The following is a 56,547-nucleotide window of genomic DNA, read 5'->3' on the forward strand; positions in this document are numbered from 1 at the left end:
CCCCGCCACGATGGGCAGGACCGGCCACTGGTTGCGCAGGTTCACTCGAAGTGCCTTGTCGTCGGTTCGTCAGCCCGGGGCCGCCGTCCCTGGTCCCGGGCCCCGGGGCCGTGCCGTGCTCGGCCCCGGGTGGAGAGCCGTCAGCCGCTCACACCGCGGCCGAGCTCCCACAGCTGAAGCGTCGAGGAGGAGTTGAGGGCGTAGGCCACGCCCGTGATGTCGTCCCGTGCGGCGACGTACTGCTTGCCCTGCCACAGCGGCAGGACCGGGACGTCCTCGGCGACGGTGTCCTGGATCTCGGTCAGGCTCTTGGACGCGCTGAGCCGGTCTGCCTCGCGGCGGGACTGCGGGATCAGCGAGCGCTGGATGTCGCCGTTGCTGTACGGCGAGCCGAGGAAGTTGTCCTTGTCGAGGAAGGGCGCGAGGAAGTTGTCGGCGTCCGGGAAGTCGGGGAACCAGCCCATGCCGTAGACGTCGTACTGGCCCTTCTGCTCGGCGGGCCGGAAGGTCTTCCAGGGGTGACCCTCGATGGAGGCGTCGAACAGGCCGCTGTCGTTGAGCTGCTTCTGCAGGACCTCGAACTCCTGCTTGGTGGCCGACCCGTAGTGGTCGGTGGTGTAGTGCAGGGTCAGCTTCACCGGGGTGGTGATGCCGGCCTTGCCGAGCAGGGTCTTGGCCTTGTCGACGCTGGGGTTGCCGTACTTGTTGAAGAACGAGTTGGAGTGGCCGGTGATGGTGGCCGGGACCAGCGAGTACAGCGGCTCGGCCTGGGTGCCGTAGACCTTGGAGACCAGTTCGCCGCGGTTGATGAGCTGCGCCATGGCCTGGCGTACGGCCTTGGACTTGACGGTCGAGGCGTTGGTGTCGAAGGCCAGGTAGCGGATTTCCAGGCCCGGCATGTCGACCAGGTCGACGTTCTCGTCGCTGTCGGCGTCCAGCTTCTGGATCTGGGCGGGCGACATGGTGCGGGTCATGACGTCGATGTCGCCCTTGTCGATCGCGTTGCCCATGGCGTCGCCGTCGGTGAAGGCGCGCAGCTCGACCTTGTCGTTGTTCACCGTCACGCTGCCCTTGTAGGAAGGGTTCTTCGTGAAGGTGGCGCTGACGATGGCGTCGTTCTTGACCTCGGCGCTGAAGGTGTAGGGGCCGGAACCGTCGACGTCGAAGCCGTCGCGGAGCTTGTCCTTCTGGTAGTCCTTGGGGTTGACGATGCCCGCGACCGGGGTGGAGAGCTTGTACGGGAAGGTGGCGTCGGCGGTCTTCAGGTGGAAGACGACTTCGCGGTCGCCCTGCGTCTCGATGGTGTCGATGGTGTTCAGCAGGGCGGCGACACCGCTGTCGGCATTGATGCGCAGGGCGCGCTCGATGGAGTACTTGACGTCCTGGGCGGTCACCGGGTCCCCGCTCGCGAACGTCAGTCCCTCACGCAGCTTGCAGGCGTAGCGCTCGCTGCCGCTGTCGGTGAAGGAGCAGCTCTCGGCGGCGTCCGGGGCGGGGGTGCCTTCGCCCCTGGGCTGCGCCATCAGGGTCTGCACGGACTGGCGCAGGATGTTCCAGGTGCCGACGTCGTAGGCGTAGGCCGGGTCGAGGGGCGCCGGGGCGTCCGTGGTGGCCGTGAACTGGTCCGTGGTACCGACGACGATGGCGTCACCGCTCTTGCTCCCGCTGTCGGATCCGCCGCACGCGGCGAGAACCGGGGTGAGCAGGCCGGCCACCGCCGGCAGCACCAAAGTCTTGCGGTTCATGCGGGAGTTTCTCCAGAGCTGTTCGGGTCCCTGTATCCGGCATGCATGGGTGGTGCGGCGGACCGTGGGGGTTCTCGGCGATGTTCTCGCGATGAGATTAGTCCGCGCCCGCAGGGGGACTCACAGCCGCGTGAGTTGACCCTCCATCACGGAGTGGAACCGGTCGCGGACGCACCGAAAACCCGACAGTGGCAGGATTAGTGCAGCATCCCACCAATCGGGACACAAGGTCTTACGGAAACGCCTCGACCAGGGTCGGTCAGCACACTTGGCCAACGTTGTCGAGGCCCGCAGGCGTGGGGAACGTCACACTTCCAACTGTGCGGCCGGTCAGTGGAATTCGGCCGCGCGACCCGCACCGAATTCCACTGGGGTGCACTTCCCGGGAAATACGTCCAGCGGGGTCGATGCACATTGCACTCGTCGCGGCTCTTCGCGCAGGTGATACCGCCGGTGACCGGCTAGCGCATTTCCGTCATCAGGCCCCGCAGAAATGCCAGGTCGACCTTCTCCAGCGAGGAGACGACGGTGCGTCCGTCAGCCGGGCGGATGGGTGCCACGGAGGGTACGGCGACCACGCGGCAGCCCGCGGCCTCGGCGGCGGCGACGCCGGTCGCGGTGTCCTCGACCACGGCGCATCTGGCCGGATCCGCGCCGAGTCCCGCGGCGGCGAGCAGGTACGGGTCGGGGAAGGGCTTGGTGCGGGAGACCTCGTCGCCGGCGATGGAGAGGGCGAAGTGGTGCGGGCCCAGCACGGTCAGTACGCGGTCGATGATGCGCCGGTGGGAGGCGGAGACCAGGGCGGTCGGGATCTCGCACTCGTACAGCTCGGCGAGGAGCCGGGCGGCGCCCGGCATCAGCGGCAGGGTCCGGCCGATCCGGTCCTCGAACCCCTCGTTGAGCAGCACGGTGAGTTCGGCGAGGGTGACGTCGGCGCCGGTCGCCTCGATGAGGAAGCCGGCGCTGCGGGTCATGGGGCCGCCGACCACGACGTGGCGCCAGGTGTCGTCCAGGGTGTGCCCGAGGGAGGCGAAGACGTCCACCTCGACGTCCCACCAGAAGCCTTCGGTGTCGACCAGGGTGCCGTCCATGTCGAGGAGCACCGCCTGCAGGGCGGAGTCTTCGGCCGTACGGGTTCCTGGCGCGGGGACCGTACTGGTCATCCGGGCGCACCTCCTTGAGGGACGACCAGGCCGGTTCCCGGGCTGGGAACCGGCCTGCAGTGGACCGACCAGTGTACGACTTATCCGATCAGTGTGCTGGGTGAGACACGCGTCACCGTGCGTTGAAGTATTTCGCCTCGGGGTGGTGGATCACGATCGCGTCCGTGGACTGTTCGGGGTGCAGCTGGAACTCCTCGGAGAGGTGGACCCCGATCCGCTCGGGCCGGAGCAGTTCGGCGATCTTGGCGCGGTCCTCCAGGTCGGGGCAGGCGCCGTAGCCGAGGGAGAAGCGGGCGCCCCGGTACTTCAGGGCGAACATGTCCTCGATGCCGGCGGGGTCCTCGCCGCCGAAGCCGAGTTCGGCGCGGACGCGGGCGTGCCAGTACTCGGCCAGTGCCTCGGCCAACTGGACGGACAGGCCGTGGAGTTCCAGGTAGTCGCGGTAGGCGTTGGCCTCGAACAGCTTGGCCGTCTCCTCGCCGATGCGCGAGCCGACGGTGACGACCTGGAAGCCGACCACGTCCGTCTCGCCGGACTCCTCCGGGCGGAAGAAGTCGGCCAGGCACAGCCGCCGGCCGCGGCGCTGGCGGGGGAAGGTGAACCGGGTGCGCTCGTTGCCCCGTTCGTCCAGGACGATCAGGTCGTCGTCCTTGGAGACGCAGGGGAAGTAGCCGTAGACGACGGCCGCTTCGAGCAGGTTCTCGGTCTGGAGCCGGTCCAGCAGGCCGCGCAGCCGGGGGCGGCCCTCGCTCTCCACCAGTTCCTCGTAGGACGGGCCCTCGCCGGTGCGGGTCTGCTTCAGCCCCCACTGGCCCTTGAACAGCGCGCCCTCGTCCAGCCAGCTCGCGTACTCCTTGAGCTGGATCCCCTTGATCACCCGGGTGTCCCAGAAGGGCGGGGTGGGGACGGGGTTGTCGACGGCGACGTCGGAACGGACGTGCCCCTCCGCGGGGCGCTCCGCCACCTCCGTGGCGGCGGTGGCGCGGACCCGGCGCTGGCGCAGTTCGGGCAGCTTGGCGCCGGGCACGCCGCGCTTGACGCCGATCAGGGCGTCCATCAGGCGCAGGCCCTCGAAGGCGTCGCGGGCGTAGCGGACTTCGCCGTCGTAGATCTCGTGCAGGTCCTGCTCGACGTAGGCCCGGGTCAGGGCGGCGCCGCCGAGGATCACCGGGAAGCGGGCGGACAGGCCGCGCTGGTTCAGCTCCTCCAGGTTCTCCTTCATGATCACCGTGGACTTCACCAGCAGGCCGGACATGCCGATGACGTCGGCCCTGTGCTCCTCGGCCGCCTCCAGGATCGCCGAGACCGGCTGCTTGATGCCCAGGTTGACGACGTTGTAGCCGTTGTTGGAGAGGATGATGTCGACGAGGTTCTTGCCGATGTCGTGCACGTCGCCGCGCACGGTGGCCAGCACGATGGTGCCCTTGCCCTCGGTGTCCGACTTCTCCATGTGCGGTTCGAGGTGGGCGACGGCGGCCTTCATGACCTCGGCGGACTGCAGGACGAACGGCAGCTGCATCTGACCGGAGCCGAACAGCTCGCCGACGACCTTCATGCCGTCCAGGAGGGTCTCGTTGACGATGTCGAGCGCCGGGCGGTCCTGGAGGGCGGTGTCCAGGTCGGCCTCCAGGCCGTTGCGCTCGCCGTCGATGATGCGGCGCTTGAGCCGCTCCTCCAGGGGCAGCGCGGCCAGTTCCTCGGCCTTGCCGGCCTTCAGGGACTTCGCGGTGGCGCCCTCGAAGAGCTGCATGAGCTTCTGGAGGGGGTCGTAGCCCTCGCTGCGGCGGTCGTAGATCAGGTCCAGGGCGGTGCCGACCTGCTCATCGTCGAACCGGGCGATCGGCAGGATCTTGGAGGCGTGCACGATCGCCGAGTCCAGGCCCGCCTTGACGCACTCGTCCAGGAAGACGGAGTTCAGCAGGATGCGGGCGGCCGGGTTGAGGCCGAAGGAGATGTTCGACAGGCCCAGCGTGGTCTGGACGGCCGGGTGGCGCTTCTTCAGTTCGCGGATCGCCTCGATGGTGGCGATGCCGTCCTTGCGGGACTCCTCCTGACCGGTGCAGATGGTGAAGGTCAGGGTGTCGATGAGGATGTCCTCCTCGCGGATGCCCCAGTTCCCGGTCAGGTCGTCGATGAGCCGTTCGGCGATCTCGACCTTCTTCTCGGGGGTGCGGGCCTGGCCCTCCTCGTCGATGGTCAGGGCGATCAGGGCCGCACCGTGCTCCCGGGCCAGCTTGGTGACCTTGGCGAAGCGGGACTCGGGGCCGTCGCCGTCCTCGTAGTTCACCGAGTTGATCACCGCGCGCCCGCCGAGCTTCTCCAGGCCCGCCTCGATGACCGGGACCTCGGTGGAGTCCAGCACGATCGGCAGAGTGGAGGCGGTGGCGAAGCGGCCGGCCAGTTCCTCCATGTCGGCGACGCCGTCCCGGCCGACGTAGTCGACGCACAGGTCGAGCATGTGGGCGCCCTCGCGGATCTGCTCCCGGGCCATCTCCACGCAGTCGTCCCAGTGGCCTTCCAGCATGGCCTGGCGGAACTTCTTCGAGCCGTTGGCGTTGGTGCGCTCGCCGATGGCCAGGTAGGAGGTGTCCTGCCGGAAGGGGACCGACTGGTAGAGGGAGGCGGCGCCGGGCTCGGGGCGCGGGTCGCGCCGGGGCGGGGTGAGGCCCTGGACGCGCTCGACGACCTGGCGCAGGTGCTCGGGGGTGGTGCCGCAGCAGCCGCCGACGAGCGAGAGGCCGTACTCGCGGACGAAGGTCTCCTGGGCGTCGGCCAGCTCGGGTGCGGTCAGCGGGTAGTGGGCACCGTCCTTGCCGAGGACGGGCAGGCCGGCGTTGGGCATGCAGGACAGCGGGATCCGGGCGTTGCGGGCGAGGTAGCGCAGGTGCTCGCTCATCTCGGCCGGGCCGGTGGCGCAGTTCAGGCCGATCATGTCGATGCCCAGCGGTTCCAGCGCGGTCAGGGCCGCGCCGATCTCGGAGCCGAGCAGCATGGTGCCGGTGGTCTCGACGGTGACGGACACGATCACCGGCAGGTCCAGGCCGAGGGCCTCCAGGCCGCGCCGGGCGCCGAGGACGGCCGCCTTGGTCTGGAGGAGGTCCTGGGTGGTCTCCACCAGCAGGGCGTCGGCGCCGCCGGTGACCAGGCCCTCGGCGTTGCGCTGATAGGCGTCGCGGAGCGTGGCGTAGGGGGCGTGGCCGAGGGTGGGCAGCTTGGTGCCGGGGCCGATGGAGCCGAGGACCCAGCGGGGGCGGCCGTCCTCGGCGGTGAACTCGTCGGCGACCTCGCGGGCGACCCGGGCGCCGGCCTCGGACAGCTCGTGGACGCGCTCGGGGATGTCGTACTCGCCGAGCGCGGAGTGGTTGGCCCCGAAGGTGTTGGTCTCGACGCAGTCGACGCCCACGGCGTAGTACGCCTCGTGGACGGAGCGGACGATGTCGGGCCGGGTGAGGTTGAGGATCTCGTTGCAGCCCTCGAGGTCCTGGAAGTCCTCGAGGGTGGGCTCCTGGGCCTGGAGCATCGTGCCCATGGCTCCGTCGGCGACCACCACACGGGTGGCGAGCGCCTCGCGGAGCGCGGACACACGGGTCCGGCTGTCGGCGGAAGGGGACGTTGGCGACGAGGCCATGGAAGGGCTCCCTGGGATGCGACGGCTGTCGGCTATGCGGTTCCCCCGACGGGCGAGGTTGCCGCACGGCGTCAGGGTAGCCGGGAGTCGGCTTGGATGGGCACCAGCGTCCACGAGGCGGACGGGTGGCCCGGATGCCACGCTCAGGCCACATGTGATGTAACAGGTGCCGACCGACCATTAGCGGGAGGTCGACATGGACCGGTAGTGTTCGACATTGCCGAACGGTGACTGTCCGTGGGCGGTCGAAGGGGATGGAGGCAGGACGGCGATGGCACGGAACATCCAGTCGCTCGAACGGGCGGCGGCGATGCTGCGGCTGCTCGCGGGCGGCGAGCGGCGGCTGGGCCTCTCGGACATCGCCTCCTCACTGGGCCTCGCCAAGGGCACCGCCCACGGCATTCTGCGCACCCTCCAGCAGGAGGGCTTCGTGGAGCAGGACGACGCCTCGGGCCGTTACCAGCTGGGCGCGGAACTGCTGCGCCTGGGCACCACCTATCTCGACGTGCACGAGCTACGGGCGCGGGCCCTGGTGTGGACCGACGACCTGGCCCGGTCCAGCGGGGAGAGCGTGCACCTGGGCGTCCTGCACCAGCAGGGCGTCCTGATCGTGCACCACGTCTTCCGGCCCGACGACAGCCGGCAGGTGCTGGAGATCGGGGCCATGCAGCCGCTGCACTCCACGGCCCTGGGCAAGGTGCTCTCGGCGTACGACCCGGTGGCGCACAGCGAGGCGCTGGAGGCCGACCGCAAGCCCTTCACCGACCGCACGGTGTGCGACCCGGGCGACTTCGAGCGTCTGCTCGACGTCACGCGCGCGCGTGGGTTCGCGGCCGACGTGGAGGAGACCTGGGAGGGCGTGGCGTCGATCGCCGCGCCGATCCACGACCGGCGCCGGATGCCCGTGGGCGCGGTCGGCATCACCGGGGCCGTGGAGCGGCTGTGCCGGGAGGGCGAGCTGCGTCCGGAACTGATCGCGGCGGTGCGGGACTGCGCCCGCGCGGTCTCCCGGGACCTGGGCGCCGGGCGGTTCTGAGCGGCGGCGGCCGGTACACGCGCAAGACCCCGAGGCCGGAATGACCGGTACGACCGGGACGCCGGGCGGCGTTCCGGCAGTCGATCTACCCTGAAATGGACAAAATGGGCTAGATCGTACGTCCACGCACGAAGGTCGATAACCCGCAGCGATCAATAACGATCCTGTTTTCGATAACAGAACTCTTGACTACCGCGTAAGGCCGAAGCAAGACTCCCGTCCATCGGTCGGCATTGTCGAACACCTACCGGCAATACGCGCTAGAGTGTGGCAGTGCCAAGGGCCGGCATCGCTCTCACCCCCGAGGGCGCCAGAACCTCCGGAGGGACCCGGGGTTCGGCTATCCCTGGACGAAGGACAAAGGAGTCGCGGGTGTCCAGCTCCGACATCTTCATCGGCGAGACCATCGGTACCGCCATACTCATCCTGCTCGGCGGCGGCGTCTGCGCCGCTGTCACGCTGAAGGCCTCCAAGGCCCGTAACGCCGGTTGGCTCGCCATCACCTTCGGGTGGGGCTTCGCGGTCCTGACGGCCGTGTACATCTCCGGACCGCTGTCCGGCGCGCACCTCAACCCGGCGGTCACCGTCGCCCTGGCCATCAAGGACAGCGACTGGAGCAACGTTCCGACCTACTTCGCCGGCCAGCTGCTCGGCGCGATGATCGGCGCGGCCCTGGTGTGGGTCGCCTACTACGGCCAGTTCCAGGCGCACCTGACGGACAAGGAGATCGTCGGCGGCCCGGGTGCGCAGGCCACCTCGGCCAAGGCGGTCGAGGCCCAGGAGAAGGGCGCCGGCCCGGTCCTCGGCGTCTTCTCCACCGGTCCGGAGATCCGCAACGCGGCGCAGAACCTCGCCACGGAGATCATCGGCACGGTCGTCCTGATCCTCGCGGTCCTCACCCAGGGCCTGAACGACAAGGGCAACGGACTCGGTGTCCTCGGCGGGCTGATCACCGCGCTCGTGGTGGTGTCGATCGGTCTCTCGCTCGGCGGCCCGACGGGCTACGCGATCAACCCGGCGCGTGACCTCGGCCCGCGCATCGTGCACAGCCTCCTGCCGCTGCCCAACAAGGGCGGTTCCGACTGGAGCTACGCCTGGATCCCGGTCGTCGGTCCGCTGATCGGCGGCGCGATCGCCGCAGGCATCTACAACGCCGCCTTCGCTTAAAGCAGCGACACGCACGCACCGAGTCTTTGAGCGCGCGCCGTACGTACAGCCCCAACACCACGGACCCTCAGGAGCACACAGTGACCGACGCCCACACCGCAGGCCCCTTCATCGCCGCGATCGACCAGGGCACGACCTCCTCGCGCTGCATCGTCTTCGACAAGGACGGCCGGATCGTCGCCGTCGACCAGAAGGAGCACGAGCAGATCTTCCCGAAGCCGGGCTGGGTCGAGCACAACGCCAACGAGATCTGGACCAACGTCCAGGAGGTCGTCGCCGGAGCCGTCCAGAAGGCCGGCATCACCCGCGACGACATCAAGGCCATCGGCATCACCAACCAGCGCGAGACCACCGTGCTGTGGGACAAGAACACCGGTGAGCCCGTCCACAACGCCATCGTCTGGCAGGACACCCGCACCGACGCCCTCTGCCGTGAGCTGGGCCGCAACGTCGGTCAGGACCGCTTCCGCCGCGAGACCGGCCTGCCGCTGGCCTCCTACTTCGCCGGGCCCAAGGCCCGCTGGCTGCTCGACAACGTCGAGGGCCTCAAGGAGCGCGCCGAGGCCGGCGACATCCTCTTCGGCACCATGGACAGCTGGGTCATCTGGAACCTGACCGGCGGTGTCAACGGCGGCAAGCACGTCACCGACGTCACCAACGCCTCGCGCACCATGCTGATGAACCTGCACACCATGCAGTGGGACGACAAGATCGCGGAGTCGATCGGCGTGCCGCTGCAGATCCTGCCCGAGATCCGCTCCTCCGCCGAGGTCTACGGAGAGGTCACCGGCGGCAAGCTCGGCGACCTGCTGGGCGGCATCCCGGTCGCCTCCGCGCTCGGTGACCAGCAGGCGGCCCTGTTCGGCCAGACCTGTTTCTCCGAGGGCGAGACCAAGTCGACCTACGGCACCGGCACCTTCATGGTGATGAACACCGGCGAGAAGATCATCAATTCCTACGCCGGTCTGCTGACCACCGTCGGCTACAAGATCGGTGAGCAGCCGACGGTGTACGCCCTGGAGGGCTCGATCGCCGTCACCGGCTCGCTGGTGCAGTGGATGCGCGACCAGATGGGCCTGATCTCCACCGCCGCCGAGATCGAGACGCTCGCGCTCTCGGTCGAGGACAACGGCGGCGCCTACTTCGTACCGGCCTTCTCCGGCCTGTTCGCCCCGCACTGGCGTTCCGACGCCCGCGGTGTGATCGCCGGTCTGACCCGGTACGTGACCAAGGCGCACCTCGCCCGCGCCGTCCTGGAGGCCACCGCCTGGCAGACGCGGGAGATCGCCGACGCCATGGTCAAGGACTCCGGCGACGAGCTGGTGACGCTCAAGGTCGACGGCGGCATGACCGCCAACAACCTGCTGATGCAGACGCTCGCCGACGTCCTGGACGCACCCGTGGTGCGCCCGATGGTCGCCGAGACCACCTGCCTCGGCGCCGCCTACGCCGCCGGCCTCGCCGTCGGCTTCTGGTCCAGCACCGACGAGCTGCGCGCCAACTGGCGCCGGGCCGCCGAGTGGACCCCCCGCATGGACGCGGAGACCCGCGACCGTGAGTACAAGAACTGGCTCAAGGCCGTCGAGCGGACCATGGGCTGGCTCGAGGACGAGAGCTGAGCGGCCCGCACGCCGGCTCAGACAGCTCTGACGAGGAGTAAGTACCCCACATGACCAGTCAGTCCACCCTGCAGTCCGTGCCTGCCCTGGGGACGCGCCCGGCCTCCGGCTCCAACCCGAGCCGGGCCGAGACCAGGGAGCAGCTCTCCAAGGCGTCGTACGACCTACTGGTGATCGGCGGCGGCATCCTGGGCATCTCCACCGCCTGGCACGCCGCGCAGTCCGGCCTGAGGGTGGCCCTGGTCGACGCCGGCGACTTCGCCGGCGCCACCTCCTCCGCCTCCTCCAAGCTGCTCCACGGCGGTCTGCGCTACCTGCAGACCGGCGCGGTGAAGCTGGTGGCGGAGAACCACTTCGAGCGCCGTGCGGTCTCCCGCCAGGTGGCCCCCCACCTGGCGAACCCGCTCACCTTCTACCTCCCCGTGTACAAGGGCGGGCCGCACGGCGCGGCGAAGCTCGGCGCGGGCGTCTTCGCCTACTCCGCGCTCTCCGCGTTCGGCGACGGCGTGGGCCACCTGCTCTCCCCCGCCAAGGCGGCGCAGGACGTGCCCGAGCTGCGTACCGAGAACCTCAAGGCCGTGGCCGTGTACGGCGACGACCAGATGAACGACGCGCGCATGGCGCTGATGACGGTCCGCGCGGCCGTCGAGGCGGGCGCGGTCGTCCTCAACCACGCCGAGGTCACCGGCCTGCGCTTCACCAAGGGCCGGGTCACCGGCGCCGAGCTGAAGGACCGTACGTCCGGCGACGAGTTCGGTGTCGACGCCCGTCTCGTGCTGAACGCGACCGGCCCCTGGGTGGACCACCTGCGCCGGCTGGAGGACCCTAACGCGGCCCCGTCCATCCGCCTGTCCAAGGGCGCGCACCTGGTCCTGAAGCGGACCTCCCCGTGGAAGGCCGCGCTGGCCACCCCGATCGACAAGTACCGCATCACCTTCGCCCTCCCCTGGGAGGACATGCTGCTGCTCGGCACCACGGACGAGGAGTACGAGGGCGACCCGGCGGACGTGTCCGTCAACGACAACGACATAGCCCAGATCCTGGACGAGGCCGCGTTCTCCGTCCGGGACCAGCAGCTCCGGCGGGAGCTGATCACCTACGCGTTCGCCGGTCTGCGTGTGCTGCCGGGCGGCCCCGGCGACACCGCCAAGGCCAAGCGCGAGACGGTGGTGACCGAGGGCAAGGGCGGCATGCTGTCCGTCGCCGGCGGCAAGTGGACGACGTTCCGCCACATCGGCCGGACGATCATGAAGAAGCTGGAGGCGCTGCCGGGCCACCCGCTCGGCGACGACTTCGAGCCGATCTCCTCGCTGCCGAGGAAGCTGCCGCTGCCCGGTGTCGCCAACCCGCGCGCGGTCGCCCACCGCCTCCTGGTGGACAACCCCGCCCCGGGCCCGCGCATGGCCGCCGACACCGCCAGGCACCTGGCCACCCACTACGGCTCGCTGGCCTTCGACATCGCCCGCCTGGCGAACGACAACCCGGAGCTGGCCGAGCGCGTCCACCCCGACGCCCCCGAGATCTGGGCGCAGGTCGTCTGGGCCCGGGACCACGAGTGGGCCGAGACGCAGGACGACGTGCTGCGCCGCCGGACCACGCTGACCATCCGGGGCCTGGCCACGGACGAGGTCCGGGCGAAGGTCCAGGACCTGCTCGACAAGAAGTAAGCCAACCGGCGAGAGGGGGGCCCGGCGCGGCTGGAGCCGCCCCCACCGGCGAAGGGGTGGCTCCGCGCGGCTGGAGCCGCCCCTTTCGCGTGCCCCGCCGCCGGGCGGCCGGCTCCGGCGGGACGCCCCGAACCGCGGCTGTGGGCCCGCATAATGACGCCGGACATCCGATGCCGGGCGGCAGGAGGCCGGTCCGTGGCAGTCACCGACGAGGCGATCGAGAAGATCAAGGGCATGATCGTCTCCGGTGCGCTGCGCCCGGGCGACCGGCTGCCCAAGGAGAGCGAACCGGCCGCCGGGCCGGGCCTGTCCCGCAACTCCCTGCGCGAGGCCGTACGGGCCCTGTCGCTGATGCGGATCCTCGACGTACGGCAGGGCGACGGCACCTACGTCACCAGTCTCGATCCGCAACTGCTGCAGCGAGGACCAACTGGAGGCGCTGTCGGACCAGTTGAACGCGCTGGGTGCGGAGCTGTCGGTGGAGCAACTGGTCGCGGCCGACCTGGAGTTCCACCGGAGCATCGTGCGGAGCGCCGGCAACTCGGTGCTGCGCTCACTGCTCGACGGGCTGTCGGGCCCCATCACCCGGGCCCGGATCTGGCGGGGCCTCACCCAGGAGGACGCGGTCGGCCGCACCCTGCGCGAGCACCGGGCGATCCTGGCCGCACTGCGCGACCGGGACGCGGAGGCGGCGCGGTCCTGGGCGACCGTGCACATCGCGAGCGTGGAGCGGTGGCTGCGGTCCACGCCGTGAGGTCGGGACGCCGGGGTGTCCGGTGGCGGCGAACGGGGCAGTGATCCGTTCACGCCCCCACGCAAGGGGGCTGCGGGCGCCCCCGCCGGACGCCGTAAGGTTGGTGAGTCAAGCGAGGGCACGTCGGAAGGAGGCACTGGGTGATCGAGCTGGAGGGGGTTCCCGAGCTGATCGACCCAGTCATGGTGGCCGCGTTCGAGGGCTGGAACGATGCCGGCGACGCCGCCTCCACGGCGGTCGCGCACCTGGAACGCGAGTGGAAGGGCGAGGTGTTCGCGGCGCTGGACGCCGAGGACTACTACGACTTCCAGGTGAACCGCCCCACGGTGTTCATGGACGACGGTGTGCGCAAGATCACCTGGCCGACGACCCGGCTGTCGGTGGTCCGTGTCGGCGGCGAGAAGCCGCGCGACCTGGTGCTGGTCCGCGGCATCGAGCCGTCCATGCGGTGGCGCTCGTTCTGCAACGAGCTGCTCGGCTTCGCGCACGAGCTGGGCGTGGAGCTGGTGGTCGTCCTGGGCGCCCTGCTCGGTGACACCCCGCACACGCGCCCGGTCCCGGTCAGCGGGGTCACGTCCGACCCGGACCTGGCCCGCCGCATGGACCTGGAGGAGACCAAGTACGAGGGCCCGACGGGCATCGTCGGCGTTCTTCAGGAGGCGTGCACGCACGCGGGCGTCCCGGCGGTGTCGCTGTGGGCCGCCGTACCGCACTACGTCTCCCAGCCGCCGAACCCGAAGGCCACCCTGGCGCTGCTGAACCGCCTGGAGGACCTGCTGGACCTGCGCATCCCGCTGGGCGAGTTGCCCGAGGACGCGCGGGCCTGGCAGGTGGGCGTGGACCAGCTGGCCGCGGAGGACAGCGAGGTCGCCGAGTACGTGCAGACGCTGGAGGAGGCCCGGGACACCGCGGAGCTGCCGGAGGCGTCCGGTGAGGCGATCGCCCGCGAGTTCGAGCGGTACCTGCGACGCCGGGATGTCAGCCCTCCCCCTCCGGGCGGCCACGCGACGGCGGACGGCGGGGACGGCGGGTCGTACCTGCGGGACAGCCCCGGGGGGAAGAACCGGCCGCCGAAGCCGCCGAAGCCGGATACGGCCGAGGGCGACGACGAGGACAGCTCGGAGGACTGAGGTACGGCGAAGGGGCGCTTCCCGCGTGAGGGAAGCGCCCCTTCGCCGTGGTGCCGACGCGCTACGGGGTGCCGCGACGGGCCGTCGAGCGGCTGAGGGACCGTCGTGGCTGGTCGCGCAGTTCCCCGCGCCCCTCAGGGACGCCTCCCGGGCGGGGAAGCGCCCCATCGCCGTGATGCCGACGCGCTACGGGGTGCCGCGACGGGCCGTCGAGCGGCTGAGGGACCGTCGTGGCTGGTCGCGCAGTTCCCCGCGCCCCTCAGGGACGCCTCCCGGGCGGGGAAGCGCCCCATCGCCGTGATGCCGACGCGCTACGGGGTGCCGCGACGGGCCGTCGAGCGGCTGAGGGACCGTCGTGGCTGGTCGCGCAGTTCCCCGCGCCCCTCAAGGGCACATCCCCTGAGGGTGGTCAGAGGGCCACCCCGAGCAACGCGTCCACCGTCCGCGTGACCAGGCCCGGTGCGCCCGTGTCCGTGCCGCCCTGCTCCTCCTGCCGGGCCGCCCAGCGGTCGACGGCGGTGAGCGCGGCGGGGGCGTCCAGGTCGTTCGCCAGGGCCTCGCGGATCTCCTCCACGAGCGCGTCGGCGGACGGGCCGTCGGGCCGGGAGACGGCCGCGCGCCAGCGGCCGAGGCGGTCGACGGCGTCCTGGAGGACCTGGTCGGTCCACTCCCAGTCGGCGCGGTAGTGGTGGGCCAGCAGGGACAGCCGGATGGCGGCCGGGTCGACGCCGTCGCGGCGCAGCCGCGAGACGAACACCAGGTTGCCCCTGGACTTGGACATCTTCTCGCCGTCGAGAGCGACCATGCCGGCGTGCACGTACGCCTTGGCCATGGGGAACTCGCCGGTGAGCACCTGGGCGTGCGAGGCGCCCATCTCGTGGTGCGGGAAGGCGAGGTCGGAGCCGCCGCCCTGGACGTCGAAGCCCATGCCGATGTGGTCCAGGGCGATGGCCACGCACTCGATGTGCCAGCCGGGCCGGCCCCGGCCGAGGGAGTTGCCGTCCCAGCTGGGCTCGCCCTCGCGGGCCGCCATCCACAGCATCGGGTCGAGCGGGTTCTTCTTGCCCGGGCGGTCCGGGTCGCCGCCGCGCTCGGCGGACAGCAGCCGCATGGCGGCGGCGTCCAGGTTCGACACCTTGCCGAAGTGCGGGTCGGACTCGACGGAGAAGTAGATGTCGCCTTCCAGCTCGTAGGCCGCGCCGAGTTCACGCAGCCGCTCCACCAGCGGGACGATGCCGGGTATGGCCTCGACGGCGCCTATGTAGTGCCGCGGGGGCAGCATCCGCAGTGCGGTCATGTCCTCGCGGAAGAGGGCCGTCTCCTTCTCGGCGAGGGCGACCCAGTCGACGCCGTCCCGGTCCGCGCGCTGCAGCAGCGGATCGTCGACGTCGGTGACGTTCTGGACGTAGTGGACCTGCCGCTTGGTGTCGAGCCACACGCGCTGAACCAGGTCGAACGCGTTGTAGGTCGCCGCGTGACCCATGTGGGTCGCGTCGTACGGGGTGATGCCGCAGACGTAGATACGGGCGACGGGACCGGGGGCGAGGGTGACCAGGCCGCCGGTCGCGGTGTCGTGGATCCTCAGGTCGCGGCCCTGACCAGGCAGGGCGGGGACCTCGGAAGCGGGCCAGGCATGCATGTACATGAGCCTAACCGGCGCCGAGCTGCGGATACGAACGGGATCGGGCCGGATGACCGGTTCGGCGTTCTTGCGGATCGGCGCCGGACGTGCTCAGACCGGTGGCCAGGGGATGGCGGGCCACTCACCGCCGGGCTCCGGATGCAGGCCCGAGGCGAGCAGCGCGTCGACACGCGCGCGTGTGGCCTCGGTCTCGGCCAACGTGATCAGTCCGGCCAGCCGCTCGCCCAGGTGCCCGTCCAGGGCCTCCCGCAGGCCCTTGAGGACGTCGACGGCCTCCGGGGTGAGGGGTTCACCGGCCCAGCCCCACAGCAGCGTGCGCAGCTTGTCCTCGACGTTGAAGGTGACGCCGTGGTCGATGCCGTAGAGCCTGCCGTCGGCGGTGGGCATGAGATGGCCGCCCTTGCGGTCGGCGTTGTTGATCACCGCGTCCAGGACGGCGAGCCGGCGCAGCCGCTCGTCGTCGGCGTGCACCAGCAGTGCGGTGCGGCCCTCCCCGACCTCGGCGAACCCGATCGCCTTCCAGCCCGGCTCCGGCTCCTCGCCGTCGACCAGGGCGAGCAGCTCGGCCTCGGCGTGGACGTCGATCCACAGCTGGCACATGCCCTCGCCGTACGGGCCGTCGCGCAGGACGGTCGGCGGTACGAGCCCCCAGCCGGTGGCCTCGGAGACCTCGTAGGCGGCCACCTCGCGGGCCGCGAGGGTACCGTCGGGGAAGTCCCACAGGGGGCGCTCCCCGGCCACCGGCTTGTACACGCAGGAGGCTTTCCGGCCGTCGAGGGTGACGGTGCACAACAGCGCCGCGTTGGACGCCTCGCGGATCCGGCCGCGCACGCTCAGCTCACCTCGCGCGAGCAGCTCGGCGGGGTCGGGATCGGCCGTCACGCTCCGCGGCGGTATCCGTTCTGGCGCGGACATACGTGTCCTTCCGGGTCGAGCGGGAGGCTGCACAGCGGGCACGGCGGCCGCCCGGCGTTGACGACGTCGAGAGCGCGTTTGGCGAATGCCCGGGCCTGCGCGCCGGTCAGTCGGACCCGCAGCATCGGGGGCCCGTTCTCCTCGTCCTGGAGCAGGCGCTCCTCGGCCTCGGCGAGGTCCTCCTCGGTGTCGGCGTCCAGCTCGACCAGTGCCTGCGCCTCGACGATCATGCGCTGGTCCTCGCCGTCCCAGGCCAGGGCCATGGTGCCGACGCGGAACTCCTCCTCGATGGGGGTGTCGAGGGGGGCGGTGTCGGTGATCTCGGTGGGCGCCATGGCGGGGACGGCCGCGCTGCCGCCACTCCGCCGCACGACCTCGTCGAGCAGTTCGTCCATGCGCTCGGCGAGCGCGGCGACCTGGGTCTTCTCCAGGGCCACGCTGGTCACCCGGGGGCCTGCGATGGCCTGGAGGAAGAAGGTACGGCGCCCGGGCAGTCCGACCGTGCCGGCCACGAAGCGGTCCGGCTGGTCGTAGAGGAACACCTGACGGGACACGTCCTGTCTCCATTGATGTCGTGATTCAGGGGGGCTTCGGCGGTGCGGGCCGTGCGGGAAAGCGACGGGGTGGGTCGCTTCACCCTACTGCGGCCGACGATCACGGTGCGCCCGCACCGCCCCCGACCGGTGCGTCGCTCTCGCCGGGTTCCTCACGGGGGGCGAGCGAGGCGAAATCGCCGGTGTCGCCGAGGCGAACGAGGAACGGCCTGAGGCGGGTGTAGCGGATCGCGGTGATGGAACAGGGCTCCACGGAGATCCGCTGGAAGAGGTCGAGATGCAGGCCCAGGGCCTCGGCCACGAGGGACTTGATGATGTCGCCGTGGGAGCACATGAGGTAGACGGCGTCGGCGCCGTGATCGCGCTCCACGCGCGCGTTCCACTCGCGCACCGCCTCGGCGGCGCGGGTCTGCATGGCCCGCATGGACTCGCCGCCGGGGAAGGCGGCGGCGGACGGGTGGGCCTGCACGACCTCCATCAGCGGCTCGTCCTTCAACTCGGCGAGCTTGCGGCCGGACCAGTCGCCGTAGTCGCACTCCTCGATCCGCTCCTCGGTGTGCGAGCGCAGGCCGGGGCGGGCCTCCAGCAGGGGCTGTACGGTCTCCCGGCAGCGCTGGAGCGGGCTGGTGACGACCTCGGAGATCGGCAGACCGGCGAGTCTTCCGGGCAGCGCGGCGGCCTGCGCGGCGCCGCGCTCGTCCAGGGCGACGCCGGGCGTCCGTCCGGCGAGCAGGCCCGAGGTGTTGGCGGTGGAACGTCCGTGCCTTACGAGGATCAGCGTGGGCATGCGGCAAGGGTAGGCATACACCGCTGTGCGGTGGTGGGCGGGCGAAGGGAGAATGCGCAGCGTGATCGTGGACTGCGCCATCTACCGGCACGGGCACCGTGCCGAGGGACCGGAGGATCTGTCCGACGCGCTCGCCGAGGCGCGGGCGGCGGGCGGCTTCGTGTGGATCGGGCTGTACGAGCCGTCCGAGCGGGAATTCGACCTGGTCACGCAGGAATTCGGGCTGCACCCGCTGGCCGTGGAGGACGCGCTCAAGGCGCATCAGCGGCCCAAGCTGGAGGTGTACGACGACTCGCTGTTCATGGTGCTGAAACCGGTCGTGTACGAGCCCGAGAGCGACGCGGTCTCGGCCGGCGAGGTGATGGTCTTCGTCGGCGAGAGCTTCGTGGTGACCGTCCGTCACGGGGAGGGTTCGCCGCTGGCGGCCGTGCGGCACCGGCTGGAGGAGGAGCCGGAGCTGCTCGACAAGGGCCCCACCTCCGTGCTGTACGCCATCGCGGACGCCACCGTCGACCACTATCTGGAGGTGGCGACGGAGCTGCAGACCGACCTGGACGAGCTGGAGGCGGAGGTGTTCCGGCCGGACGTCGGCGGTTCGCGCAACATCGCGTCCCGCATCTACACCTTCAAGCGGCAGGTTCTGGAGTTCCGCCGGGCCACCGGGCCGCTGGCGCTGCCGCTGACCCGGCTGGCCGGCAGCGGTCCGCTCGGCAACACGGTCCCCTACGTGCACGACAAGGCACGGCCCTTCTTCCGGGACGTCAGCGACCACCTCGCGCGCGTGAACGAGTCCGTGGAGGCCCTGGACCGGCTGGTGTCCGACATCCTGTCGGCCCACCTGGCGCAGATGAGCGTCCGGCAGAACGACGACATGCGGAAGATCTCGGCGTGGGCGGCGATGGCCGCGGTCCCCACGATGATCGCGGGGATCTACGGCATGAACTTCGACCACATGCCCGAGCTGCACTGGGTGTGGTCCTACCCGGCGGTGATCCTGCTGATGGCCGCGCTGGAGGTCCTGCTGCACCGGCTGTTCAAGCGGCGGGGATGGCTGTGAACACGGGTCAGGCGTAGTCGGGGGCGGGTGCTGCCGGGCCGCGGACAGAAGGGAGTCGCCACAGGGGCGCGGGCCGGCTCGGCCGAACGAAGGACCGCCCGGGCGGGAAAGAAGAGCCGCGCGGGTCGTAACCGTGCGGCGCCGGGCGCGTTGTTCCCGGTGACGGCCGTGGCGGGGAAGACCCCCGAGCCCCCACCACGGCCGCTGAAACCCTCTTACGCCAGCCCGGCCCGCTCCAGGGCCTCACTGCCGGCCCGCAGGGACGCGAGCCGCTCCTCGAGCGTGAAGCCGGCCGGAGCCAGGTTGAGGGTGGTGACCCCGGCGGCGGCGTACTCCTTCATCCGGTCGGCGATGCGGTCGACGGAGCCCAGCAGCGCGGTCTTGTCGATGAGGTCCTGCGGGACCGCGGCGGCGGCTCCCTGCTTGTCCCCGGACAGGTACGTCCGCTGGATGTCGGCGGCCTCCTTCTCGTACCCCATGCGCTGGGCGAGCTGGTTGTAGAAGTTCTGCTTGGCGCTGCCCATGCCGCCGACGTACAGCGCGGTGTAGGGGCGGAAGGTGTCGGCGAGCCGGGCCACGTCCTTGTCGTCGCCGACGGCGAGCGGCAGGGTCGGGCACACGTCGAACCCGTCGAGGGTCAGGCCCGCCTTCTCCCGGCCCGCGCGCAGGTACTTGACCGTGGTCTCCTCCAAGTGCTCGGCGGAGGGGAAGATGAGCAGCGCGCCGTCGGCGATCTCTCCGGTCTGCTCCAGGTTCTTCGGGCCGATCGCGGCGATGTAGAGCGGGATGTGCTCGCGCTGCGGGTGCACGGTCAGCTTGATCGGCTTGCCCGGGCCGCCGGGCAGCGGCAGCGTCCAGTGCTCGCCCTCGTACGTCAGCCGCTCCCGGCTCATCGCCCTGCGGACGATCTCCACGTACTCGCGGGTGCGGGCCAGCGGCTTGTCGAACTTGACGCCGTACCAGCCCTCGGAGACCTGCGGGCCCGAGACGCCGAGGCCGAGCCGGAACCGGCCACCGGACAGCGAGTCCAGCGTGGCCGCGGTCATCGCGGTCATCGCGGGCTGCCGCGCCGGGATCTGGAAGATGGCCGAGCCGACGTCGATGCGCTCGGTCTGTGCGGCGACCCAGCTGAGCACCGTGGCCGCGTCGGAGCCGTACGCCTCGGCGGCCCAGCACACCGCGTAGCCCAGCCGGTCGGCTTCCTGCGCCACGGCCAGGTTGTCGCCGTCCATTCCGGCACCCCAGTAGCCGAGGTTGATCCCGAGCTGCATGCGCGATTCCCCTTACCCATGAGTAACGTCCCTTGGCGGTGACCTTAGCGCGGGGCGGAAAGCGACGGCAGGGCGCCGCGGGGGTTTCGCGGCCGGCCTTCCGGTTCTGCCGCTGACCCGAGGGTCGGTCGAGTTATCCACAGGCAACCCACCGCACCGGTTCTGGCCAGTAATCTCGCCCGCATGGAGCAGAGGCATCTCGGCCGTACCGGCCTGCGTGTGTCCCGGATCGGGCTCGGCACCCTCACCTGGGGCCGGGACACAGACGAGCACGACGCCGCTGACATGCTGAAAGCGTTCTGGGAGGCCGGTGGCACCCTCGTCGACACCGCGGACGTGTACGGCGACGGGGAGGCGGAGTACCTGCTCGGACGGCTCATGGACGGCCTGGTGCCGCGCCGGGACCTGGTCGTCTCCACCAAGGCCGGCAGCGTGCCCGACCCCGACCGCCGCTTCGACGGGTCCCGCGGCCATCTGCTCGCCGCGCTCGACGACTCCCTGGCCCGCCTGGGCACGGAGTACGTCGACGTGTGGCACGTCCACGCCTACGACCCCGGTACCCCGCTCGAGGAGACGCTCCAGGCCCTCGACCTCGCGGTGAGCAGCGGCCGGGCCCGGTACGCTGGCGTCTCCAACTTCTGCGGCTGGCAGCTGGCCAAGGCGGCCACCTGGCAGCTCGCCGCGCCGGGCGCCCGCACCCGGCTGGCCAGCACACAGCTGGAGTACTCCCTGCTCCAGCGGGGCGTGGAGCGCGAGGTGCTGCCCGCCGCACTCGACCTGGGCATCGGTCTGCTGCCCTCCTCTCCGCTGGGCCGCGGTGTGCTGACCGGCAAGTACCGGCACACCACTCCGCCGGACTCGCGTGGCGCGTCAGAGCAGCTCGCGCCGTTCGTCGAGCCGTACCTGGACGACGCGGCGACGCGCATCGTGGACGCGGTGACGACGGCCGCCGACGGGCTCGCGGTCACCCCGCTCCAGGTGGCCCTCGCCTGGGTCCGGGACCGGCCCGGGGTGGCCGCGCCGATCGTCGGCGCGCGCAACGCGCAGCAGCTCACGGCGGCATTGTCAGTGGAGGCCCTTAGTCTTCCTGACGAGATCTGCCGGGCGCTGGACGATGTGTCGGCGCCCGTGCACCGCTATCCCGATCACGACTGGAGCACGCTGTGAGCACGGAGCCGGAGACCACGGAGGAAGCCGGGCCGGGGACGCCGGACACCCCTCGGAACGCGGAGCGGGAAGCAGCGCCCGGGGCGGAGGGCCTTACGGCCGACGGCGGTACGGCGGAGGGCTCCGTGGAGACGAGGGCGAGCGACGCCGCTGGCGGAGCGGCGGGTGCCGGGGCGGCCGAGGGGCCCGAGGATCCCGGGGACGCGGCCGGCGAGCGGGGCGCGGCCGGCGCCGAGGACGGGGACGGCCCGGGAGGCGCCACGACCGCGGGCCCACAGGACTCCGACGGGACCGAGAGGGCCCAGGCGGCCGAAGGATCCGAAGGCGGCGATGGTACGTCGGACACGGCGGGAGCCGAGGACGGGGACGGCCCGGGAGGCGCCAGGACCGCGGGCCCACAGGACTCCGAGGGGACCGAGAGGGCCCAAGCGGCCGAAGGGTCCGAGGGCGGCGACGCTGCGTCGGACACGGCGGGAGCCGAGGACGGGGGCGGTTCGGAGAGTGCCGTGGCCGTGGGTTCGGAGGGGGCCCCTGCGGCCGAGTTGTCCGAGGCGGCGGCCGAGTTGGCCGCGCAGCGGCTCGAGCGGGAGCGGATCGAGCGGCGCAAGGCCGAACGGAAGGGCCCGATCGACAGCGGCACCAAGCTCAGCGGCAAGGCCGCCGACCTGCTGGCCGCGATCCGGGCCGTGGAGGGCGGCGAGAAGCCGGTGGCCACGGTGTTCGCCGAGCCCGCGCCGGCACCGCGCCGCCCGGCCCCGGAGCCGGTGCGCAAGCCCCAGCCCGCCCCGGCCCCGGTGGCACCCGGCGGCCCCGCGCCGGAGGCGGTGGAGGCCGTGCGCCGCGTGCTGACCGAGGGCGGCGCCCCCGACGCCCTGGCCCCCCAGGTCGCGACGGCCCTCGGCGAGGGCGCGGACACCACGCTCCGGGAAGACCCCTGGCAGCTGCTCCGGGTCGGCGGCGTACGGCCGGAGCAGGCCGACGGCTTCGCGAGGGCGCTGCTCGGCGCCGCCGGTGGACCGGGCGACGAGCGACGGGGCCGGGCGATGACCGTCTGGCTCCTGGAGCAGGCGGCCGTGGCCGGGCACACCGCCCTGGAACTGCCCGCGCTCACCGCGGCGCTGGGCCGGCAGGGTGTGCCGGACCCGGACGCGGCGGTGCAGGGCACGCTCGCCGAGGGCGAGGCGCTGGCCTTCCAGGACGCCCTGGAGGAGCCCGGCGCCGCCCCCGCGCCCGAGGACACCGAGGAGGAGCAGGAGCGGCCGGTCCGGGTCCTCGTGGGCCTGGAGCGGTACGCGCTGGCCGAGGAGAGCCTCGCCGACGGCCTGGCCCGGCTGGTCAACTCCCCGTCCGAGAACACCGGACAGGCGTGGGAGACAGCCGCCGCCGCTCTGTCCGGCGGTGCGGCCGAGCTGGCCCGCGCGGTCGCCGGGCACGGCCTGGTGCTGCACACCGGCGGCGAGGCGGCCCGCGCCGAACCGGCCGCGTTGCTCGGTGCCGCCCACACCGCGGGCCTGCGCGCCTTCGCCGCCTGTCACACGACGGACGGGCGCCGACGGCTGGCCGCACAGTTCGACGCGGACCTCGCGGAACAGGGCGTGGGCACGGTAGCCGGGCTGCTGTCCGGCGCCGAGGGTCCGGGCCGGGACACCGACGGCGCGCTGGAGCTCGACCTGCTGATCGTGCTGGACGCACCCCAGCTCGATGTGGAGAGCGCCGCGATGCTGGTGGAGTCGCTGGCCGACGGGGCCCGGCTGGTGCTCAGCGGCGACCCCGGGGTGCTGTGGTCGGCCGGACCGGGCCGGGTCTTCGCCGACCTGCTCGCGGCCCGGGTCTGCCCGCAGACCGTCTCCCGCGTCCCGGACCCCGGCCCCCTCGGCGAGCTGGTCTCCGGCATCGGCATCGGCGAGCTGAACCAGGTCGCCGCCCCCGGCAAGGAGGTCGTCATCGTGCCGGTGCGCGACGCGGGCGAGGCCGTGCACCGCACGGTGCAGCTGGTGGCGGACTCGGTGCCCCGAGCGATCGGCGTCCCGGCCGACCAGACCGTGGTGGTCACCCCGGGCCATGGCGGTGCCGCGGGCACCCGCGCCCTCAACGCCGCCCTGAAGGAGCGCCTCAACCCCGGCCCCGGCCGGTTCGGCGGCTTCGACCCCGGGGACCGGATCGCCTACTCCCCCGCGCCGGGGCGCACGGTGCCGGGCGTGGTGGTGAACGCCGACGCCGACGGGCTGCACCTGTCGTGTGCCGGCGTCCCCGTCGTCGTACCGCGCGAGCGGGTGGAGGGCAGCGTCCGGCACGGCTGGGCCGTCACGGCGCACCAGGCGGTGGGCGCCCGCTGGCCGGCGGCGGTCGTGGTCCTGCCCGGCGACGCCGCTCAGGCGCTCAGCCGTGCTTGGGTGTACACGGCGTTCGGCCGGGCGGAGCGGCATCTGTCCGTGGTCCACGGGGTGGAGCAGGCCCTGCCGAGGGCGGTCGCGGAGATCCCGCCCAAGCCCCGCACGACCCGCCTGCAGACCCTGCTGCGCCCCCAGACGACCTGACCCTTCTCCACCGTGGCGGCGGTCGGCCACGACGGCGGAAACCGGCGGTGCCGCACCGGCCTGAGGCCAGTACGGCACCGCCGGTCACGGGGCTGTACCGGCCTCAGGACTTACGGCACCGCCGGTCACGGTGCCGCACCGGCCTGAGCGCTTGCGGCACCGCCGGTCACGGGGCTGTACCGGCCTCAAGACTTACGGCACCGCCGGTCACGGTGCCGCACCGGCCTCAGGGCTTGCGGCACCGCCGGACACGCCTCACTTCTCGGCGTCGAGCGGCTCCGGCTCCTCGTCGTCCTCGACGAAGTCGATCTCCTCGTCGTCCTCGCCGGCGGAGTCCTCCTCGTCGAACACCGCGCTCACGTCGAACCGGCACACCACCGTCTGCGGATCGATGTGCTCGAACGGTGCCTCCAGCCACTCCCCGGCCTCGGGTGGTTCCTCCGCCGCCGTGACCCAGAGCGTGGAGTCGCCCTCTTCCAGGCCGAACTCCTTGTGCCGGGAGGCGATCTCGTCCGGTTCGAACTCGCCGAAGAGGGTGCCCAGCGCCCCGGGGACGGTCCCGGCGGCATCGTCGCCGTCCGTGCCGTCGTCGAACTCCGCCGCCTCCACCCGCTGGGCCTGCGCCAGCAGCCGCTGGGGTTCCGCCACGGTGTAGTCGCGGCGGATCAGCACGCTGATCGCGTTCGGTTCGTCGGGGCCGGCGTACGGCGGCAGCGCGTCCTCCGCACCGGGGATCTCGAAGGGCGTGACCTCGTCGTAGCGGTCGTAGAGCAGCTCGTCATACGCCTCCGCGGCAGCGGCCAGCTGGTTGAACGCCTCGGAGACGGCCGGATCGTCCTCTCCCGACCTGCGTTCGACCGCAGCCAGATGACGGTCGATCGCGGTCTTGACCGCCTCGGCGGCGGCGCGTACCTCGGCAGCGGTGGGCTGCGCAGCATCAGACATAGTGCAGACGCTATCCGTACCGGGCACCAGCCCGCACAATAGATGCGATGCCGGAATACGAATTTGTCGACGTGTACGTGCCTCGCGGGGTCTCCCGCAGAGAGGCCACACGTCTGCTGACCGACCATGCCGAGTACGGACACTGGGAGTTGGACCGACTGAGCCTGTTGCGCGACGGCAGCCGCAAGGTGCGGTTGCGCCGGCGGATCATCCGCCAGGTACGCGCCACCTGGTGAGTCCGGACATGTGAAGGGAGCGGGCCCCGCCGGGATGGCAGGGCCCGCTCCGTCCGCCGGGTGTACGGCCCTGGCCCCGGCCGTACCGTCGTCGTACCCGGCGCCGCCGTTACGCCGCGGCCCGGGCCTTGCGGTAGAGCACCGCGCCCGCGAGCAGCGCGCCCGCGCCGGCCGGGAGCGCGATGCCCAGCGGCACCTCGCTGCCCGTGTGCGCGAGTTCGGCGGTGGCCAGGGGCTGGGCGGAGCGGCCCGTCTGCGCCTTGACCTGGGACGCACCGTGGGCCGCCGCGGAACCGCCCGTGGCGGGCTGGACGCCCGTACCGGGGTGGCCCTGCTCGCCGCCCGGCTGGTGCGGGGTGCCGGGGTTACCTGGGTTGCCCGGGTGACCAGGCGTTCCGGGGTGACCAGGCTTTCCCGGCTGCCCCGGGTGGCCCGGGTGACCAGGCTTTCCCGGCTGCCCAGGGTGGCCCGGGTGCCCGGGGTGGCCCGGGTGCCCGGGGTGGCCCGGCTTTCCGGGCGGGGTGTCGTGGCCGCCCCCGTTGGCGCAGGTGTTGCCCGTGGTGGCGTTGCCGATCCCGATGACGTCGACGCTGTTGCCGCACACGTTCACCGGGACGTCGATCGGCACCTGCACGGTGTTGCCGGATCCGACACCCGGCGAGCCGCCGGTGTGGCCGTCCGCCTGCGAACCGCCGGCGCCGTTGTGGTGACCCCCCGAGGTGCCACCGTGCTCCACGCACCTGTTGCCCACCGCCGGGTTGAGGAGCCCGACGACGTTCACGGTGTTGCCGCAGACGTTCACCGGGACGTGCACCGGTGCCTGCACCGTGTTGCCGGACAGTACGCCGGGTGAGCCCCCGGCGGCGCCCGCCGCGCCCGAGTCGGCGTGTGCGTAGCCGCTCGCGGCGGCGATCACGCCGGTCGCTGCGGCCATGGTCATCAGGCCCTTGCGCGTGCCCTGTCGCATGCTGAATTCCCCCCTGCCTTCCGTGCCTCGGTTCTCGTGAGACCGGTCGGCCCCGGAACGCCTGGTGCGCGCTCCGAGGCCGACGGCTCGTAAAAAAGACGCCCCTCAGGGAGCCGGCGTCACTTGTTGACGCAGGCGTTGCCGAAGGTGGGGTTCAGGAGCCCGATCACGTTGATCGTGTTGCCGCACGCGTTCACCGGGACGTGCACGGGCACCTGGACGACGTTGCCGGACACGACGCCCGGGGAGTACACGGCGGCACCCTGGGCACCGGAGTCGGCGACGGCGAGGCCCGCGCCCGCGAGAACCAGACCACCGGTGGCGGCCGCAGCAGCGACGACCTTCTTGATCATTCTTCCTCCTAGTTGACAATGCGACCCCAAAGCGCGGGATCACATCAGCTGCAACGAGGAGGAACTAATGAAGCTACGAGCTTATCGTCGCATTCACCCTTCTCAGTCGGCGTCGTACGGCTGCCCGAATTACCGTGTTCGCGCCCCCCACGGGGCCGTTCTCACGACGCGTCGATGAAGCGGTCGAGCACCCGCACGCCGAACCGCAGGCCGTCCACGGGCACCCGCTCGTCCACCCCGTGGAACATGCCGGCGAAGTCCAGCTCCGGCGGCAGCTTGAGCGGGGCGAAGCCGAAACCGCGGATGCCGAGGTCGTCGAAGGACTTGGCGTCGGTGCCGCCGGAGAGCATGTACGGGATCGCCTTGGCGGTCGGATCCTCGGCGAGCAGCGCGGTCTGCATGGCCTCCACCAGGGCCCCGTCGAAGCTGGTCTCCAGCGCCTTGTCGGAGTGCACGTCCTCGCGGCGGACGTTCGGGCCGAGCAGCCGGTCGAGGTCGGTGAGGAACTCCTCCTCGTGGCCGGGCAGGAAGCGTCCGTCGATGTGGGCGGTGGCCTCGCCCGGGATGACGTTGACCTTGTAGCCGGCGGTCAGCTGGGTCGGGTTGGCGGTGTTGCTCAGGGTCGCGCCGATCAGCTTGGCGATGCCGCCGAGCTTGGCGAGGGTGGCCTGCATGTCCTCGGGGTCCAGCTCGGTGCCGAGCGCGTCGCCCAGCTCGTCGAGGAAGGCCCGGGTGGTCTTGGTGACCCGCACCGGGAAGGTGTGCCGCCCGACCCGGGCGACGGCTTCGGACAGCTCGGTGATGGCGTTGTCGCGGTGGATCATCGACCCGTGCCCGGCGGTGCCGGCCACGGTCAGCTTCATCCAGTGCATGCCCTTCTCGGCCGTCTGGATCAGGTACAGCCGCCGCTGATCGTTCACGGTGAAGGAGAAGCCGCCGACCTCGCTGATCGCCTCGGTGACGCCCTCGAACAGCTCGGGGTGGTTGTCGACGAGATGGCGGGCACCGTACGTGCCGCCCGCTTCCTCGTCGGCGAGGAAGGCGACCACGATGTCCCGCGGGGGCCGGCGCCCGCTGCGCAGCCGGTCACGGACGACCGCGAGGGTCATCGCGTCCATGTCCTTCATGTCGACGGCGCCACGACCCCACACACATCCGTCGGCGATCTCGCCGGAGAACGGGTCGTGGGTCCAGTCGGCGGCGTTGGCCGGTACGACGTCCAGGTGGCCGTGGATCAGCAGCGCGGGCCGGGAGGGGTCCTCGCCCGCGATGCGGGCCACCGTGGAGGCGCGGCCGGGGTGCGACTCGTAGATCTTCGGCTCCAGCCCGACCTCGGCGAGCTTCTCGGCGACCCACTCGGCGGCCTTGCGCTCGCCCGGCCCGGAGTGGTCGCCGTAGTTGCTGGTGTCGAACCGGATCAGCTCACGACAGAGGTCCACGACCTCGTCCTGGCCGGTGACGCTCCTGGCCGTGTCCGTCTCGCTCACGCTGCTTCCTCCCGCTGTCACTGCTGGTGGGTTCCCCTATCCTCCCTCCGGCTCCGCCCTGGGCCCAAGACCGGTCCCGGCCCGTCACACACCGTTCACGGGGGCCCTGCCGCGGGAGCGGGGGCGATCAGGGCACCCCCGAAAGCCTGGTAATGTTTCCTTCGTCGCCGCGAGGGCAACCCCGCCGAAAGGGAAACCTCGCACGACAGACACCTTGTCCGGGTGGCGGAATGGCAGACGCGCTAGCTTGAGGTGCTAGTGCCCTTTATCGGGCGTGGGGGTTCAAGTCCCCCCTCGGACACCATGAGTTCCCCGTGGCCGTCACCGGCCGCGGGGAATTTTCGTGTGCCCGGAAGTCACGCCGGAGGCGTTCCGAAGACGACCCGGGCGGCGTCACGATGTCGCGAACGGATGCGGCGTCCCGCTTTCCCGGCCGGTCGGCCCCGTGGGCAGGCCGCGATGTGCGCAGGCGCATGCCTAGACTCGAAGGGTGGCCCGGCCCAACGACGAGGTCGAGGCGCTTCTGCGGGAGTACGCCGATCTCATCGCGATCACCGGAGGCGACACCTTCAAGGCGCGCGCCTACGAGAAGGCGGCGCGGGCGATCGGTGGGTATCCGGCGGACATCTCCACGCTGGACGCCGAGGGGCTGCGGGAGATCCCGAACGTGGGCCGGTCGATCGCCGAGAAGGTGGCCGAATATCTGCGCACGGGCCGTATCGCCATGGTCGAGGAGCGCCGGGCGAAGATCCCCGCCGGGGTGCGCGAGCTGATCACGATCCCGACGCTGGGGCCGAAGAAGGCGCTGCGGCTCTACGAGGATCTGCACATCTCCTCGGTGAACGAGCTGGCCGCGGCCGTCGAGGCGGACGCGCTGGCCGAGCTGAAGGGTTTCGGCGAGAAGACGCAGGACAACATCCGGCACGGCATCGAGCTGCTCCGGCGGGCGGGTGCCCGGGTGCCGCTGGCGTCGGCGCTGGACACCGCCGAGGGGATCGTGGCCGAGCTGTCCGGGGTGCCGGGCTGCCGGCGCTGCGCCTACGCCGGTTCGCTGCGCCGGATGCGGGAGACCGTGGGGGACCTGGACGTGCTGGTCGCGGCGGAGCGGTCGGCGCCGTTCATGGACGCGCTGTGCGCACTGCCGGTCACCGCGGAGGTCGTCGCGCGGGGCGCGAAGAAGACGTCGGTGCGCACCGGCAAGGGACTCCAGGTCGATCTGCGGGTGGTGCCGCCGGAGTCGTGGGGCGCCGCGATGCAGTACTTCACCGGTTCCAAGGCGCACAACATCCGCACCCGGACCATCGCCGTGCACCAGGGGCTGAAGCTCTCCGAGTACGGCCTGTTCGACACCGAGAGCGGGGAGTCGGTCGCCTCCCGGACCGAGGAGGACGTGTACGCGCGGCTCGGCCTGCCGTGGGTCCCGCCGACGCTGCGCGAGGACCGCGGGGAGATCGAGGCGGCGCTGCACGGTGAGCTGCCCGAGGTGGTGGCCGAGCGGGACATCCGCGGTGACCTGCACACGCACACCGATCTCACGGACGGCCTCGCCTCGCTGGAGGCGATGGTGGAGGCCGCCGCCGAGCGCGGCTACGCGTACTACGCGGTCACCGACCACGCGCCCGACCTGTACATGCAGCGCATGACGGACGAGAAGATCCTCGCCCAGCGGGAGCGGCTGCGGGAACTGGACGGCACCCGGCGCCGGATGCGGCTGCTGCACGGGACCGAGCTGAACATCGGACCGGACGGGGCGGTGGACTGGCCGGAGGAGTTCCTGGCCGGTTTCGATCTGTGTGTGGCCTCGCTGCACTCCCACTTCGACCTGGGCCGCGGGGCGATGACCCGCCGGCTGGTGCGGGCCTGCGAGAACCCGTACGTCAATGTCATCGGCCACCCCACGACCCGTCTGATCGGCAGACGGCCGGGCGTGGACGCCGACTGGGACGAGGTGTTCGCGGCGTGCGCGCGCACCGGCACCGCGCTGGAGGTCAATGCGCAGCCGGACCGGCTGGACCTGTGCGACGAGGACATCCTGCGGGCCAGGGAGCACGGGGTGAAGTTCGCCGTGAACACCGACGCGCACTCCGTCCCGCATCTCGGGCAGCTGCGCTACGGCGTCGGTACCGCGCAGCGCGGCTGGCTCACCCGGGACGACGTGGTCAACACCTGGCCGCTGACCCGGCTGCGCCGGTTCCTGCGCAAGGGCGGGCGGTGCTGACCCCCTGTCTCACAGCGGTGCGCCGGTGTGCAGGGCCCGCACCGTGAGCGTGCCGCCCTCGCCGTGCTCGACCCGGGTGCCGTGGCGGCGGGCATGGCCGTCGAGGACGGTGCGCAGCCAGGCGGTGTCGTCGGCGGAGGCGTGTTCCAGGCGCAGCCGGCGAGCCCGGAGGGGCACCATGCGCAGGCCGGCGAGCCGGCCGGTGCCGGGCTCCACCGACACCAGGTACAGCAGCCGCAGGTCGTCGCGGTAGCGCTCGTGGCCGCTGATGCCCTCGTAGTCGTCGACGAGGTCGCCGCAGCCGTACAGGACGAGCCGGTCCCGGTACACCTCCGGCGGGCGGGGATGGTGGGAGGAGTGCCCGTGGACGACGTCGGCGCCGGCGTCGACGAGCGCGTGGGCGAAGCGGATCTCGTCGCGGGGAACGGCGTAGCCCCAGTTGGGTCCCCAGTGGACGGACGCGACGACGATGTCGCCGGGCCCCTCGATCCGCCGCAGGCGGTCGGCGAACCGCGTCGCGGCGGCCGGGGTCGGCGCGGCGACGAAGGCGACGCCGGGGCGTTCGGTGGTGGCGGCCCAGCTGTGCGGGATCCCGCTGGACGGCAGCCCGAAGGAGAAGACCAGGACGCGTCCGCCGCCGCGCAGCGGGACGGCCGCCGGCCGCCACGCGGTGAGCGCGTCCCGGCCGGCGCCCGCGGTGCGCAGTCCGGCCGCGGCGAGGGAGTCCAGCGTCTCCGCCAGTCCGGCCGGCCCGAAGTCGAGCACGTGGTTGTTGGCGAGGACGCAGACGTCGGGGCGGGCGGCGGCGAGGCAGGGCAGGTTGGCCGGGTGCATCCGGTAGTGGACGCCCTTGCCCGGTGCGAAGTCGCCGTCCGCGGTGACGGCGGTCTCCAGGTTGATCACCCGTGCGTCCGGAGCGGCACGCTCCAGCAGGGGCAGCGCCTCGCCCCAGGGCCAGGCGGCCTCCACGGGCCGGGGTACCGGTCCGTTCGCGGCCTCCGCCAGGGCCACGTAGTCCCGCGCGTCGTGCACGTGGCCCTCACGCAGCTGCGGATCGCCGGGGTGCGCGAGGATCTGGTCGACGCCGCGGCCGAGCATGACGTCTCCGGCGAGGAACAGGGTGACGGTCCCGCGGGGCATGGTCCCCGCCTACACGTGCGCGGGAGCCATGTGGTCCGTGAACCAGTCGCGTGCCAGCTCGGTCACCCTCTCCAGGCTGCCTGGTTCCTCGAAGAGGTGGGTGGCGCGGGGGACCACCTCCAGCCGGTTCTCGCAGCGAAGTCGTGCCTGTGCCTCCCGGTTGAGGCCGAGCACCAGGTCGTCCGCGCCGCCGACGATGAGCAGGGTGGGTGCCGTCACCGCGGGCAGCCGGGGCCCGGCGAGGTCGGGCCGGCCGCCGCGGGAGACGACCGCGGCGGGTCGCGCGGCGGGATCGGCGGCGGCCCACAGGGCGGCGGCGGCGCCGGTGCTGGCGCCGAAGTAGCCGATGGCGAGCCCCTCGACGTCGGGTTCCTCGCGCAGCCAGCGGGTGGCGTCCAGCAGCCGGCCGGCCAGCAGCGCGATGTCGAAGACGTTGCCCCGGTCGGCCTCCTCCTCGTCGGTGAGCAGGTCGAACAGCAGGGTGCCGAGCCCGGCCCGGTGCAGTCCCTCGGCCACGAACCGGTTGCGCGGGCTGTGCCGGCTGCTGCCGCTGCCGTGGGCGAAGGCCACGACGCCGGCGGCGGCGTCGGGCAGGGTGAGCCGCCCGCCCAGTCGCACGCCGCCGGCCGTCACCGTCACCTCCCGGTCGGCGGATCCGGCGCCGGCCGCGCGCCGGTGACGGCTCGCGGCCCGGCGCAGGCAGGCGGTGACCTCCTCGTCGTCGACCTGGGTGAAGTCGGCGTAGAACTGGCCGACCGCGGCGAAGTCCCACGGGGTGTCCAGGCAGACCAGTTCGTCGGCGTCCCCGCCCAGTCGCCGGGCGAAGTCCCGGGGAGCCACGGGGACCGCCAGGACGACGCGGGCCGCGCCCCGGGCCCGGGCGATGCGGCAGGCGGCCCGGGCGGTGGAGCCGGTGGCCACTCCGTCGTCCACCACCAGGGCGGTCCGGCCGGCGACGGATACGGGGGGCGCCTGGACGCGGTAGCGTGCGACGCGGTCCAGCAGCACGTCGCGCTCGCGTTCCTCGACCCGGGCGAGGTCCGCCTCGCTGACTCCGGTGCCGCGCAGCACCTCCTGGTTGATCACGCGCAGGCCGTCCTCGCCGATCGCGCCCATCCCCAGCTCGGGCTGGTACGGCACGCCCAGTTTCCGCACCAGGCAGACGTCGAGGGGGGCGTCGAGTGCCTCGGCGACCACCTCGGCGACCGGCACTCCTCCCCTCGGCAGCCCGAGCACCACCACGTCCTGGCCCCTGAGGTACTCGAGGCGAGCGCCCAGCCGTCGGCCCGCTTCGAGGCGGTTCCTGAAGTGCACGGCAGGGCTCCTTCACTCCCGTGGCAGCCAGAGCGGTGCCGGGCCGTCGGTGTCGGCCGCTCCCGTCGCCTTCATGTCGCCGTCGGCGGCGCGCAGCAGCAGCCGGCCCATGGCGATGAGGGCGCGTCCGGCGGCGAGTTCGTCGCCGATCTCCGGCATCGCCTCGTCGTAGGGGTTGCGGCGGGCCTCCGCGTGGCTCTCCATGACGTTGTCTCCGGTGTCCAGGACGATCCGGGCCGTGGTGTCGGGATCGTGCTCGGACAGGTACAGGTTGAGCCGCCACTCCTTGACGGCCGGAGGACGGCTGCTCACGGGTCGGGTCATCGTCCGTCTCGCCTCCCAGCGTCGCGGTCCCGGCAGGGCGCGCCCCTTCAGGCCCTTCCACTGTGCACCCGGCCCGTGGCGGACGCCTCCCCTGATGCGGGCAGAATGTGGGCCATGACCTCGCGTGCCTGCCCCTGTGGACTTCCCCGGCCCTACGACGCCTGCTGCGGCCGTTTCCACGCGGGGCCGGCGAGCGCGCCGACCGCCGAGCTGCTGATGCGCTCGCGGTACAGCGCGTTCGTGACGGGGGACGCGGGGTATCTGCTGCGCACCTGGCATCCGCGGACCCGGCCGGAGCAGCTGGACCTCGACCCCCGGATGAGGTGGACGGGTCTGGAGATCCTGGACACCACCGACGGGTCCGCCTTCCACACGACGGGCTCGGTCACCTTCCGTGCGTCCTACCGTGGCGGTTCGCTGCATGAGCGCAGCCGCTTCGAGCGGGTGGCCGGCGCGTGGGTGTACGTGGCCGGGGACTTCCTGGAGTGAGGTGAACTAGGGCGCCAGGATGTCCAGTTCCTGGAGGGCGCCCGTGGTGATCCGGCGGGTCAGTTCCTCGGCGCGGACCGCGTCGCGGGCGCGGACCGCCTCGGCCACGCGTACGTGCAGGGTCACGGCCGCCGGGTCGGGGTCCTCGAACATGACCTCGTGCTGGGTGCGGCCGGTCAGGACCTCGGCGACGACGTCGCCGAGGCGGGCGAACATCTCGTTGCCCGAGGCGTTGAGGACGACCCGGTGGAAGGCGACGTCGTGGACCAGGTACGCCTCCAGCTTGTGGCCGCGTGAGTTGGCCACCATGCCGAGTGCGCACTCGGTGAGTTCGGCGCACTGCTCGGCCGTGGCGTGCTGCGCGGCCAGGCCCGCAGCGACGGGTTCGACCGCGGAGCGCAGCACGGTGAGCGAACGCAGCTGGTGCGGGCGGTCGGCGCCCGCCAGTCGCCAGCGGATGACCTGCGGGTCGTAGACGTTCCACTCGGCCTTCGGGCGGACCGTGACGCCGACGCGGCGGCGGGACTCGACCAGGTACATGGACTCGAGCACACGCACCGCCTCGCGCATCACCGAGCGTGACACCTCGAATTGCTGAGCGAGTTCATCCGTGCGCAGAACGCTGCCGGGCGGGTACTCGCCCGCCGTGATCGCGGGGCCGAGGGTGTCCAGTACATGGCCGTGCAGGCCCCGGCCCCATGTGCTCATGCACTCAGCGTACGACCTGCGTCACAGCCACTAAAAGTCAGACTTATATGTCACACACTCTTGAATTCGTCGTACCTAATGGGTTTCAGTGTGGCGACGCCGCAGTGGCGTCGGATGTCGAGGAAGACAGCGAGGCAGCAATGCGAACCCCCCAGGTCGTCGTCGTGATGGGCGTCGCGGGGACGGGCAAGACGACGATCGGTCCCTTGCTCGCCGCGCGGCTGGGCGTTCCGTACGCCGAGGGCGACGACTTCCACCCCCGGGCCAACATCGACAAGATGTCGGCCGGGATCCCGCTCGACGACGCCGACCGGTGGCCGTGGCTGGAAGCCATCGGGCACTGGGCACACGGCCGGGCCGGACTGGGCGGGGTGGTCAGCAGCTCGGCGCTGAAGCGGTCGTACCGCGACCGGCTCAGGTCCGTGGCGCCCGGGGTCGTGTTCCTGCACCTCGCGGGCGACCGGCGGCTGATCGAGGAGCGGATGTCCCGGCGGCAGGGTCACTTCATGCCGACCGCGCTGCTGGACTCCCAGTTCGCCACCCTCCAGCCGCTTCAGCCGGACGAGGCGGGAGTCGCCGTGGACGTCAGCGGCAGCCCCCAGGAGATCACCGAGCGCGCCGTGCAGGCCCTCGCAGCCCTTCCCGACACCGCGGGCAGCGGCCGGTAGCGCACCAGCGCCACCAGCGCCACCAGCGCCCGTCAGAAGATCCCCCGTAACCGCAAGGAACCCCCGTGACCAGACTCAGCGTCGAGATGCTGGCAGCGGACGCGCCTGCGCCGATCACCTCCGCCGGCCACGCCCAGCTGGGCATCGCCGTCCTGGTGGGCATCGCCGTCATCGTCCTGCTCATCACCAAGTTCAAGCTCCATGCCTTCCTGGCACTGACCATCGGGTCACTGGTGCTCGGAGCGGTCGCCGGAGCACCGCTCGACAAGGCCATCACCAGCTTCACCACCGGGCTCGGCAGCACGGTGGCGGGCGTGGGCGTCCTGATCGCGCTCGGGGCGATCCTGGGCAAGCTGCTCGCCGACTCCGGTGGTGCCGACCAGATCGTGGACACGATCCTCGCCAGGGCCGGTGGGCGCGCCATGCCCTGGGCGATGGTGCTGATCGCCTCCGTGATCGGCCTGCCGCTGTTCTTCGAGGTCGGCATCGTGCTGCTGATCCCGGTCGTGCTGATGGTCGCCAAGCGCGGCAACTACTCCCTGATGCGCATCGGCATCCCGGCGCTGGCCGGCCTGTCCGTGATGCACGGTCTGATCCCGCCGCACCCCGGCCCGCTGGTCGCGATCGACGCGGTCAAGGCCAACCTGGGCGTGACCCTGGCGCTCGGCATCCTGGTCGCCATCCCGACGGTGATCATCGCCGGTCCGCTCTTCTCCAAGGTCGCGGCCCGCTGGGTGGACGTGCCGGCTCCGGACCGGATGCTCCCCCAGCGCGCCTCGGACGAGCTGGGGCGCCGTCCGGGCTTCGGCGCGACGCTCGCCACCGTGCTGCTGCCGGTCGTGCTGATGCTGGCCAAGGCGCTGGTGGACATCGTCATCGACGACACCGCCGACCGGACCCAGCGGGCCTTCGACGTCATCGGCTCCCCGCTGATCGCGCTGCTCGCCGCCGTGCTCGTCGGCTTCTTCACACTGGGGCGGCCCGCCGGTTTCACCAAGGACCGGCTCCAGCAGACCGTCGACAAGGGCCTGATGCCCATCGCCGGCATCCTGCTGATCGTCGGCGCGGGCGGCGGCTTCAAGCAGACGCTGATCGACTCCGGCGTGGGCCAGATGATCCTGGACGTCTCCAAGGACTGGTCGATCCCGGCGCTGCTGCTGGCCTGGCTGATCGCGGTGGCGATCCGGCTGGCGACCGGTTCGGCGACGGTGGCGACGGTCTCGGCGGCCGGCCTGGTCGCACCCCTCGCGGCCGACATGTCGACCACCCACACAGCCCTCCTCGTGCTCGCCATCGGCGCGGGCTCGCTCTTCTTCAGCCAGGTCAACGACGCCGGTTTCTGGCTCGTGAAGGAGTACTTCGGGCTGAGCGTCGGACAGACCGTCAAGACCTGGTCGGTGATGGAGACGATCATCTCGGTGGTCGCGGGCGGCCTGGTCCTGCTGCTCTCCCTGGTGATCTAGCAGGAGTGCTCCGGCAGCAGGATCCGGCAGCGTCCCGGCCATGACGGCCCCTCCGCAGGAGGCCCGGGTACATGTGTCAGGGGCGCCACCGGTGTCAGGGGCGCCACAGGGGGTGTTCTCGACGGGCCCAGTCCTCGGTCACCGTTCCTGTCCGCAGGCCCCGTCTCGCCTCCGGGTCGCCCAAGGCCATGCCGATGTGGCCCGCCAGGACGACGCCGATCGTCAGGGACAGCCAGTCGTGGACGAAGGTCGCCGAGGTGCGCCACATCAGCGGGGTGAGGTGGGTGAACCACATCATCAGGCCCGTGCCGAGCATGACCAGGGTCGCACCGGCGATCCAGGCGGCGTAGATCTTCTGGCCGGCGTTGAACTTGCCGGCGGGGCGTGAGGCGTGCCGCTTGTCGCGGCGCAGGGCGGCGCGCAGCCAGACCCGGTCGTGCGGGCCGAAGCGGTTGAGGAAGCGCAGGTCGCCGCGGAAGGCGCGGGAGGCCAGCCCCAGCAGCACCGGCACCGGCAGGGCGACGCCCGCGTACTCGTGGACCCGGACGACCAGTTCCCTGCGGCCCACCATGACCGCCAGCTGCGGAATGTAGAGGAAGGCCGCGGTCACCACGCACACGCCCATCAGCGCGGCCGTGCCCCGGTGCACCCACCGTTCGGCCCGGGTGAAGCGGTGGACGCCGGCGCTCGGCGGTGCCGGGGTCTCAGCTCGTAGGGTCATCGGTCCGTCCGTTCGAGCGGCCGACCCAGGCGTCGACGTCGTAGCCGAGGTCCTCCCAGTAGCCGGGCTTCACCCGGTCGGTGACCGTGATGCCGGAGAGCCATTTGGCCGACTTGTAGAAGTACATGGGGGCGACGTAGAGGCGGACCGGGCCGCCGTGGTCGTGGCCGATGTCCTTGTCCTGCATGCGCAGGGCGACCAGGACGTCCGGACGGCGGGCCTGGTCGAGGGTGAGGCTCTCGCTGTAGGTGCCGTCGAAGCAGGTGAAGCGGATGGCCTTGGCGGAGGGACGGACGCCCGCCGCGTCCAGCAGGTGGGAGAGCCGTACGCCCTGGAAGGGGGTGCCCGGGACCCGCCAGCCGGTGACGCACTGGACGTCCCTGACCAGCCGGGTCTGGGGCAGCGCGCGCAGCTCGGCGAGGGTGTAGCCGCGCGGGCGGTCCACCAGGCCGTCGATGCTGAGGCGGTAGTCCGCGGCCGTCCGGTGCGGGACGGAGGCGGCGACGGAGTAGTAGCGGAAGCCGCCGCCGTTGGGCAGCAGGCCGGTCAGGCCGGTGGGGTCCTTGCCGGCGACGCCGCCGAGGAAGCCTTCGAGGCCGCGCTGCAGCGTCGGCGCGGCGAGCACGCCCAGCGCGCCGAGGCCGAGGGTGCCGAGGAAGACGCGGCGGCCGACGGGCCGGCCGTCCCGCTCCTCGGATTGTCCGGAGTTCACAGGTTCATTCGAGCACCCGGGGTCGCCCCGGGGCCAGGGAATCGGGTCGCCGGTCAGAGTTCCGTAATCACTTCGCGCGGACGTCTCCTGCCGTGCACGTGGCGAAGGACTCCGTTTCGGGCTGTTTCTCACTGTCCGAGGGCGCGGGTGCGGGCGGTGCGGAAGGCCGCCAGGGGGTCGCGTTGCGCGTACGTCCAGGGGGCCGGGGTGGCGTGCTCGCCGATGCGCTGGAACAGGGCCGCCGCCTCTGCCGGGCGGCCGGCGCAGGACAGGGCGAACGCGAGGTGGTTGAGGTCGATGAGGCGGCGCGGGTGCTCGTCGTGCTCCCACTCCAGCCACCAGTCGAAGGAGGCGCACAGGATCCGCCGGGCCCGCGGGCCGGACCAGTGCCGGGAGGCCGCCGGGTCGGCGGGGGCCAGCCCGGCGGCGGCGAGGACCCGGTAGCGCTCGGCGTACGCGACGACCGGCAGGACGGCGAGGGGCGAGTCGGCCGGGGCTTCGGCGGCGGCCGCCTCGGCGGCGTCGTAGACCTCGTGGTCCTCGGTCAGGCCGGCCGCTGCGCGTTCGGCGAGGCCGGCTATCAGCAGGTGGTGGGCATGGTGGTGCTCGCGGTGGCGGCGGCGCAGCTCGGCGAACGTGCCGAGCAGCTCGTTCTCCGGGCCGAAGGCGCGGGCGAGCAGGAGCAGGCCGAGCCAGGGGGTGGGGTCGGCCGGGACGAGGACGGCGGCCGTGTCGCAGGCCGCGCGGGCCCGGCCGGGTTCTTCCTCGCCGCGCAGGGCGCGCTGGACCAGGGCCAGGGCGAGCAGCGTGGCGGCGTCGGCGGAGTCGGGCTCGTCGGCCAGCCAGGCGCCCGCCCGGGCGGCGGCGCAGGGATCCTGGGCCAGCGCGGTGAGGCGGTGGCCGCGGCGGTCCCAGTCGTCGCCGGTGTGCACCAGCAGGGAGCGGGCTGCCTGTCGCCGGCCCTGGGCCAGCGCGGCGCGGGCGGTGCGCAGTTCCGCGTCGTCCAACGCGGCGTCGAAGGCACCGGAGTCGTCCCGTGTGTCGCCGGACGGGTCCGTTGCGGCCCGGCGAGCACCGAGCAGAGGCGGGAGAGGGGGCACCGCGGGGCTTCCTGTTTCTCGGGCTGCCATCGACCGATCACGCACAGCAAACCCTCAGCCAAGGATCGCGTCAAGCGGAACGCGGGTGATGCGGGCTTCAACCTCCGCTGGAGGGAGGGAACTTGACCTTTCCGGTGCAGGTGGGCCGTGTCCCGGGCGGACCGGCCCGGGAAAGTCCCTGTGGCGTATGCCATGCCGTCACGGGGCGTACGCCCCGGCTTTCTGTGGCGTACGCCATGGCGTCCCGGGGTCCGGTTGCGGACGATGGCGAGTCAACCGCCCGTTCCGGGTGCTTCCGGGGCAATGCTGTACCGGGAGCGCTACAGTCGGCCACTACGCGCCCGTGGTCCGGCCGGATGATCGAGGTACACAGCGTGTCCGTTCTGGTTCTCCTTCTCGCCGTGAGCGCGGCCTGCTGTCTGGGCTTCGGCTTCGTGCTCCAGCAGAACGCGGCGCAACAGGCACCGCTCAGCGACTTCCTCTCCTTCCGGCTGCTGCTCGACCTGATGCGGATGCCGCGCTGGCTGGGCGGCCTCGGGCTGATGGTGGCCGGCATGGTGCTCGGCGCCGTCGCCCTGGGCAAGGGCGAGATCTCGCTGGTCGAGCCGCTGCTCGCGACCAACCTGCTGTTCGCCCTCGCCCTGTCCCGGCACCAGACCAGACAGCCCCTGGGCCGCCAGGGCTGGGCCGGTCTGCTGCTGCTCGCGGGCGGGGTGAGCGCGTTCATCACGGGGGGCGAGCCGCGCGGCGGCACGGCCGTCGCCGATCCGCTGCGGCACTGGCTGATCATAGGGATCGTGGTGGGCGTGGCCCTGGTCCTCACGGCGTACGCCAAGCGCTCCCGGCTGAGCTGGGGCCCGGTGCTGCTGGCCCTGGCGGCCGGGCTGCTGTACGGCGTCCAGGACGCGCTGACCCGGGTGAGCGGCACGCTGTTCTCCGACGGAGGCTTCACCGAGCTGCTCACCGGCTGGCAGCCGTACGGCGTGGTGGCCTGCGGGGTCACCGGGCTGGTCCTGGTGCAGAGCGCGTTCGAGACGGCTCCGTTGCGCATGTCGCTGCCCGCGCTCACCGCGGCCGAGCCGCTCGCCGGGATCCTGTGCGGGGTGGGCTTCCTCGGTGACCGGCTGCGCACCGACACCGGGGCGCTGGCCTGGGAGGCGGCCGGACTCGCCGCCGTGGTGGGGGGCATCGTGCTGCTGGGGCTGCATCCGGCCATGCCGTGCGGCACGGGCGAGACGGAATCCTCGGCCCGGGACCTGCAGCGGCGCTGAGCCGGCGCTCTGAGCGGTTTGCTTGGATACGGGCATGAACCCTGCTGACGAGATTCTCGACATCGTCGACGAGCACGACCGGGTCGTCGCCCAGCGCCCGCGCGGCGAGGTGTACGCCCGGGGGCTGCGCCACCGCTGCGTGTTCATCGAGGCCCGGGACGCGGCCGGCCGGCTCTTCGTGCACCGGCGTACGGCGACCAAGCTGGTGTTCCCCGCCCTGTACGACATGTTCGTCGGCGGGGTCGTCGGCGCGGGCGAGTCCTACGAGGAGGCGGCGCTGCGGGAGGCCGAGGAGGAGCTGGGCGTGACGGGGCTGCCCCGGCCGACGTTCCTCTTCAAGTTCCTGTACCAGGACGGCGCCGGGAACAGCTGGTGGTCGGCGGTGTACGAGGTGCGCTGCGAACTGCCCGTGCGCCCGCAGGCGGAGGAGGTCCAGTGGCACGCCTTCCTGCCCGAGGAGGAGGTCGGACGGCGGCTCGGCGAGTGGGAGTGGGTCCCGGACGGACTGGCGGCGTACGAGCGGCTGCGGGCGTTCCGGGCGGCCCGGTGACCGCCCGGTAGGGTCGGCCGGGTGAGCGAATTCGTACGGAACATCCGGCTGTGGTTCGCGCCGGAGCGGGTGCGGGACGAGGGCGGCACGCCCGACTATCGGTTCTCGCTGGCCAACGAGCGCACGTTTCTCGCCTGGCTGCGCACGGCGCTGGCGCTGATCGGCGGCGGATTCGCGGTGGACCAGTTCCTGCCGGACCTGCGCTGGGCGTGGCGGGTCGGTCTCGCGCTCGCGCTGCTCGGGGCCGGTGTGCTGTGCTCCCTGCGCGCGGTGAACCACTGGGTGCGCTGTGAGCGGGCGATCCGGCGCGGCGAGGACCTGCCCGCGTCCCGGTTCCCGGCGCTGCTGAGCCTGGTCGTGGCGGTGGTGGCCGTCGCGATGGTCGTGGTGGTGCTGGTGAGGTGGGAGGGGTGACGTCCGGGGCCGCCCCGGCGGTCCGGGACCCCGGGTTGCAGCCCGAACGCACCCGGCTGGCCTGGCGGCGTACGACGCTGTCGGCCGCCGTGGCCGCCGTTCTGGCCCTGCGGGCGGCGCTGCACGGTGGCCTGTCGGCCACCGGGGTCGTCGCCTGCGCGGTGTGCTGCGCCCTGTGGCTGGGCTTCCTCCGGGTGGCCCACCACCGCATCCGCACCCTGGCCACCGGCACCCCGCCGCCCGCGCTCGCCCCCCGGCACGCGGCGGCGGCGGTGCTGTACGCGGTGGCACTGGCGGCGTGCGCGGCCGTACTGGTGGTCCAGGGCCGCCCGTGACCTCCGGAATTCTCTCCTGACCATACGTCATAAATGCACATCAAATAGGCGTCCATAGGTAGCACCATGACCACCGTCCACCAGGAACACACCGCACACGGGACGCACAGCCACGGACCGGGCTGCGGCCACCACGCCGTGCCGCACGGCGACCACGTGGACTACGCCCACGACGGCCATCTGCACCGGGAGCACGCGGGGCACTGGGACGAGTGCGAACCGGCCGGGCACGCCGTCCACGAGGGGCACGAGCACGTGCACCACGACGAGTGCGGGCACGCGCAGGTGCCGCACGGCGACCACGTCGACTATCTGCACGACGGACACCGGCACGCCGAGCACGGCGACCACTGGGACGATCACTGACCTGCCGCGGGACAGCGGCCGACGGCTCCCCGGACAGCTCGCCCGGGGAGCCGTCGGCCTAGGGTGGCTCCGGTCACGTTCGCTCCGATCTTCGCGTCATTCACTGGACGGCATACCGACCGGTCGGCATCATGAGTCGAGACCTGTTCACCCGTCCTGAGGAGTGATGTATGAGCGCCGACCACCCGCCCGGGCTCGACCTGGACCGGCTGCGCGCCGAGCTCGACCGCGAGCGCCCCGGTCTGGTGAACGGCCCCCTGACCGGACGGCTGATCGAGGGCGGACGGTCGAACCTCACCTACGCGCTCTCCGACGGCACCTCGAAGTGGGTCGTCCGCCGGCCCCCGCTCGGCCATGTGCTGGCCACCGCGCACGACATGAAGCGCGAGCACCGGGTCATCAGCGCCCTGCACCCGACCCGGGTGCCGGTCCCCCGGCCGCTGCTGCTGTGCGAGGACGAGGAGGTGCTCGGGGCTCCGTTCTACGTCATGGAGTTCGTCGAGGGCACCCCCTACCGCACCGCCCAGCAGCTGGCCCCGCTCGGCGCCGAGCGCACCCGGAACGCGGTGCTGTCCTTGGTGGACACGCTGGTCGAGCTGCACGCCGTGGACCCCGCCGAGGTCGGTCTCGCCGACTTCGGCCGGCCGGAGGGCTTCCTGGACCGCCAGCTGCGCCGCTGGGGCAAGCAGCTGGACGCCTCCCGCAACCGCGACCTGACGGGCATCGACGAGCTGCACGCGGCGCTCGGCCGCGCCCTGCCCACCTCCCCCGCGCCGGCGGTCGTGCACGGCGACTACCGGCTGGACAACGTCCTGATCGGCGACGACGACCGGATCACGGCGATCCTCGACTGGGAGATGTCCACGCTCGGCGACCCGCTGACCGACCTGGGCCTGCTGGTGATGTACAGCCAACCGCTCGGCATGACCGACTCGCCCGTCTCCACCACCGCCGAGGCGCCCGGGCACCCCGCGCCGCGGGAACTGATCGAGCGGTACGCGGCCCGCTCCGGCCGGGACGTCTCGGCCGTCTCCTGGTACACGGCGTTCGCCTGGTTCAAGCTCGCCGTGATCCTGGAGGGCATCCACTACCGGTACACGCTCGGCCAGACGGTCGGCCGCGGCTTCGACCGCATCGGTGACCTCGTACCCGTCTTCATCGACCACGGACTGACGACCCTTCAGGAAGGCTGACCCGCATGGACTTCGCGTTCGACGCACGCACCGAGGAACTCCGGGCGAAACTGCTGGCCTTCATGGACGAGTACGTCCACCCGGCCGAGGCGGTCGCCGAGGAGCAGCGGGCCCGGCTGGCCTCCCCCTGGGACACCCCCGCGGTGGTCGAGGAGCTGAAGGCCGAGGCGCGCGAGCAGGGGCTGTGGAACCTGTTCCTGCCCGACGCCGAGCACGGCGCCGGGCTGACCAACCTCCAGTACGCACCGCTCGCCGAGATCACCGGCCGCTCCCCGCATCTCGCGCCCACCGCGACGAACTGTGCCGCGCCCGACACCGGGAACATGGAGGTGCTGGCGCAGTTCGGCGACGAGCAGCAGAAGAAGCAGTGGCTTCAGCCCCTGCTGGCCGGGGAGATCCGCTCGGCGTTCGCGATGACCGAGCCGGAGGTGGCCTCCTCGGACGCCACCAACATCACCACGCACATCGAGCGGGACGGCGACGAGTACGTCATCACCGGCCGCAAGTGGTACATCTCCGGCGCGATGAACCCGGACTGCAAGATCTTCATCGTGATGGGCAAGACGGACCCGGACGGCGCCGACATCCGCCGTCAGCAGTCCATGGTGCTGGTCCCGCGCGACACCCCGGGCGTCACGGTCGAGCGGGCGATGCAGGTGTTCGGCTACGAGGACCACTGGCACGGCGGCCACGCCGAAGTGGTCTTCGACCACGCGCGCGTGCCGGTGGCGAACCTCATCGGCGAGGAGGGCGGCGGCTTCGCCATCGCCCAGGCCCGGCTCGGTCCCGGCCGGATCCACCACTGCATGCGGCTGATCGGCATGGCGGAGCGGGCGATCGAGCTGATGTGCCGGCGGGCCGTCTCGCGTACCGCGTTCGGCAAGGCACTGGCCCAGCAGGGCGTCGTCCAGAACTGGATCGCCGACGCCCGGGTCACCGTCGAGCAGCTGCGGCTGCTGGTGCTGAAGACGGCCTGGCTGATGGACACCGTCGGCAACAAGGGCGCGCACACGGAGATCCAGGCCATCAAGATCGCCACGCCGCGCGCGGTGGTCGGCATCCTGGACCGCGCGATCCAGCTGCACGGCGCGGGCGGGGTGAGCCAGGACTTCCCGCTGGCCGAGCTGTACGCGAGCGCCCGCACCCTGATGCTCGCCGACGGCCCGGACGAGGTGCACCAGCGGTCGCTGGCACGCCGGGAGTTGAAGAAGTACCTGTGAGCACCCGCCGTCACGGCCGAGCGGCCGGGCTCTCGCCCGCCGCGCCGCCGTGACGGCCCGCCGCCGTCGCCCGCTTCCGGCGACCCTCGCCCGCCTCCCGCCGCGCCTCGCCCCCCCTCCCGCCGCCGTCGCCCGCTTCCGGCGACCCTCGCCCGCCTCCCGCCGCCGTCGCCCGCTTCCGGCGACCCTCGCCCGCCTCCCGCCGCCGTCGCCCGCCTCCCGCCGCCCTCGCCCGCCTCCCGCCGCCGTCGCCCGCTTCCCGCCGCACGGCTGTATTCCGCCGCCCTCCCCGCTTCCCGGCGCACGGCCGTATTCCGCCGTTGAGGGCACCGCCCGGTCTGTGGTGTGGTGTCGTAGCTCTTCGGGAGGCGGCCGGGGCACGGCCGGCGGCGCGGCGAGTGGGGGAAGCGTGACCGACCTGCGGGACCACACGCTGTGGGGTAGGGCGGCGGAACCCAGGGTGACCCTGGAGCGGCTGCTGTCCGTGGTGGGCTCGGGAGCCCTGGAACTGGACACGGCACCGGGCGGGCTGGCGGTGGCCGTCGGCGGTGTCACCGTGCTCGACGTACTGGCCCCCGAGATCCGGCCGCGGGAACTGGTGCTCGCGGTCGGCGTCGCGGCCGGGTCGGCCCAGGCGGTGGACGTCGTGCGCCGGGCCGGTGCCGCCGAGGCCGCCGGTGTGGTGTTCGGTCCGGACCGCCCCCAGGGATCCGCCGGAGCCCTGCGCGCCGCCGCCCAGGAGACCGGCACGGCGGTGCTGTTCCGCACCTGGTACCGCTGGGAGGAGCTGGTGGCGGTGCTGCGGGCCGGGCTGGCCGCGGCGGGAGTCGCACCGTTACCGGCGGCCCGGGGCCTGGCCCTGGGGGATCTCGACGGGCTGGCCGACGCCGTGGCCGCCCTGGTCGGCGGCTCGGTGACCATCGAGGACACCGAGTCCCGGGTGCTGGCGTACTCCTCGACCGAGGAGAACGTGGACGAGATGCGCCGGCTGACCATCCTCGGACGGCGCGTTCCGCCCTGGCGGGTGGCCGCCATGCGGGACGCCGGATTCTTCCGTGCCCTGTGGACGGCGGACGACGTGCTGCACCGGCGGGCGCAGGGGGAGGACCCCGAGCGGCTGGTGTGTGCCGTCCGCGCGGGCGGTGAGGTGCTGGGATCCGTCTGGGTGGCCGCGGTCGCGGGCCGGCCGCTGTCCCCCGACGCGTCGGAGGCCCTGCGCGCGGCGTCCCGGGCTGCCGCCGCGCACCTGCTCCACCACCGCACGCGCGGTGCGGACAGCCGGCTGGTGGAGGACGCGGCACGGGCGCTGCTGGAGGAGCGCGGTTCCGCCGAGGTGCTGGCCGAACGGGCCGCGCTGCCGGCCGAGGAGCCCTGCGCCGTCCTCGCGGTGGGCACCGGCGCCGGACTGCCCGCGGAAGCCGGGTCCGACGACCCGTCGCGGCTGTACGCCCTGCTCGCCCTGCACTGCGCGGCACTCGGCCACCGGATCGTGGTCGTGCCGGCGGGCGGCAGGGCGCTGGTGCTGGTGAGCGCGCTGGACCGGGAGCCGGGCCGGGCGCGGGAACAGGTCACGCGGCTCGGCACGTCGCTGGCCGCGCACCTGTCGGCGGCGACCGGCACGCCGGTGCGGGCGGGCCTGGGAGAGGTGGTTCCGGCGCTGGCGCGGGCCGCGCAGTCGCGCCGGACCGCCGAACAGGCGCTCAAGGCCCTCACCCGGACCGGGGACGCGCGCACCGTCGCGTGGGTGGAGGACGTGGCCGACACGATCGGCGTGTCGCAGGTGCTCGAAGCGCTGCGCCGGCTGGAGCTGCCGCCGGGCACCTCCGTGGCCCTGCTGGCCGCGTTCGACGCCGAGCACGCCGGCAGCCGGCTCGTGGAGTCCCTGCGGGCCTACCTGGACCACTTCGGTGACGTGTCGGCCGCCGCGCGCAGCCTCTCGGTGCACCCCAACAGCCTGCGGTACCGGCTGGGCCGGATCACCGCGGTCTCGCGGCTCGACCTCGGCGATCCGGAGGCCCGGCTGCTGGCGCAACTGCAACTGCGGCTCGGGGACGCCGGCAAGGGACCGGGACCCGGAGAGTGAGGCACCGCCGCCGGCCTTTCGTGCGCGCGCACCAACGCGGGACGCCGTTCTCGTCGCCACGCACAACGGCGGGCCCCGCCGGGTCCGGTCGCCCGGCCGGGTCGCCGTCGCCCGGGGTCGGATCTTTGAGGAACCGACGATGACGGCCCCCGGGCGCGGCGAGCAGCCTGGGACGGCGGTCCGGGGAAACGGCCCCGGACCGCCGTCCCGACACCGGAAGGTTCACCATGACCGCTGTGACCCCCGCCGCCGTGCGCCGCGAACGCATCCTGCGGGAGGCCGTGCGCCAGGGCCTGCTGGACCCGGAGCAGTCGCTGCTCGCCGCCTTCGTCGACCTCGACGGCGTCGCGGCCACGGTCCAGGCCCTGCACGACGCCTTTCCCGGCGCGCCCGAACTGCGTGGTGTGCTGCACACCTTCGCCGCGAAGGCCAACTGCCTCGTGCCCGTCCTGAGCGAGCTGGAACGACACCGGATGGGCTGCGAGGTCGCCACCGCCGGGGAGCTGGCACGGGCGCTGGCGGCCGGTTTCCCGGCCGAACGGATCGTCTTCGACTCTCCGGCCAAGACCCGGGCCGAGCTGGCGCGGGCCCTGGCCCTGGGTGTGGCGGTCAACGCGGACAGCTTCCAGGAGCTGGAGCGGATCGGCGGCCTGCTGGCGGACCGCCCTTCGGCGTCGCGGATCGGCGTACGGCTCAACTGCCAGGTCGGCGGCGGCGCCATCGCCGCGATGAGCACGGCCACGAGCACCTCGAAGTTCGGTGTCCCGCTGGCGGACCCCGGCAACCGGGAGCGGCTGCTGCGGGCGTTCGCCGAACACCCGTGGCTGACCTGGGTGCACACGCACACCGGGTCCCAGGGCTGCCCCCTGGACCTCATGGCCCGCGGCGTGGCGCAGGCGGTGGAGTTCGCCGACCAGGTGACGGCGGCGTTCGGGGAGGGCCGGGTCGCGGGCATCGACATCGGCGGCGGGCTTCCCGTCAACTTCGCCGACGACGCGGTCACGCCGACGTTCGGCGCGTACGTCGAGCAGCTGAGGGAGCACGCCCCGGGGCTGTTCGAGGGCAGGTACGAGGTCATCACCGAGTTCGGCCGCTCCGTTCTCGCCAAGAACGGCTTCCTGGCCTCGTACGTCGAGTACACCAAGACGGCCGGGGGCAGGCCGATCGCCGTGACCCACGCCGGCGTCCAGGTCGCGACGCGCACCGTGTTCAGCCCCGACGCCTGGCCGCTGCGGGTCGAGGCGTACGACCGGTACGGCACGGCCAGGCGTGACCGTCCGGTCCGCCAGGACGTCGCCGGTCCCGCCTGCTTCGCCGGTGACCTGCTGGCCCGCGACCGCGCGCTGCCCCCGCTCCGGCCGGGCGACCTCGTCGTGGTGCCGGACACCGGCGCCTACTACTTCTCCACGCCGTTCCACTACAACAGCCTGCCCGAACCCGCCGTGCACGGTGTCCGCACGGGCGCGGACGGCCGGGTCGCGTTCACGCTCGTCCGCCCCGCGCAGGACCCGTGGCGGCTGACGGACCAGGACGGTGTCCAGGCATCGCCCCGGGGCCCGGTGGGCGCCCCGGCCGGCGCCGGCCGGTGAGGAGCGGCACGGTGTCCCAGGCCGACCACGAGCGACCGGAGAGGGACGGGCCGCTCCTCACTCAGCGCGCCGCGATCGTCTTCCTGCTGGCGGCGCTGGCCGGCATCGGGGCCACCGTCCTCGCGGCGCTGGCCGGCAGCGGGTGGCCGGTCGCGGTGAGCGCGGGCGGTGGCACCGCGGCCACGGCGGTCCTCTTCTTCAAGGAGATCATCGACTAGGCGGCGGGCGCGGGCGCCGGTCCTACGGCCGCAGCGCCCGCAGCAGCAGGTCGGCGAGGTGGTCGGCGACCTGCTGGGGGGTGAGGGGTCCGTCGGGCCGGTACCACGTCGACAGGTGGTGCACGGAGCCGAAGTGGTAGTCCACGACCAGGTCGGCCGGGGTCGCCGTGGAGAAGACGCCTTCCTTCTGGCCCTCCTCGATGAGCGCGCGGAACTCCTCGTGGTAGCGCCGGCGCTCGGCGCGGACCTGCTTGTTCTTCTCCGGACTCAGGTGGTGCATGGAGCGGAAGAAGATCATCGCGTCGTCGAGGTTCTCGATCGTCGTGACGACGACGTCCGCCGCCGCGTCCCTGAGCCGTTTGTCCACGGGCTCGTCGGCGTTCGCGAACCGGTCCAGCCGCTCCTGCTGGAGGCGCAGCACGCGCGCGTACACCTCGTGCAGCAGGTCGTCCTTGGAGCCGAAGTAGTGGTAGAGCGCCCCCTTGGTGACGCCGGCCGCCTCCACGATCTCCTGCACCGAAGTGCGGTCGTAGCCCTGCTCGGCGAAGAGCCGGGTGGCGGCGGCCAGCAGCCGCTGCGGGACGGGAGTCCCGTCTCCGTCCGTCGTCCTGGGCACTTCCGCCACCTGCCTTTCCGTTCTGCTGCTAGTCCTGTGCGGTGCGGGAACGCAGTTCCCGACGGAGGATCTTCCCACTCGCCGTCTTGGGCAGCTCGGGCAGGATCTCCACCTGACGCGGGTACTTGTAGGCGGCCAGTCTCTCCTTGCAGTACCCCGCGAGTTCGTCCGGGGCCGCCTCGGCCCCCGGACGAAGGCTGATGTACGCCTTGACGGTCTCGCCACGGTACCCGTCGGGCACCCCGACGACGGCCGCCTCGCGCACCGCCGGGTGCGTGTACAGCACGTCCTCGACCTCGCGCGGCCACACCTTGAAGCCGGACGCGTTGATCATGTCCTTCTTGCGGTCCACGACGTACAGCCAGCCCTGCTCGTCCATGAACCCGATGTCGCCGGTGCGCAGCTCGCCGTCCGGGAAGGTCTCGGCGGTGGCGTCCGGGCGCCGCCAGTAGCCGGGCACCACCTGCGGCCCGCGTACGACGATCTCGCCCTGTTCCCCGAAGGGCACCTCCGCGCCCTGGTCGTCCAGGATGCGCACGACCGTGTCGGCGCCGGGCAGGCCGACGGACAGCGTCCCGGAGACCGGGTCCACGGGCGCCTCCAGGCCGGGCGGGACGGAGGCGCAGGGCGCGGTGCACTCGGTGAGGCCGTAGCCGACGCGGATGTACGGTCCGAAGCGCTCCCGGAACCTCTCCACCAGGGCCGGCGGCACGGGGGCGCCGCCCGACGACATGTTCACGAAGGAGGCGAAGTGCTCGCGGGTGACGTCCGGGTGGGCGGCGAGCGCCATGTAGGCGGTGGACGGGCCGACGGTGTAGTGCGGGCGGTGTTCGGCGAAGGCGTCCAGGACGACGCCGGGTTCGAAGCGGTAGGTGAGCACCAGGGTGCCGACGCTGCTCAGGCAGGCACCGAACTGGCACACCATGCCGGTGATGTGGAACAGGGGCGCGAGGGCGTAGTAGACGGGCGCCGCCGGCAGGCCGAGCCCGGCGGCCTGCCGTTCGGCGTTGTGCATGATGTTGGCGTGCGTGTTGGTCGCGCCCTTGGGGGTGCCGCTGGTGCCCGAGGTGTAGCTGATCAGCGCGATGTCGTCCGGGCGTGGCGCGCGGCCCTCGGGGGCCCGGCCGCCCTGCCGGGCGACCGCCACCAGGTCGTCGGCGTCCGGGGCCTGGGGCAGCCGCTCGAAGGTGAGCACGCGCGCGTCGTCGCGGGTCTGGAAGTCCAGCTCGCACGCGGTGAGCACGATCCGCACCGGCGAGTCGGCGGCCGTCCCGCGCAGGTACGTCTCCCAGGCCCGGTCGGTGCAGATCAGCGCGGCCACCTCGCCGTCCCGCAGGACGTGCGCCACCTCGGCCGACTTGTACATGGGGTTGACCGGGACGACGGTCGCGCCGGCCTTCCAGGCGCCGAGCACGGCCAGCACGAAGTGCGGGGTGTTCTGCAGCAGGACGGCCACCCGGTCGCCGCGCCGCAGGCCGCGCGCGGCGAGGTGGGCGGCGACGGAGTCGCTCAGCTCGTCGGCCTCGCGGTAGCTCAGACGGGCGTCGAAGTAGGCGAGGAAGGTGCGGTCGGGGGCCTCGGCGACGGCTTCGCGCAGGGCGTGCACGAGGGAGTCGGCGGGATCGACCGGGGCGCGCTGGGCCTCGTCGAGCAGTGCGAGCCAGGGCCGGCCGGCGTAGGAGGAGGTGGTCACCGGCCGGCCTCCCACTTCTGCTGGATGTGGTTCATGGTGGCGAGCCAGCGGTCGGGTTCACCGGCCCGGACCTGGTAGAAGCCGGCGACCTCGGGGTGCGGCAGGATCAGGAAGCGGTCCTCCTCGATGCCCTGGAACAGCGCGTCGGCCACGGCTCCCGGCTCGATCGCGGTGGGCTGGAGCACCAGGTCGCCCGCGCTGCCGGTGGCGGCCAGCATGTCGGTGCGGACGCCCTGCGGACAGATGGCGTGGACCTTGATCCCCCGGTGGCGGTAGGTCAGGGACAGCCACTCGGCGAAGGCGTAGGCGCCGTGTTTGGTCACGCTGTAGGAGGGCGCGCCGATCATGGTCAGCAGGCCGGCGGCGGAGACGGTGGAGACGAACCGGCCGCCGCCCCGCTCCAGCCAGTCGGGCAGCAGTGCGTGGGCCGCGCGGACGTGGGCCATCAGGTTGACGTCCCAGGAGGTCGCCCACGACTTCTCGTCCAGGGTGTCGCCGAGGTCGCCGTCCTCGAAGGCGACCCCCGCGTTGGCGCAGTAGACGTCCACGGTGCCGCCGAGCGCCTCCCGGGCCTGGGCGACGATCGCGGAGGCGTCGCCGGGCACGGCGGTCCCGCCGATCTCCTGGGCCACCGCCTCGGCCTTCCCGGCGTCCAGGTCGTTCACGACGACCCGGGCGCCCTCGGCGGCGAACCGCCGGGCCAGTGCGGCCCCGATCCCACCACCCGCCCCGGTGACGACCACTCCCGCATCCTGCACGGCTTCCACCATCGGTCTCCTTCGACACGGCGCGACTCGGCTCGACGTCAGACTAACCGGTCGGTATGTGTGAAGGAAGGCCGAGTGCACCAACCTAAGGGGCGCGGGGAACTGCGCGACGAGCCCCGGACGGCCTGCACGTGACCACTCACCGGAGGACCTCATGCATCTGTCCCGACGAACTCTGCTCGCATCGGCGACGACGGCAGCCGTGCCGGCCGGGACCACGCGCCGCGAGCATCTGCGCACCGGCTTCGAAAGGCTCGCGGCCGACGGTTACTCGCTGCTCTCCGGCCGGAAAGCGGGCATCGTCACCAACCCCACCGGCCTCACCCGGGACGCCGCCCACATCGTCGACGTGATGCACCAGGACCCCCGGGTCCGGCTGACGGCGGTCTTCGGCCCCGAGCACGGCTTCCGCGGCACCGCGCAGGCGGGCGGCTCCGAGGGCCGCTACGACGACCCGGCGACCGGTCTCCCGGTGTACGACACGTACCAGAAGAGCGGCCGGGCACTCGCCGACGTCTTCACCGCCTCGGGCGTCGACACCGTCGTCTTCGACATCCAGGACGTGGGAGCCCGCTTCTACACGTACATCTGGACCCTGTACGACTGCATGGAGGCGGCCCAGCTCGCCGGCAAGCGGTTCGTCGTCCTGGACCGCCCGAACCCGGTGACCGGCCGCGCGGCGCACGGGCCGGTACTCCACAAGGAGTTCGCCACCTTCGTCGGGCGGCAGCCGATCGCGCAGGCGCACGGCATGACCGTCGCGGAGCTGGCCCGGCTGTTCAACGAGGAGTTCCTGACCACACCCGTGCCGCTGGAGACGGTGCTGATGTCGGGCTGGAGGCGCAGCCGGTTCTACGACGACTCCGGCCTGCCGTGGGTGCCGCCGAGCCCCAACATGCCCACGGTGGACACGGCGCTGGTGTACTCCGGCACCTGCATGTTCGAGGGCACCAACCTCTCCGAGGGCCGCGGCACGACCCGCCCCTTCGAACTCCTCGGCGCCGAGGGCGTCGACGGGCGCTGGGCCGCCGCCGTGAACGAACTCGGGCTGCCGGGCGTGCGGTTCCGGGAGGCGTACTTCACTCCCACCTTCTCCAAGTTCCAGGGCAAGACCGTCGGCGGGGTGCAGATCCACGTGGCCGACCGGGCCGCCTACGACCCCGTGCGCACCGGGATCGCGCTGCTGGTGACCGCCAGGAAGGTGTGGGACGGCTTCGCGTGGCGCTCCGACCACTGGATCGACAAGCTCACCGGTTCCGACCGGGTGCGCACGATGATCGACGCGGGCGCCGGCACCGAGGAGGTGACGGGCGCCTGGCAGGAGGAGCTGGCCGCGTTCCGGCGGGTCCGAAAGGAATATCTCCTCTACAAGTAGCCCGCGGTGTCTGGCCAACCCCGCACCCCGGCAGGACGATACGCGCGCAGCGCACCGTTGCGGGTGACGAGGGAGCCTGGTATGGCGGATCCTGGGATGAGCGTGACTCCCTACTGGGAGCTGACCTTCGACGCGGACGGGGACGTGGCCGGACCCGAACGCGACCGGCTGTCGACGCAGGTCGCGGAGCACGGTGTCCGTGACCTGATCGTCTTCTCGCACGGCTGGAACAACGACCGCTCGGGCGCGACCGCGCTGTACCGGCGCTTCTTCGCTCCCATGCCGACGCTGGCGCCGAGGGCGCGGCTCGGGTACGTGGGCGTGATCTGGCCGTCGATGCGGTTCAGCGACGAGCCGATCCCGGACTTCCCGAAGTCCGTGGCGGCCGTGGAGGCGGAGGCGGCGCCGCGCCCGGCGCTGGACAAGGACACCCGGCGCGCGCTGCTGGAGACCTTTCCGGGCCGTGCGCCGGTGCTGGACCAGCTGGCCCGGATGCTGGACGAACGGCCGGACGGCACCGCGGGGCTGACCGAGTTCGGGCGGCTGGTGCGGCTGCTGCTGGACGGGGGCCACGGGCCGGCCGACACGGATGAACCGGGCGAACCCGCCGTGTTCGATGCCGACCCGGTGACCGTGTGCGAGCAGTTCGCCGACGCGCTGGCCGCGCTCGGCCCGGCGGCCGACGGTGCCCGGTTCGGTTTGCCGAATCCGTGGGACGGCGCGAGGGAACTGCTGCGGCAGGCGACGTACTACCAGATGAAGCGGCGGGCCGGGACGGTCGGCGAGCGCGGACTCGGGCCGGTGCTCGGGCGGTTGGCCGGTGTGGCACCCGGGGTGCGGGTGCATCTGGTCGGGCACAGCTTCGGTGGCCGGCTGGTGGCGTTCGCGCTGCGCGGGCTGCCCGGGTCGGTGCGTACGGTGAAGTCGGTGACCCTGCTCCAGGGCGCTTTCTCGCACTACGCGTTCGCGGCCCGGCTGCCGCACGCGCCGGGCCGGTCGGGGGCGCTCCAGGACCGGCACCAGCGCATCGACGGCCCTCTGGTGTGCTGTCACTCCCCCTTCGACGCGGCCCTCGGCACGTTCTACCCGCTGGCCTCCCGGCTCGCCGGGGACGACCGCACCTGCGCGGGCAGCGAGATCGCGGCCGTGCTGGGTCCGCAGTGGGGGGCCATGGGGCACGACGGGGTGCAGGCGGTGCCCGGCACCGCACGCCTGGACCTGGCGGCGGCCCTGCGCGGTCCGCTGCCGCCGTCGGGCTGCGTGAACGTGGACGTGGCGGCCGTGGTCCGGCGCGGGGGCGCGCCGTCCGGGGCGCACAGCGACATCGTGCACCCCGAACTGGCGCGGGTGGTACTGGCGGCGGGCCGTATCGCCTGACCCGCCGCCCGCGGCACCTCAGCGGTGCCTCAGCGGTGCCTCAGCGGTGCCTCAGCGGTGCGAGGTGTACTCGACGACCTGCTGGTAGGTCGGCCGGTTCTGCCAGCTGATCCTGCCGTGCTTGATGCCGCCCAGAGTGCGCTGGGCGATCGAGTCGGCGCACCACTGGTCGCCGGCCGAGCACTGGTCGTCGCCCGGGTAGACCTGGGCGGCGGTCAGACCGGCCGCCTGCTTCAGGGTGCTGATCAGGCTGTCCCGGCAGGAGCCGAGGCTGCCGCCGCCGCAGTACTTCTGCGTCAGCCCGCCCCGCACGGGTTCCCCGAGCACCGCCCTGATGTCCTTGTCGACATAGCTCCACCAGCCGTACTGGAAGGAGCTGCCGGCGTGCGAGCCGGTCGGGCCGTGCCCGGCGGACGGGGCCTCGTCGATCGGCGCGTTGGCCGTGAAGGCGGTGTACAGATCGCTGCCCAGGCCGGGTTCGAACTCCGCCTTCACCAGCAGCGGCCACCAGGCGTCCAGGATGCGGATCGCGTCGGCGTTCGCGTAGACCTTGGAACCCGCCGAGGTCTCGGTGCGCTTGGCCCCGGCGCTCATCCACGCCCGGAGCTTGTTCACCGCGTCGGCGACCGTGGCGTCCGTCACCGTGGCGGAGTCGATCACCTTCAGCAGTTTCGGCAGCACGTCCTCCGCGCGCAGGTCGGCGAGGCTCGCGTCGGCCATGGCCTGCACCAGCTTCGTCCGGGTCACCCCGCCGGCCGCGACCAGCTTCTGCACCCGGTCCTCCAGCAGGTTGCCGCGGTGCACCGAGCCGTCGGCCCAGGACGCGGTGGTGTAGTCCTTGGCCTGCTTGTTGTTCCAGGAGACGTAGTAGTCCTGGTCGACGGAGTTGGGGTGGGCGGACGCCGGGGTGTAGTCGGCCGTGTTGGTGGCCGGATCCCAGTTCCTCCACTCGTACGCGGGCTGCGCCCGCACCGGGAACTCCGCGTCGACTCCGCTCGCCCGCACGGGGTTGTCACCGCTGTTGTAGTACGCGGTGTGCTGGGAGTCGGCGTAGAACCAGTTGAAGGTGTAGTTGATGTGCTGGGCCGCGCTCTGGAAGTCCTTCGGGCCCTTGACGTAGTCGGGGTCGTTGAGCATCTGGAAGCCGATGATCGAGTCGGCCTCGTGCAGGTAGGAGGAGCGCAGGGTGGTGTAGGCGACCTTCTTGCCGCCGACACTCGCCCGGTACGCCACCGGCCCGTACCTGGTGCGCCACACACGCATGGTGTACGACCCCGCGGCCGTGCCGTCGGCCACGGTCGGCTTCCAGGCGTTCTTCTGCTCGATCTTCTCCATGGCGGTGCAGGTGCCGTGGTACAGGTAGTGATAGTCGTCCTGGCACAGTTCGACCGCGTAGGTGTCGATGATGTCCTGGCCGGAGGTGGTCGCGCTCCAGGAGTAGTCCTGGCCGCGGCCGAGTTCGACGTACATGCTCAGGCCCGCGAAGGAGGCGCCGCGGGCGCTGATGCCCGGACCCTGGATCTCCTGGAGCAGGAGCAGCTGCGGGGCGAAGTAGCCGGTCTGCGGCCCGAAGACGGCGATCGGGTGGCCGCTCGCGGTGTGGTTGCCGCTGACCACGAGCGCGTTGGACATGCCGCGCCTGGCGGAGCTCGAGAGCGCCTTGGCGGCGGTGGCGGAGCTGCTCCTGGCGGCCGCTGTGGCCGCGCTGCCCGTACGGTCGTAGAGGAGCGGTTCCTCGGTCACCGTGCCGGCGTCGGGCAGGGCCGCGCCCTGGGCGTCGGCGGGCTTGGCGCCGTAGGGGAAGCTCTCGCCGTTGTGGACGGTGAGGACGGCCTCGGGATCGTTGCGTTCACGGAACGACTCCCAGACCCGGGTGCCCTCCTCGACGCCGTACTTCTGCTGGGCGGCGAGCAGGGACAGGGCGTTGTTGACCTCGCCACCGCCGCCGGAGCCGAACAGCGAGCCGACCACGGAGGCCAGCGCCACGAGGTCGGTGACCTTGAAGTGTTCTATGGTGCCGGCGTTGGTGATCGCGTCCTTGTGGCCGGTCAGGACGTACTCACCGGGGAAGTACCGGCCGCTGTCGGAGGCGTCGATGTAGGCGTTGACACCCGCGATATAGGCGTTCACGTCGCCGAGGGCCTGCTGACCGCGGGCGCCGTTGTTGGCCACGGCGTTGTCGATCTGCGCCTGGAGGTCGGCCTCGGTGTAGGGCGCGTTGCGGTAGAACTGCTGCTCCAGGCCCTGGTTGGCGGGCGCGCCGCCGGCGAAGCCGGTCAGCTGGCCGCGGCCCACGTGCCGGAAGACGTCCATCAGCCACAGCCGGTCCTCGGCCGCCGCGTATCCGGCGCCGAACTCCGTTCCGTACCGGGTGGTGCCTGTGATGTGCGGCACACCGGTCTTCTTGTCGCGGACGATCGTCACGTCGCCGCGGCCGGCCGGTTTCTCGGTGGAGGCGACCTGGTCGGAGGGAACGCCGAACGAGGCGTCGTCGAAGAAGGCGTTGATCTTCGCGTCGGTGAGACCCGAGTAACCGGTCGCCAGGTCGGCGTACGGGCCGAGCTGGTCCTCGGCGTGTGACGGCTGGGTACCGAATGCCTGGTTGAGCAGGATCTGGGCGAGGGTCGCGTTGCCGTTCTCGCCGGGCGGCAGGATGTCCGAACATCGGCCGCCGCAGTAGTCGTTGGAGGCCGCCGTGCCGGGGGCCGCCACCGCTGTCTGGGTGAGGGGGGAAAGAAGACCGGCGACAAGCACGCATACGGACGCGGTCTTCAGGAACCCGAAGAGTTGGCGGGA

Annotated in this window: 49 protein-coding genes, 1 tRNA gene and 1 pseudogene (2 of these 51 running past the window's edge); 27 read left to right on the top strand and 24 right to left on the bottom strand. The window is 72.2% G+C overall.

Features of this window, described 5'->3' with window-relative positions; all coding sequences use genetic code 11:
* From ACIGYR_RS23110 to metH, 4 genes are all read right to left on the bottom strand, one after another.
* Positions 1 to 45 carry the beginning of an ABC transporter substrate-binding protein gene (locus tag ACIGYR_RS23110; protein ID WP_399601034.1) on the bottom strand. Its footprint begins 1,536 nt before the window's first position, so the window shows 45 of its 1,581 coding nt (coding positions 1-45); its start codon is at positions 43 to 45; the stop codon falls past the left edge of the window.
* 95 nt (positions 46 to 140) lie between these two features.
* Entirely contained in the window at positions 141 to 1,745 is a 1,605-nt protein-coding gene (locus tag ACIGYR_RS23115) for an ABC transporter substrate-binding protein (RefSeq protein WP_391844425.1), read from the bottom strand.
* 461 nt (positions 1,746 to 2,206) lie between these two features.
* The gene (locus ACIGYR_RS23120) at positions 2,207 to 2,908 is read right to left on the bottom strand and encodes an HAD family hydrolase (protein WP_391844423.1); all 702 of its coding nucleotides are present in this window, start codon (positions 2,906 to 2,908) and stop codon (positions 2,207 to 2,209) included.
* A gap of 112 nt (positions 2,909 to 3,020) precedes the next feature.
* A complete protein-coding gene (gene metH, locus ACIGYR_RS23125; protein ID WP_391844421.1) occupies positions 3,021 to 6,536 on the bottom strand; it encodes a methionine synthase in 3,516 nt (1,171 codons plus the stop codon).
* 271 nt (positions 6,537 to 6,807) lie between these two features.
* Here metH and ACIGYR_RS23130 point away from each other — a divergent pair, with 271 nt between their 5' ends.
* From ACIGYR_RS23130 to ACIGYR_RS23155, 6 genes and pseudogenes are all read left to right on the top strand, one after another.
* The gene (locus tag ACIGYR_RS23130; protein WP_391844419.1) at positions 6,808 to 7,572 is read left to right on the top strand and encodes an IclR family transcriptional regulator; all 765 of its coding nucleotides are present in this window, start codon (positions 6,808 to 6,810) and stop codon (positions 7,570 to 7,572) included.
* A 372-nt stretch (positions 7,573 to 7,944) separates the two neighbouring features.
* Positions 7,945 to 8,739, top strand: coding sequence for an MIP/aquaporin family protein (locus tag ACIGYR_RS23135; RefSeq protein ID WP_391844417.1), 795 nt, complete (start codon positions 7,945 to 7,947; stop codon positions 8,737 to 8,739).
* A gap of 80 nt (positions 8,740 to 8,819) precedes the next feature.
* Positions 8,820 to 10,358 (top strand): glycerol kinase GlpK, encoded by a 1,539-nt coding sequence (glpK, locus tag ACIGYR_RS23140; RefSeq protein ID WP_391844415.1) that lies wholly within the window; start codon positions 8,820 to 8,822, stop codon positions 10,356 to 10,358.
* Between the two features lie 50 nt (positions 10,359 to 10,408).
* Entirely contained in the window at positions 10,409 to 12,025 is a 1,617-nt protein-coding gene (locus ACIGYR_RS23145) for an FAD-dependent oxidoreductase (protein ID WP_391844413.1), read from the top strand.
* A 195-nt stretch (positions 12,026 to 12,220) separates the two neighbouring features.
* Positions 12,221 to 12,779 (top strand): annotated as a pseudogene (locus tag ACIGYR_RS23150) (FadR/GntR family transcriptional regulator).
* Positions 12,780 to 12,919: 140 nt separating this feature from the next.
* Positions 12,920 to 13,909 (top strand): PAC2 family protein, encoded by a 990-nt coding sequence (locus ACIGYR_RS23155; RefSeq protein WP_399601043.1) that lies wholly within the window; start codon positions 12,920 to 12,922, stop codon positions 13,907 to 13,909.
* 409 nt (positions 13,910 to 14,318) lie between these two features.
* Here ACIGYR_RS23155 and mshC read toward each other — a convergent pair whose 3' ends face one another.
* The 4 genes from mshC to ACIGYR_RS23175 all read right to left on the bottom strand — a co-directional run bounded on the left by mshC (position 14,319) and on the right by ACIGYR_RS23175 (position 17,807).
* On the bottom strand, positions 14,319 to 15,548 hold the full coding sequence (gene mshC / locus ACIGYR_RS23160; RefSeq protein WP_391844408.1) for a cysteine--1-D-myo-inosityl 2-amino-2-deoxy-alpha-D-glucopyranoside ligase: 1,230 nt from the start codon (positions 15,546 to 15,548) through the stop codon (positions 14,319 to 14,321).
* 93 nt (positions 15,549 to 15,641) lie between these two features.
* Complete coding sequence (locus ACIGYR_RS23165) at positions 15,642 to 16,466, bottom strand: SCO1664 family protein (RefSeq protein ID WP_399601046.1); 825 nt, start codon at positions 16,464 to 16,466, stop codon at positions 15,642 to 15,644.
* Positions 16,430 to 17,020 carry a DUF3090 domain-containing protein gene (locus ACIGYR_RS23170; protein ID WP_391844405.1) on the bottom strand — a complete coding sequence of 197 codons (591 nt, stop codon included), beginning with the start codon at positions 17,018 to 17,020 and terminating at the stop codon, positions 16,430 to 16,432. The genes ACIGYR_RS23165 and ACIGYR_RS23170 overlap by 37 nt, the downstream gene beginning before the upstream one ends.
* Positions 17,021 to 17,120: 100 nt before the next feature.
* A complete protein-coding gene (locus ACIGYR_RS23175) occupies positions 17,121 to 17,807 on the bottom strand; it encodes a histidine phosphatase family protein (protein WP_391844403.1) in 687 nt (228 codons plus the stop codon).
* A 61-nt stretch (positions 17,808 to 17,868) separates the two neighbouring features.
* Between ACIGYR_RS23175 and corA the strand changes: the two genes are divergently transcribed.
* Positions 17,869 to 18,864 carry a magnesium/cobalt transporter CorA gene (corA, locus tag ACIGYR_RS23180; protein ID WP_399601365.1) on the top strand — a complete coding sequence of 332 codons (996 nt, stop codon included), beginning with the start codon at positions 17,869 to 17,871 and terminating at the stop codon, positions 18,862 to 18,864.
* Between the two features lie 215 nt (positions 18,865 to 19,079).
* Here corA and ACIGYR_RS23185 read toward each other — a convergent pair whose 3' ends face one another.
* Positions 19,080 to 20,135 carry an LLM class F420-dependent oxidoreductase gene (locus ACIGYR_RS23185; RefSeq protein WP_391844401.1) on the bottom strand — a complete coding sequence of 352 codons (1,056 nt, stop codon included), beginning with the start codon at positions 20,133 to 20,135 and terminating at the stop codon, positions 19,080 to 19,082.
* Positions 20,136 to 20,318: 183 nt separating this feature from the next.
* Here ACIGYR_RS23185 and ACIGYR_RS23190 point away from each other — a divergent pair, with 183 nt between their 5' ends.
* Both ACIGYR_RS23190 and ACIGYR_RS23195 read left to right on the top strand, forming a co-directional pair.
* Positions 20,319 to 21,302, top strand: a complete 984-nt coding sequence (locus tag ACIGYR_RS23190; RefSeq protein WP_391844399.1) for an aldo/keto reductase — start codon at positions 20,319 to 20,321, stop codon at positions 21,300 to 21,302.
* On the top strand, positions 21,299 to 23,839 hold the full coding sequence (locus ACIGYR_RS23195; RefSeq protein ID WP_399601051.1) for a helix-hairpin-helix domain-containing protein: 2,541 nt from the start codon (positions 21,299 to 21,301) through the stop codon (positions 23,837 to 23,839). Before ACIGYR_RS23190 ends, ACIGYR_RS23195 begins: the two co-directional genes overlap by 4 nt.
* A gap of 255 nt (positions 23,840 to 24,094) precedes the next feature.
* On the opposite strand, the gene ACIGYR_RS23200 is transcribed toward ACIGYR_RS23195, so the two are convergent.
* Positions 24,095 to 24,784: a hypothetical protein gene (locus ACIGYR_RS23200; RefSeq protein WP_391844396.1), complete on the bottom strand. Its 690-nt coding sequence runs from the start codon at positions 24,782 to 24,784 to the stop codon at positions 24,095 to 24,097.
* A 47-nt stretch (positions 24,785 to 24,831) separates the two neighbouring features.
* Here ACIGYR_RS23200 and ACIGYR_RS23205 point away from each other — a divergent pair, with 47 nt between their 5' ends.
* The gene (locus ACIGYR_RS23205) at positions 24,832 to 25,020 is read left to right on the top strand and encodes a DUF5703 family protein (RefSeq protein ID WP_391844394.1); all 189 of its coding nucleotides are present in this window, start codon (positions 24,832 to 24,834) and stop codon (positions 25,018 to 25,020) included.
* A 109-nt stretch (positions 25,021 to 25,129) separates the two neighbouring features.
* Here the strand turns inward: ACIGYR_RS23205 and ACIGYR_RS23210 are convergent, their stop codons facing one another.
* From ACIGYR_RS23210 to ACIGYR_RS23220, 3 genes are all read right to left on the bottom strand, one after another.
* Positions 25,130 to 25,987 (bottom strand): chaplin family protein, encoded by an 858-nt coding sequence (locus ACIGYR_RS23210; RefSeq protein ID WP_399601055.1) that lies wholly within the window; start codon positions 25,985 to 25,987, stop codon positions 25,130 to 25,132.
* A 119-nt stretch (positions 25,988 to 26,106) separates the two neighbouring features.
* Positions 26,107 to 26,340: a chaplin ChpH gene (gene chpH, locus ACIGYR_RS23215; RefSeq protein ID WP_399601058.1), complete on the bottom strand. Its 234-nt coding sequence runs from the start codon at positions 26,338 to 26,340 to the stop codon at positions 26,107 to 26,109.
* 161 nt (positions 26,341 to 26,501) lie between these two features.
* Positions 26,502 to 27,827, bottom strand: coding sequence for a M20/M25/M40 family metallo-hydrolase (locus ACIGYR_RS23220; protein ID WP_399601061.1), 1,326 nt, complete (start codon positions 27,825 to 27,827; stop codon positions 26,502 to 26,504).
* A 216-nt stretch (positions 27,828 to 28,043) separates the two neighbouring features.
* On the opposite strand from ACIGYR_RS23220, the gene ACIGYR_RS23225 reads away from it, so the two are divergent.
* A tRNA-Leu gene (locus ACIGYR_RS23225) sits at positions 28,044 to 28,131 on the top strand.
* Positions 28,132 to 28,317: 186 nt separating this feature from the next.
* Complete coding sequence (gene polX, locus ACIGYR_RS23230; protein WP_391844371.1) at positions 28,318 to 30,045, top strand: DNA polymerase/3'-5' exonuclease PolX; 1,728 nt, start codon at positions 28,318 to 28,320, stop codon at positions 30,043 to 30,045.
* Positions 30,046 to 30,054: 9 nt separating this feature from the next.
* On the opposite strand, the gene ACIGYR_RS23235 is transcribed toward polX, so the two are convergent.
* The 3 genes from ACIGYR_RS23235 to ACIGYR_RS23245 are packed head-to-tail and all read right to left on the bottom strand — an operon-like array spanning position 30,055 to position 32,823.
* Positions 30,055 to 31,185, bottom strand: a complete 1,131-nt coding sequence (locus ACIGYR_RS23235; RefSeq protein ID WP_399601064.1) for a CapA family protein — start codon at positions 31,183 to 31,185, stop codon at positions 30,055 to 30,057.
* A gap of 9 nt (positions 31,186 to 31,194) precedes the next feature.
* Positions 31,195 to 32,499, bottom strand: a complete 1,305-nt coding sequence (locus tag ACIGYR_RS23240) for a phosphoribosyltransferase family protein (protein WP_399601067.1) — start codon at positions 32,497 to 32,499, stop codon at positions 31,195 to 31,197.
* Positions 32,500 to 32,511: 12 nt separating this feature from the next.
* Positions 32,512 to 32,823 carry a dsRBD fold-containing protein gene (locus tag ACIGYR_RS23245; protein WP_399601069.1) on the bottom strand — a complete coding sequence of 104 codons (312 nt, stop codon included), beginning with the start codon at positions 32,821 to 32,823 and terminating at the stop codon, positions 32,512 to 32,514.
* A 114-nt stretch (positions 32,824 to 32,937) separates the two neighbouring features.
* Here ACIGYR_RS23245 and ACIGYR_RS23250 point away from each other — a divergent pair, with 114 nt between their 5' ends.
* Complete coding sequence (locus ACIGYR_RS23250) at positions 32,938 to 33,312, top strand: YchJ family protein (protein WP_399601072.1); 375 nt, start codon at positions 32,938 to 32,940, stop codon at positions 33,310 to 33,312.
* A 6-nt stretch (positions 33,313 to 33,318) separates the two neighbouring features.
* On the opposite strand, the gene ACIGYR_RS23255 is transcribed toward ACIGYR_RS23250, so the two are convergent.
* Positions 33,319 to 34,020 carry a FadR/GntR family transcriptional regulator gene (locus tag ACIGYR_RS23255; protein WP_391844361.1) on the bottom strand — a complete coding sequence of 234 codons (702 nt, stop codon included), beginning with the start codon at positions 34,018 to 34,020 and terminating at the stop codon, positions 33,319 to 33,321.
* 140 nt (positions 34,021 to 34,160) lie between these two features.
* On the opposite strand from ACIGYR_RS23255, the gene ACIGYR_RS23260 reads away from it, so the two are divergent.
* Entirely contained in the window at positions 34,161 to 34,688 is a 528-nt protein-coding gene (locus ACIGYR_RS23260; protein ID WP_399601075.1) for a gluconokinase, read from the top strand.
* Positions 34,689 to 34,753: 65 nt separating this feature from the next.
* Positions 34,754 to 36,151, top strand: coding sequence for a GntP family permease (locus ACIGYR_RS23265; RefSeq protein WP_399601078.1), 1,398 nt, complete (start codon positions 34,754 to 34,756; stop codon positions 36,149 to 36,151).
* 94 nt (positions 36,152 to 36,245) lie between these two features.
* On the opposite strand, the gene ACIGYR_RS23270 is transcribed toward ACIGYR_RS23265, so the two are convergent.
* From ACIGYR_RS23270 to ACIGYR_RS23280, 3 genes are all read right to left on the bottom strand, one after another.
* Positions 36,246 to 36,872 carry a cytochrome b/b6 domain-containing protein gene (locus ACIGYR_RS23270; RefSeq protein ID WP_399601081.1) on the bottom strand — a complete coding sequence of 209 codons (627 nt, stop codon included), beginning with the start codon at positions 36,870 to 36,872 and terminating at the stop codon, positions 36,246 to 36,248.
* Positions 36,856 to 37,584 carry a molybdopterin-dependent oxidoreductase gene (locus ACIGYR_RS23275; RefSeq protein ID WP_399601084.1) on the bottom strand — a complete coding sequence of 243 codons (729 nt, stop codon included), beginning with the start codon at positions 37,582 to 37,584 and terminating at the stop codon, positions 36,856 to 36,858. Before ACIGYR_RS23275 ends, ACIGYR_RS23270 begins: the two co-directional genes overlap by 17 nt.
* 128 nt (positions 37,585 to 37,712) lie before the next feature.
* Positions 37,713 to 38,684, bottom strand: coding sequence for a hypothetical protein (locus ACIGYR_RS23280; RefSeq protein WP_399601087.1), 972 nt, complete (start codon positions 38,682 to 38,684; stop codon positions 37,713 to 37,715).
* A gap of 374 nt (positions 38,685 to 39,058) precedes the next feature.
* Here ACIGYR_RS23280 and ACIGYR_RS23285 point away from each other — a divergent pair, with 374 nt between their 5' ends.
* From ACIGYR_RS23285 to ACIGYR_RS23330, 10 genes are all read left to right on the top strand, one after another.
* The gene (locus ACIGYR_RS23285) at positions 39,059 to 39,955 is read left to right on the top strand and encodes a DMT family transporter (RefSeq protein WP_391844349.1); all 897 of its coding nucleotides are present in this window, start codon (positions 39,059 to 39,061) and stop codon (positions 39,953 to 39,955) included.
* A gap of 34 nt (positions 39,956 to 39,989) precedes the next feature.
* Positions 39,990 to 40,505: an NUDIX domain-containing protein gene (locus tag ACIGYR_RS23290; RefSeq protein WP_391844347.1), complete on the top strand. Its 516-nt coding sequence runs from the start codon at positions 39,990 to 39,992 to the stop codon at positions 40,503 to 40,505.
* Between the two features lie 21 nt (positions 40,506 to 40,526).
* Positions 40,527 to 40,919: a YidH family protein gene (locus tag ACIGYR_RS23295; protein WP_391844346.1), complete on the top strand. Its 393-nt coding sequence runs from the start codon at positions 40,527 to 40,529 to the stop codon at positions 40,917 to 40,919.
* Positions 40,916 to 41,254, top strand: a complete 339-nt coding sequence (locus tag ACIGYR_RS23300) for a DUF202 domain-containing protein (protein ID WP_399601092.1) — start codon at positions 40,916 to 40,918, stop codon at positions 41,252 to 41,254. The genes ACIGYR_RS23295 and ACIGYR_RS23300 overlap by 4 nt, the downstream gene beginning before the upstream one ends.
* 66 nt (positions 41,255 to 41,320) lie before the next feature.
* Positions 41,321 to 41,620, top strand: a complete 300-nt coding sequence (locus ACIGYR_RS23305; RefSeq protein ID WP_399601095.1) for a hypothetical protein — start codon at positions 41,321 to 41,323, stop codon at positions 41,618 to 41,620.
* Between the two features lie 170 nt (positions 41,621 to 41,790).
* Entirely contained in the window at positions 41,791 to 42,813 is a 1,023-nt protein-coding gene (locus tag ACIGYR_RS23310; RefSeq protein ID WP_391844316.1) for a phosphotransferase family protein, read from the top strand.
* Between the two features lie 5 nt (positions 42,814 to 42,818).
* Positions 42,819 to 44,033 carry an acyl-CoA dehydrogenase family protein gene (locus tag ACIGYR_RS23315; RefSeq protein WP_399601099.1) on the top strand — a complete coding sequence of 405 codons (1,215 nt, stop codon included), beginning with the start codon at positions 42,819 to 42,821 and terminating at the stop codon, positions 44,031 to 44,033.
* A 409-nt stretch (positions 44,034 to 44,442) separates the two neighbouring features.
* Positions 44,443 to 46,116 (top strand): PucR family transcriptional regulator, encoded by a 1,674-nt coding sequence (locus tag ACIGYR_RS23320; protein WP_399601102.1) that lies wholly within the window; start codon positions 44,443 to 44,445, stop codon positions 46,114 to 46,116.
* A 227-nt stretch (positions 46,117 to 46,343) separates the two neighbouring features.
* Positions 46,344 to 47,705 (top strand): diaminopimelate decarboxylase, encoded by a 1,362-nt coding sequence (locus ACIGYR_RS23325; protein WP_391844310.1) that lies wholly within the window; start codon positions 46,344 to 46,346, stop codon positions 47,703 to 47,705.
* An 11-nt stretch (positions 47,706 to 47,716) separates the two neighbouring features.
* The gene (locus ACIGYR_RS23330) at positions 47,717 to 47,923 is read left to right on the top strand and encodes a hypothetical protein (protein WP_391844308.1); all 207 of its coding nucleotides are present in this window, start codon (positions 47,717 to 47,719) and stop codon (positions 47,921 to 47,923) included.
* Positions 47,924 to 47,945: 22 nt separating this feature from the next.
* On the opposite strand, the gene ACIGYR_RS23335 is transcribed toward ACIGYR_RS23330, so the two are convergent.
* From ACIGYR_RS23335 to ACIGYR_RS23345, 3 genes are read right to left on the bottom strand one after another with little or no spacing between them, the layout of a single operon-like run.
* On the bottom strand, positions 47,946 to 48,539 hold the full coding sequence (locus ACIGYR_RS23335; RefSeq protein ID WP_391844306.1) for a TetR/AcrR family transcriptional regulator: 594 nt from the start codon (positions 48,537 to 48,539) through the stop codon (positions 47,946 to 47,948).
* A 28-nt stretch (positions 48,540 to 48,567) separates the two neighbouring features.
* Positions 48,568 to 50,232, bottom strand: coding sequence for a class I adenylate-forming enzyme family protein (locus tag ACIGYR_RS23340; protein WP_399601107.1), 1,665 nt, complete (start codon positions 50,230 to 50,232; stop codon positions 48,568 to 48,570).
* Entirely contained in the window at positions 50,229 to 51,002 is a 774-nt protein-coding gene (locus ACIGYR_RS23345) for an SDR family oxidoreductase (protein WP_399601110.1), read from the bottom strand. The genes ACIGYR_RS23340 and ACIGYR_RS23345 overlap by 4 nt, the downstream gene beginning before the upstream one ends.
* Positions 51,003 to 51,153: 151 nt before the next feature.
* Between ACIGYR_RS23345 and ACIGYR_RS23350 the strand changes: the two genes are divergently transcribed.
* Positions 51,154 to 52,374, top strand: a complete 1,221-nt coding sequence (locus tag ACIGYR_RS23350) for an exo-beta-N-acetylmuramidase NamZ domain-containing protein (protein WP_399601112.1) — start codon at positions 51,154 to 51,156, stop codon at positions 52,372 to 52,374.
* A gap of 81 nt (positions 52,375 to 52,455) precedes the next feature.
* Positions 52,456 to 53,751: a serine-threonine protein kinase gene (locus ACIGYR_RS23355; protein ID WP_399601115.1), complete on the top strand. Its 1,296-nt coding sequence runs from the start codon at positions 52,456 to 52,458 to the stop codon at positions 53,749 to 53,751.
* A gap of 51 nt (positions 53,752 to 53,802) precedes the next feature.
* On the opposite strand, the gene ACIGYR_RS23360 is transcribed toward ACIGYR_RS23355, so the two are convergent.
* Positions 53,803 to 56,547, bottom strand: partial view of a penicillin acylase family protein gene (locus ACIGYR_RS23360; protein ID WP_399601118.1) — the 3' portion only. The gene runs 45 nt beyond the window's last position; the window shows 2,745 of its 2,790 coding nt (coding positions 46-2,790); its start codon lies beyond the right edge, outside the window; its stop codon occupies positions 53,803 to 53,805.

Origin of the sequence: Streptomyces sp. NPDC053076, from assembly GCF_044546845.1 — a bacterium.
Taxonomy (GTDB): domain Bacteria; phylum Actinomycetota; class Actinomycetes; order Streptomycetales; family Streptomycetaceae; genus Streptomyces.

Bases quoted from the DNA above. Each gene is read 5' to 3' on its own strand.
- mshC (WP_391844408.1), bottom strand. From the start codon at position 15,548: ATGCATGCCTGGCCCGCTTCCGAGGTCCCCGCCCTGCCTGGTCAGGGC.
- ACIGYR_RS23115 (WP_391844425.1), bottom strand. From the start codon at position 1,745: ATGAACCGCAAGACTTTGGTGCTGCCGGCGGTGGCCGGCCTGCTCACC.
- ACIGYR_RS23130 (WP_391844419.1), top strand. From the start codon at position 6,808: ATGGCACGGAACATCCAGTCGCTCGAACGGGCGGCGGCGATGCTGCGG.
- ACIGYR_RS23355 (WP_399601115.1), top strand. From the start codon at position 52,456: ATGGCGGATCCTGGGATGAGCGTGACTCCCTACTGGGAGCTGACCTTC.
- metH (WP_391844421.1), bottom strand. From the start codon at position 6,536: ATGGCCTCGTCGCCAACGTCCCCTTCCGCCGACAGCCGGACCCGTGTG.
- ACIGYR_RS23255 (WP_391844361.1), bottom strand. From the start codon at position 34,020: ATGAGCACATGGGGCCGGGGCCTGCACGGCCATGTACTGGACACCCTC.
- ACIGYR_RS23190 (WP_391844399.1), top strand. From the start codon at position 20,319: ATGGAGCAGAGGCATCTCGGCCGTACCGGCCTGCGTGTGTCCCGGATC.
- ACIGYR_RS23350 (WP_399601112.1), top strand. From the start codon at position 51,154: ATGCATCTGTCCCGACGAACTCTGCTCGCATCGGCGACGACGGCAGCC.
- ACIGYR_RS23175 (WP_391844403.1), bottom strand. From the start codon at position 17,807: ATGCCCACGCTGATCCTCGTAAGGCACGGACGTTCCACCGCCAACACC.
- ACIGYR_RS23345 (WP_399601110.1), bottom strand. From the start codon at position 51,002: ATGGTGGAAGCCGTGCAGGATGCGGGAGTGGTCGTCACCGGGGCGGGT.
- ACIGYR_RS23315 (WP_399601099.1), top strand. From the start codon at position 42,819: ATGGACTTCGCGTTCGACGCACGCACCGAGGAACTCCGGGCGAAACTG.
- ACIGYR_RS23210 (WP_399601055.1), bottom strand. From the start codon at position 25,987: ATGCGACAGGGCACGCGCAAGGGCCTGATGACCATGGCCGCAGCGACC.
- ACIGYR_RS23185 (WP_391844401.1), bottom strand. From the start codon at position 20,135: ATGCAGCTCGGGATCAACCTCGGCTACTGGGGTGCCGGAATGGACGGC.
- ACIGYR_RS23245 (WP_399601069.1), bottom strand. From the start codon at position 32,823: ATGACCCGACCCGTGAGCAGCCGTCCTCCGGCCGTCAAGGAGTGGCGG.
- ACIGYR_RS23165 (WP_399601046.1), bottom strand. From the start codon at position 16,466: ATGTCCGCGCCAGAACGGATACCGCCGCGGAGCGTGACGGCCGATCCC.
- ACIGYR_RS23205 (WP_391844394.1), top strand. From the start codon at position 24,832: ATGCCGGAATACGAATTTGTCGACGTGTACGTGCCTCGCGGGGTCTCC.
- ACIGYR_RS23145 (WP_391844413.1), top strand. From the start codon at position 10,409: ATGACCAGTCAGTCCACCCTGCAGTCCGTGCCTGCCCTGGGGACGCGC.
- ACIGYR_RS23235 (WP_399601064.1), bottom strand. From the start codon at position 31,185: ATGCCCCGCGGGACCGTCACCCTGTTCCTCGCCGGAGACGTCATGCTC.
- ACIGYR_RS23260 (WP_399601075.1), top strand. From the start codon at position 34,161: ATGCGAACCCCCCAGGTCGTCGTCGTGATGGGCGTCGCGGGGACGGGC.
- ACIGYR_RS23325 (WP_391844310.1), top strand. From the start codon at position 46,344: ATGACCGCTGTGACCCCCGCCGCCGTGCGCCGCGAACGCATCCTGCGG.
- chpH (WP_399601058.1), bottom strand. From the start codon at position 26,340: ATGATCAAGAAGGTCGTCGCTGCTGCGGCCGCCACCGGTGGTCTGGTT.
- ACIGYR_RS23120 (WP_391844423.1), bottom strand. From the start codon at position 2,908: ATGACCAGTACGGTCCCCGCGCCAGGAACCCGTACGGCCGAAGACTCC.
- ACIGYR_RS23305 (WP_399601095.1), top strand. From the start codon at position 41,321: ATGACCACCGTCCACCAGGAACACACCGCACACGGGACGCACAGCCAC.
- ACIGYR_RS23270 (WP_399601081.1), bottom strand. From the start codon at position 36,872: ATGACCCTACGAGCTGAGACCCCGGCACCGCCGAGCGCCGGCGTCCAC.
- ACIGYR_RS23290 (WP_391844347.1), top strand. From the start codon at position 39,990: ATGAACCCTGCTGACGAGATTCTCGACATCGTCGACGAGCACGACCGG.
- ACIGYR_RS23200 (WP_391844396.1), bottom strand. From the start codon at position 24,784: ATGTCTGATGCTGCGCAGCCCACCGCTGCCGAGGTACGCGCCGCCGCC.
- ACIGYR_RS23250 (WP_399601072.1), top strand. From the start codon at position 32,938: ATGACCTCGCGTGCCTGCCCCTGTGGACTTCCCCGGCCCTACGACGCC.
- ACIGYR_RS23310 (WP_391844316.1), top strand. From the start codon at position 41,791: ATGAGCGCCGACCACCCGCCCGGGCTCGACCTGGACCGGCTGCGCGCC.